Raw genomic sequence first — 57671 nt, 5'->3', positions numbered from 1 at the left:
AGCAGGCGGCGTGTGTTGGGCGAGGTCGCCGAGCGCGTGTGCCAGCCGCGCGGCGGGCTACCGGCAGTACGGGTGATCGCCTCGACGGTGCGCGCGATGGCGAGCCGCTCCTCGTCGACCGTCATGTTGGCGTGACGCTCCCAGCGCCAGCCATGGGCGGCGATCTCATGGCCGTCCGCGACCGCCTGCTGCGCCAGCCAGGGCGAGATCATCAGCGAGCGGCCGATGGCGTTGACGGTGCCGTGCGCGCCATAGGTCTGCAGCAGCTGCCGGATGCGCGGCCAGCCGGCGCGCGTTCCGTATTCGAAATGCGACTCCATGCACAGGTCGCGGATGCCCGGAATCTCCTCGACGACCTCGTAGATCGACTCGTTCTTCTCGTCGCCCTGGCCGATGCTGAGCTCGCCGCCCTCCTCGACATTGATGACGAGATTGACGGCGAGACGCGCATCGTTCGGCCAGCGCACGGCGGGAACGTTTCCGCCATAGCCGCGGAAGTCACGGTCGGTCGTGGTGTCCGGCAGCATGTCAGAGATCCGCCATGCGGCGCAGGCCGACGAGCCGATCGCCGATCGCGAGCACGGCGATGGAGAGCAGGATCAGCAGCGTCGAAATCGCGGCGATGGTGGGGTCGGGGCTTTCCTCGACATATTGCAGCATCTGAATCGGCAAGGTCTTGGTCCAAGCGTCGGTGAAGAAGATCGAGATCGGATAATTGTCCATCGAGGCGAGAAAGGCGAACATTCCCGATGTCAGGAAAGCCGGCGCGAGAGACGGCACGAGCACCTTCAGGATTGCCTTCGGATAGGTCAGGCCGAGCGTACGCGCCGCGTCGATCAGCGTGAAGTCGAAGAGCGAAAGCGAGGCGAAGACGGTTCGGACCACATAGGGCAGGGTGATGACGATATGGGCAAGGATCAGGCTCGCCCAGACGTCCCGCAACCCGGCGGCACGGAAGCTCTCCAGCATGGCGATGCCGATGACCAGCCCGGGCAGCATCAGCGGCGAGACGAGGAAGGTGACAACCGCCTCGCGGCCGCGGAAATTGCCACGCAACAGGCCGATGGCGCACAGCGTGCCGAGCACGAGCGCGATCGCGGTCGATAGCGCGGCGATCTGCAGCGAGGTGAAGACCGCCGGCCAGAGATCGCGCGAACGCGCCAGCGCCTCGTACCAACGCAGCGACCAGGACGGCGCGGGCAGGGTGAAGACCGCGGTGGACCCGAAGGAAACCGCGACGGTCACCAGCAGCGGAGTCATGAGGAAGGCGACCGTGACGGTTGCGAGCAGGGCAGTGACCCAGCCGGCGATCTTCTCGATCGGTGTCATTGAGCGCCTCCCAGTCGGCGCGAAAGCGAGGCGCTCGCGATCACGACGGCGACCGTCAGCGCCAGCAGCACGACCGCGGTGGTGGAGCCGAGCTGCTCGTTGCGCATGAACAGGAAGGAACGGCCGGTCAGCGTCGCCAGCGTCTGGAAGCGGTCGCCGATGACCAGGCTCGGGATGACATACATCGAGGCCGCCATCGAGAAGACGAAGGCGACGCCGGTGACGATCCCGGGCAGCGAGAGCGGCAGCGCCACCTTGAGAAAGCGATAGATTGGCGAGGCGCCCAGCGTCGCGGCCGCTTCGCCGAGGCGCGGGTCGACGAGCTTCAGCACGGCGTAGATTGGCAGGATCATGAACGGCACGAAGATGTTGGCGGCACCGATGACGAGGCCGGCTTCGGTAAACAGCAGGCGCTGGGGCTCGCTCCACAGGCCCAGTCCCGTCATGGCCTGGGAGACGATGCCGTCGCGCCTCAGCACGATCTGCCAGGCGAAGGCCTTCACGACGACGCCGACCGAGAGCGGCAGGATGATCGCGACGAGGATCGCCGCCTGGGCGAAGCCACCCGCGCGAGCCAGCACGAGCGCCGTGGGATAACCGATGACGAGGCAGACGAGCGTGACCAGCGCTGCGCTGCGCAGCGTGTTGGCGAGGACGGTCCAGCTGAACGGATCGGCGAAGAAGCCGACGAAGGAGTCCAGCCCTCCCGTTCCGAACAGGCTGCGGCCCATAAGGAAGAGCAGCGGCAGTCCGTAGACGATGGCGATGTAGAGGGTCGCCGGCAGCGCGAGCAGCAGCACCGGGTCGAGGCGGCGCGTGGTGCTCATGCGGCGTACCCTTCCGGGGTGGCTGGATAGAGGAGCGTGTCCGCCAGCTTCCAGCTCAATGGCAGCGTGACACCGGGCGCGACGCCGGGCGGTACTTCATGGGCCTCGACCAGAAGCCTGCCGCCTTCCGGAGCCACGAAATGGAGTTGCACCCGTGCCCCCTGGAAGACGACGTCCCGGAGCGTCGCGTCGATGCGGTTCTCGCCCTCGGTTCCGACGGCGATGCGTTCGGGACGGACGCCCAGCACGACCGCGCTGCCGGAGATGAAGTTCCCCGGCGCGCGGATGGCACCGGCGCCAGTATCGACATGCACGATCCCGGAGTCTTCGCTCGCGACCTTGCCGGGCAGGCGGCTCGACAGCCCGACGAAGTCGAGGGCGAAAGGCGTCGCGGGCCGATGGTAGATCTCGGCAGGCGTGCCGAGTTGCTCGATGCCGCCGCGATGCATCACCGCGATGCGGTCGGACATGGTCAGCGCCTCGTCCTGGTCGTGGGTGACGAAGATCGCCGTCGTGCCGACCTCGCGCAGGATGCGGCGCAAGTCGATCTGCATCGCCTCGCGCAGCTTGCGGTCGAGAGCCGAGAAGGGTTCGTCGAGCAGGAGGAGCTTCGGACCGACCGCGAGCGCGCGGGCGACGGCCACGCGCTGCTGCTGGCCGCCCGAGAGCGCCCTGACCGAGCGGTCCGCGAAGGCGCCCATCTGCACGAGATCGAGAAAGCGCGCGACGGTGGGCGCGATCGCGGCGGCCGGGGCGCGGCGCGCCTTGAGTCCGAAGGCGACGTTCTCCGCGACGGTCAGATGCGGAAACAGCGCGTAGTTCTGGAAGACGACGCCGACATCGCGCCGATGGGGCGGCTTGCGGGTGATCTCATCTCCGTCGAGCACGACCTTGCCGGTGTCGGGTGGCATCAGGCCGGCAACGATCCGCAGCAATGTGGTCTTGCCGCAGCCCGAGGGGCCGAGCAGCGAGATGAACTCCGCCTTCCCGACCGACAGGTCGACGCCGTCCAGCACTGTCGCGGCGCCGAAGCGCTTGCCCGCGCCGGTGATGTCGAGGAAGGCCGTGGTCATGACAGATCCCGCTCAGGCCGTGAGTGTGTCGGCCATCCTCCGATGCCAGCGGCGCAGGGGATGGCCATCGAAGGCAAGGGATCGATCAGATCGCCATGTCGCGGTCCCAGCGCTTGATCCAGTCGTTGCGTTGCGCGGCAACGTTGGCCCAGTCGATCTGGAAAATCTTGACGTCCGCACCCAGCCCCTCCGGCTTCGGCACCGCCTTGTTGGTGGCGAGCGAGAAGGTCGGTCCGGCGAGCTTCCCCTGCAGCTCCGCGCCAAGGAGCTCGTTGACATAGGCGAAGGCGAGCTCCGGCTGCGGCGCGCCCTTGATGACGGCGATGCCGGAGGGCATGGCGAAGACGCCTTCCTTGGGTGCAGCCAGATCGATCGGCGCGCCGGCGGCCTTGCGCTCCAGACAATAGGACGACATGGCGGGGCCGATCAGATGGGCCTCGCCCTGCTCGAGCAGGTTATAGGCCTGCGGCTGCTGGGTGTAGATCGTGAGCAGGTTGGCCTTGAGGGTCGCGAGCTTCTTGAAGCCGACATCAGTGTCCTTCTGCGCGGCATCGAGCGAGGCGCCCGTCAGCAGGCCGGCGGCGAACAGGATCGGCAGCCCCTCCGTATTCTGCAACGAGGGGATGATCACGCGGCCCTTATACGTCGCATCGAACAGCTCGGCCCAGGAGACGGGCGGCGCCTTCACCGCGGTCTTGTTGTAGGCGATGCCGAGCCAGGGCTGGAGATAGTTCGCCCACATCCCGTCCATATGGGTGGAGCCGGGCAGTAGATCGGCCATGTTCGGCGCCTTCGCCGGCGTCAGCGGGTCGAGCAGCCCTTCCTTCACGGCCAGGATCATGACGGGGTCGTCCATCTGGACGACGGACATGTATTGCCGGTCCTTGTTTTTCTGCATCTTCTCCAGGTTCACGAGCGAACGCGTGCCCTCGAAGATAACCTTGCAATTATACTTCTTCTCGAAGGCTGGGACGACGATCTGCTCGACCCAGGGCTTATGGCCGGCAGCGCCGCCGACGACGAGCTCCCTGGTCTGGGCGCGCAGAACGGACGGCATGGCGATCAGCGCGGCGGTGCCGGCGAGGATGGAACGACGGCTCGGGCGGGCAAGGGCGAAGGCATCCATGATCGGTCCTTTCGGCAAAGAGTGCGCAATCCCTTCAGCAACCGGCATGCCAAGGTGGCCGCCGACGGCGGCGTTTCAATAAACTTGTTTTATAGCAATTGGTTAGATCACTTTCCCGACGCCGTCGATGGATCGGGATATGCGTCCGTGAAAGGTTATTTTGTGCACAATAGCGCTACTATTGTGCTTCATATTCACATGTCCTTGCCGAAAGAACGGGCAGCGTCACGATTGGCGTTTCGGTGTGCGGAGGCGATAATCGCGACATGAACGAAGGCGATATCCACGCGATCCTGACACGGGTGTTGCGCGCCGGCCGGCTGCCCGGAGGCGTCAAGCTGGGCGAGCATCGGCTGGCCGATATCTTCGGCGTCAGCCGCGAGCGGATCCGCAAGGTGCTCCACCGGCTCGGTGCCGAGCGGCTGCTCGACATCATCAAGAATCGCGGTGCCTTCACGATCGAGCCCGATCTGCGCGAGAGCCATATGGTCTACGAAGCCCGGCGCATTCTCGAGAGCGGCATGGCCGCGCATCTGGCCGAAAACCTGAGCGAGGCGCAGATCGCGCGGCTGCGCCGGCATGTCGAAGCCGAGGGGGAGGCGTTGCGCCAGGACGACCAGCCGACATGGCAGCGCCTATCGGCCGAATTCCACTTCCTGCTCGCTGAGATGACGGAGAATCCGCTGGTGCAGCGGCAGGCGCACGAACTGATCAGCCGCACGCTGATGCTGGTGAAGCGTTACGAGACCACCGCCGGATCGGCCTGCGGCTGCGAGGAGCATCGCGCCATTTTCCGGGCTCTGGCGGCGCGCGAGCGCGGAAAGGCCGTCAAGGCGATGACGACGCATCTTTCGCTTGTGGAGACGCGCCTGCGGCCGACGCTCTGCGAAGCGGTGGGGCCGTCGCTCGACGACGTTCTTCGCGAGGAGATCGCCCGGGCGTCGCGCGAAGCGACGATCGCGGCAGAGTGAGGAAGCCGATGTCCTATGATCTGATTATTGCCGGCGGCACGGTTGCGACCGCCTCCGACACCTTCAACTGCGATGTCGGCATTCGCGAGGGACGTATCGCCGCGCTGGGCCACGATCTCGGCGCGGCAGATCGCAGAATCGACGCCTCCGGCAAGCTCGTGCTGCCGGGCGGCATCGACAGCCATGTCCATATCTCGCAGCCGAGCGGCGAGGGCATCGTCATGGCGGATGATTTCGCCAGCGGCACGCTGTCGGCCGCGTTCGGCGGCAATACGACGGTGATGCCCTTCTGCGTGCAGGAGAAGGGCACGCCGCTGCGCCGGACCCTTCGGGATTACCACGCCAAGGCCGAAGGCCGTTGCTATACCGACGTCTCCTTCCATCTCGTCATCTCCGAACCGAGCGAGCAGGTGCTGGGCCAGGATCTGCCGGCGCTGATCGAGGATGGCTACACCTCCTTCAAGGTCTTCATGACCTATGAGGGGCTGGCGCTCGCCGATTACGAAATGTTGCAGGTCATGAGCGTGGCGCGCGAGACCGGCGCGCTCGTCATGGTCCATGCTGAGAACTACGACGCCATCCGCTTCCTGACGCAGCGTCTGGAACAGGGCGGCAAGATCGCGCCGAAGTTCCACGGCACCTCGCGGCCCATCCCGGTCGAGCGCGAGGCGACGCATCGGGCGATCTCGCTCGCCGAGTTGATCGACGTGCCCGTGATGATCGTCCATGTCTCGAACCGCGAGGCGATGGAGGAGATCGCCCGGGCCCGCTCGCGTGGCCTCAAGGTCTATGGCGAGACCTGCCCGCAGTATCTGGTGTTGACCGAGGCGGACATGGACGGGCTCAACATGGAGGGGACGAAATATGTCTGTTCGCCGCCACCGCGTGACCATGCCAGCCAGGCCTCCTGCTGGGAGGGGCTCCAGAACGGTGTCTTCCAGACCTTCTCGTCAGACCATTGCCCGTTCCGCTATGACGATCCCGCCGGCAAGCTCAATCCGAAGGGACGCACCTCCTTCCGCTGGGTGCCCAACGGCATCCCCGGTGTCGAGACGCGCCTGCCGATCCTGTTCTCCGAAGGGGTCGGCAAGGGCCGCATCAGCCTGAACCAGTTCGTCGCGCTGTCGGCGACCAATCACGCGAAGATGTACGGGCTGACGAAGAAGGGCTCGATCGCGGTCGGCATGGACGCCGACATCGCCATCTGGGACCCCGAGCGCGAGGTCACGATCGGCCAATCCCTGCTCCACCATGGCAGCGACTACACGCCCTATGAGGGGATAGCGGTCAGGGGATGGCCCGTGACGACGATCGTTCGAGGGCAGGTCGTGGTCTGCGACGGCGTATTGGAGGCACGACCCGGCGCGGGCAGGCATGTCGCAAGAGACCGTTCCGCTTTCGCTCGCCCCGCCGGCTGAAACGGGCGTGGGCGCCACAAGCGCAATCCTTTGCCGCAGGCCCTTTGTCGATGCGAGGCGGGTTCCAGAGGGCGCGTAATAGTGCCCTGTTTCGGGCGACAGACAGCCTTCGCGGTCGCGCGAGGCGGAAGCCAGCCGCTCATCGCTCCGCGACCGAAACGCGCCTATTCTGACTTCGCTCACGGCGCCGCCGGATCTGGGAGGCCATCTCGCTCGTTATGACGATATGGAGCCTCGCAGCCGGAGTCGGGCCGGCTCTCAGGAGTGAAAGCGATGTCCGGACATGCTCTTCTGAACGCACAGACCGTCGAGGACTGCATCATCGACCAGGGCTGGGAGCACTACACCCCTGAGGACCACGCCATCTGGGGCGTGCTGTTCGAGCGCCAGCAGCGGACCCTGCGAGGCCATGTCTGCCAGGAATATCTCGATGGTCTCGCCGCGCTCGGCATCGGCCCCGAAGGCGTGCCGAATTTCGCGCGCATGAACGAGCGGCTGCGGCGGCTGACCGGCTGGGAAGTCGTGGCGGTGCCGGGGCTCATCCCCTCGCGTCCCTTCTTCCAGATGCTTGCCAACCGCCAGTTTCCGGCCGGCACCTTCATCCGCAGCCGTGAGCAGCTCGACTATCTGGAGGAGCCCGATATCTTCCACGATGTCTTCGGCCACGTGCCGCTGCTGACCAACCCCGCCTATGCCGACTACATGAACGAGTACGGCCGCATCGGGCTTGTCGCGGTCGAGACCAAGGGGGTGAAGTTCCTCGCCCGCCTCAACTGGTACACCATCGAATTCGGGCTGATCCGCAAGCCCGAGGGCATCCGCATCTATGGCGCGGGCATCGTCTCGTCCTTCGGCGAAGCGAAATATGTGGTGGACGACCCTTCCGCCCACCACCTGGCCTTCGATCTCGAGCGCGTGCTGCGCACCGGCTATTACATCGATGATTTCCAGGCGACCTATTTCGTCATCGATCGCTTCGAGGATCTGTTCGACCTGCTCAGGGGCAGCGATTTCACCACCCGTTTCGACGAATTGCGCGCCCTGCCGGCCCACACGCCCTTCGAGATCCTGCCGCAGGACGTGGTCATCCGGGAAGGCAGCGGCCATTTCTGGCGCGATTTCCCGGCCACGAAGACGAAGCTGAAGTGAGGTTCGTCTGCCGCCTGCCGTTCAGGATGCCGGCGAGGACCCCACACGGTTCGTGAACCGCCCAGCCCGGAACTCTTCGATGGATCCCGGGCCAAGCCCGGGATGACGGGGTGGTACCCAGAAGACCGAGCATGCCCTCAGAGGCGCGTTTCTAATCGAGGATCGCGGCACCAAAATTCCGCTGTGGGTCGATGTCGGCGACGAGCCTGCCGGTCGGGGTGGCTGCCGGGCCGCCTTCGCGCGGCAGCCAGCGGCCGGAGCCGGGCCTGGCATGCACCGTACCGTCGGCCACGACCTCCGCGCCCCGCACGAGAACGCGCTCCGGCCAGCCGGTGACGCTGCGGCCGGCGAAGGGCGTGAAGCCGGTCAGGTCATGCATCGCCGCATCGGTGATGGTTACTTGCTTGCCCGGATCCCAGATCGCGATATCGGCGTCGTAGCCGGGCAGGAGTGCGCCCTTGCCCGGCAGGTTGTAGATCGCGGCGGGAGCGGTCGCGGTCAGGTTGACGAAGGCGTCGAGCCCGCGTCCGGCGAATTCGGGCCGGCCCTTCGAGACGAGTGCGTCGAAGAGCAGGGGCAATCGCGTCTCCAGACCGGGAAGGCCGTTGGCGATCTGCTTGAAATTCGGGTTCGGGCCGGCCGAGAGCTTGCCGGTCTCGTCGAAGCGATAGGGCGCATGGTCCGAGGAGACCGTCTGGATGTCGCCGAGCGCCAGGGCCTGCCAGAGCGCCTCCTGATCGGACTCTTCGCGCGGTGGCGGCGAGCACATCCATTTCGCGCCTTCCAGGCCGGGCTTGTCGAGATCGTGGCGGGTCAGGAAGAGATATTGCGGGCAGGTCTCGGCGAAGACCTTGAGGCCGCGACCGCGCGCATCGCGGATCGTTTGCGCGCCTTCGGCGGTCGAGACATGGAAGATCATGATCGGCTGGTCGAGCAGTTCGGCCGCGGTGATCAGGCGGTTGAAGGCCTCGGCCTCGGAGCCGCGCGGATGGCTGATCGCGTGGTATTTCGGTGCGACATAGCCCTTCTCGACGAGCTTCTTGCCCATCCAGGAGATCATGCCGTGGTTCTCGGCATGGACGCAGACCAGGGCCTGGTTCTGCCGGGCGGTCAGCAGCAGGTCGAGCAGCGGCTCGTCGTCGACCTTGATCAGGTCATAGGTCATGAAGACCTTGATCGAGGCATGGCCCTCGCCGATCAGCGCCGGCAGATCCTGCTCGATCGTCTTGCGATCGGGATTGGCGACGATGAGATGGAAGGCGTAGTCGATCAGCGCGCCACGCCGGGCGAGGGCTGCGTAGTCGTCGACAACCTTGCGCAGATCGAGGCCGCGATGCTGGGCGGCAAAAGAGATCAGCGTGGTGTTGCCGCCAAAAGCGGCCGAGGTCGTGGCGCTCTCGAAGGTGTCGGCATTGAGCAAACCGCCGGCCGAGACCTGCTCGACATGGGCATGGGTATCGATGCCGCCGGGCAGGACGAGCTTGCCCGTCGCGTCGATCTCGCGGGCGCCTGCCGCGAGGCCGAGGCCCAGAGCGGCGACCTTGCCGTCCTTGACCGCGACATCGGCCCGGAAGCTGCCGGTCGCGGAGCCGACCGTGCCGCCGCGAATGACCAGATCATAGTTCGCCGTCATCTACCCTCGTCCTCTTCAACGCACCATCAGCGTGCCGATCGCCATCGCGACCGCGGCCTGCGTCGGATCGATCACGGGGATGCCCAGCGCATCCTCCAGCGGCCGGCGATGGCGCGCCATCCCGGCGCAGCCCATCACGATGGCGCCGGCGCCGTCCAGCTCCTTGAGCTCGGTGCCGATCGCGATCATGCGCTGGAGCGTGCCTTCGCCGGACGCGCTCTCGGCCACCGACATCTCCAGCGGGCGCTCGCCGGCGAGCCGGTCCATCAGCCCCATCTGGCGGAGATAGCGAATGTGGCGCGGGATCGAGCGCGACTTGATCGCGATGACGCCGAAACGGTCCGCCCGCGTCAGCGCCGTCAGCACGCCGCATTCGGCGATGCCGAAGACCGGGCTGGCCGTGCCCTCGCGGGCGACGTGCAGGCCGGGATCGGAATAGCAGGCGATGACGAAGGCATCGACGTCGTTGGCGGCCTCGACCCGGCGGCGCAGCGGCAGGGTGACGCTTTCGACATGCTCCTGCGTCTCGATGCCGATCGGCCCTTCGCGCAGGCTCTCGCAGATGATTTCCGGTCCCTCGGCAAAGGCGAGCGGCACCAGCGCCTGCCGCAGGCCCTCGGTGACCATCTCGTTGGAGTTGGGGTTGATGACGAGGATGCGGGGACGGCGGCTCATCGCGAAGGGTCCGATCTGGCAGGTCTATGGTTCAGCATGGCATTGCCGGCGGGCTCAGGCGACCTCTCGCACCACCCAATCCGCCAGGATGGTGCAGGCCGCAAGGAAATCGTCGATCTCCATCGCCTCCAGCGGGTTATGGCTGCCGTGCTCGTTGCGCACGAACAGCATGGCGATGGGCACGCCGGCGGCGGCGAAGGCAGCGGAATCATGGGAAGCGGGGCTGCCCAGCGGCATCGTCGGAATGCCCTGTCGGTCTGCTGCCGCCTCCAGCCCGGCGACGATGCCGGGATCGACCGGGCCGACCGCGGCGCTGGCGCGCGTGCCGAGCTCGAAGCTGACGCGCCGGCGCGCCTCGATCTCGCCGATGCCGGCCAGCATCTTCGCCTCGACCCGCTCCAGCACGGCCGGATCATAGGCACGCACGTCGAGGCTGAAGGCGAAGCTGCCGGGCACGGTGGTCAGGCCATGGACGGCCGGGTCGGTGTGGAAGCGCCCGAGCGTCACCGCCATCGGGAAGCCCGCTTGCTCCTCTTCCTGCCAGAGCCGGTCGAGCATCACCGCGAATTCGGCCCCGGCCATTGCGGCGTCGCGGCGGAAGCGGCGGGGCGTGCCGACATGGTCGTGCCGCCCGACGATGCGCGCATCGGGATAGCGGAAATTGCCGGGCACGCCGGTGCAGATCGCGACCGGCAAACGGGATTCGACGAGGCTCGGCGCCTGCTCGATATGGACTTCGAGGAAGGCCCGGATCGTGGCGGGATCGAGATGGCGCTCGCGCCGGCGGATCGCGGCGGAATCGCCGCCACTGGCATCGATGCTGGCAGCGAGCACGCGGCCATCGTCGATGCGCTTCGCTTCGAGCGCGCCATCCGGCAGCGCGCCGAGCGCCGAGCGGCTGCCGATATAGGAAACCTGGAACCAGACGCTTTCCTCGGCCCTTACGCCCATGGCGGTGACGTCGCAGCGCGGCGCGATGCCGAGTGCGCGCAAGGTCTCGATGACGACGAGCCCGGCGACGACGCCCGCCGCGCCGTCGAAATTGCCGCCATGCGGGACGCTGTCGAGATGCGATCCCATCAGGATGCGCGGGGCGTTCGCCTCGCGGCCTTGCAGGCTGACATAGGTGTTGGCGGCAAAGTCATGCGAGACGGCGAGCCCGCGCGCCTTGCCGTGTTCCGCCAGCAGGCGGTGGCCGAAATCCTCGCCTGCGCCGTAGGTGTCGCGCGTGACGCCGGGTTCGTCGCGGCTGCCGGCAGCCAGCCGATCGAAGAGGGCGGCCACCCATTCGCGTTGGGCGGCGACGGCCTGGGCGATCGCCGTATCAGCGTGGGGCGTCCTGGCTGTTGCAGTCATCTCGATCCGGTGGGCTGTGGTTTGCGGCCCCATCACGCGCCCAGCCGTGAAGCGGCGGTGATCGAGCCTGCGCGGTGTCTCATGATACGTGTCGCCGGCAGCCGGCACCAAACCTTGGGCCAGCGTGCCTGGCCAGACAATGGTGCCATCTATGCGGATTTCCGGGGTGTCATTCGTGCGTTGAATAGCACGCGCGCGCTCAGCCGGATCCGAGCTTGGCTGCGGTTTCCGCAGCCACCAGCCGGACCTCGCGCAGGAAGGCGTCGGCAGCACGCGAGATCGGGCGCTTGCGCGAGCGCACGGCCGAGGCCCTGACCTCCGAAGCCGGCACGAAGGGGCGGATGGCCAGGTCGTAATGGCCACTGAAGACCGGAGACAGCGGATCGACCACCGCGACGCCGACGCCGCTTTCCGCCAGCACGCAGGCCGTGTTGCAATAGCGGACCTCCACGGAGAAGCGATGGGGCACATCGGCCTGGGCGAAGGCGCGCCGGACGATCGTGCCCATGCGCGTGCCCTGTTCGAGGGCGATATAGGGCGCGTCGCGCAGGTCGTCAGGCGTGATCGTCGCCTTGGCCGCGAGAGGATGCTCGGGCCGCATGACGCAAACCATGTCGCCGGCGAAGAACGTCTCGGCATCGAGCCCGCGATCATCGTCCAGCCCCATGACGAAGCCGAGCTCCGCCGTGCCGTTCTCGACGCTTTCCAGCACATGCTCGAAGCGCCGGACGTCGAAGGAGACCCTGACCTTCGGTCGCTTGACCAGGAAATTGCGCAGCGCTGCCGGCAGCACGCCATAGCCCAGAGGCGGCGTCGCGATGATGCGAATATGGCCGGCGCGATTCTCCTTGATATCCTGCACCCTGGCCTCGAGGGCCGCGTGCAGGGTGAAGATCGGCTCGGATTCCTCGTAGAGCGTGCGCGCCTCGGCTGTGGGGAACAGGCGGTTGTTGACGCGCTCGAACAGCGGGAAGCCGACCTGGCTTTCGAGATGCTTGATCGCGTTGCTGACGGCCGGCTGCGACAGCCCCAGTTCCTGCGCGGCGCGAACCGTCGTCTCACAGCGGACGACCGCCCGCAGAAGCTCGATCTGGCGAAGGTTCATATGATCGGTCCAAATAGAGTGTGCCCACACTATTCGGTCAGCAAATCATATGCCAGCTTTCTGACTCGTGAGACGTGCTCAGGCCCAGCGCAGGCTGGGCGGCGAGAGCTCGTCGACCGAGCGCCCGGCCCAGTCGAGCGAGGAGGCCTTGGCGAGCGCGCGCCGCTGCGCCTGTTCCAGCCCATCGGAGGCGGCCTGATAGTCCATGGTCAGGACCTTGCCGTCGGCGACGACCTGCTTGCCCTGCACGAAGACATGGGAGACGGCGCGGTCGGCGGCCGCGTTGATCAGGCTCTTCAGCGGATCACGCGTCGGGCGCATCATCGGATGGGTGAGGTCGACCATGACGAGGTCGGCCTGGGCGCCCTTGGCGAGGCGGCCGATATCGTCGCGGCCGAGCAGCCTGGCGCCGCCCAGCGTCGCGGCGCGGAAGACCTGTCCGGTCGTCACCACCGCATGGCTTTCGCCGGTGATGCGGGCATAGACGCCCGCATGGCGCAGTTCCTCCAGCATGTTATGCGGGAAGGTGTCGGTGCCGATGCCGATGTTGACGCCGGCCTTCAGATAGCGGCCGAGGTCACGCAACGTGAAGCCGCGCCGGCCGAATACGGTCGGGCAATGCGCGACGGAGGTGCCGGTCTCGGCGAGGCGCGCCAGATCCGTGCGCGTCGGCCAGCGCACCCAGGGGTGGTCGTCAAGGAAGATCGCATGGGCAATCGAGGCATTGGGTGCGAGGAAGCCGACGCTGTCGAGCCACTGGATCGGCGAGAGACCGCTGCGGCGGACCATCTCGTGGAACTCGCTGATCGACTGGCCGGCATGGGTCTGGATCGGGATGTTGCGCTCGTTGGCGGCGGCGATCGAGGCGCGGAACAGCTCCTCCGTGCAGGTGTCGATCTGGGCCGGGCAGGCGAGGCCGGAGAGCCGGCCGGATTCATGAGCGAGCGCGGCGTCGATCACCTTGAAGGCGTCTTCCATCGCCTTGCGGCCGGCGGCATCGTCGAGCTCGTATTCGACCTGATAGCCGTTGCGGGTGAACCAGCGACCGTTGCGGTACATCGGCGCCATGACCATGCGCAGGCCGGAGGCCGCTGCGCGGTCGAGCCAACCCTCGCTCGGGAAGGAGAGGTCGACCAGTGTCGTGGTGCCGGACATCAGCAGTTCCGACCAGGCGACATGGTTGAGATGCGGGATGCCCTCGGCATCGGCACGGAAGAGCCAGAGGAACTCGTAGAGCGACGAGTTGTAGAGCTTCGGCGTGCCGACCTCGTCGGTCATGCCCTTGTTGCCGGGCTCGCTCGACGGATGGGAGTGGATGTCGACGAGACCGGGCATGACCATGAAGCCAGCGCCGTCGATCTCGCGCGCGACCTCGCCCGTGAAGCCACCGCCGAGATGCAGGATGCCGCTCTGGTCGAAGACGACATCGAGATTGCGGCGATAGACATGGTCGTCGGCCGCCGCGTCATAGGCGATGACGATGTCGGCATTGCGGATGCGGGTGGTCATGGCTGTCTCGTTTGCGCTTGGCTTCTTCGAAGAGCGCCGTCATCCCGGACAAGCTGCGGAGCAGCGCAGATTCGGGATCCATCGTAAGGCTCCGGAGCTCTACGATGGATCCCGGCGCTCCGCTTCGCTGCGGCCGGGATGACGGCGTTGCGTGTGCTTCAGGCCTTCGCCTTCTTTTCCTGCGCGAGGAAATGCTCGGCGATCTGCTGGCCGGTCGCGATCCAGACGTCTCCGAAGCCGCGCGCGCGGGCCAGGAATTCGCGCATGATGCCGATCCGCATGGGCCTCCCCGAGACCTGAGGGTGCATCACCATCGAGACGAGGCCGCCCCATTCGCGGGTCTGGTCGAGCTCGTCGTTCCAGATCGAGAGCACATGCTCCTTCGGGAACATCGGACGCGGGCTGAAGCGCTGCGACAGGCCGTAGAGCCAGTCATCGAAGGACATGTTGACCGGCAATTCGACCGGGCCCTTCGAGCCGTCGCGCAGCTTGTGGCGATAGGGTCGGATGTCGTCGCGGAAGGAGGAGGAGTAGACGATGCCCTTCTCGCGGAGATAGCCGAGCAATTCGTCATAGTTCTCGCCCGAGGGCGCGCGGTAGCCGACCGGCGTGACGCCGAGGATGCGCTTGAAGATATCGAGCGTCTTGTCGATCTCCTCCTTGTCGACGGCGAAATCGGCGGGGTCGGGCCGCTTATGTGAGTAGCCGTGATGGCCGACCTCGTGCCCGTCCTTGACGATGGCCTCGCACATCCCGGGATGGACCTCGACGACCCAGCCGGGGATGAAGAAGGTCGCCTTGATCTCCATCGCGCGGAGCTGATCGAGGATCTTCGGAACGCCGACCCGCTCCTCGTAACCGCCGAAGGAGAGCGTCACCAGCCGGTCGGTGTTCTTGGCGTCGTATTGCAGCCAGGCCGTCTCGGCGTCGACGTCGAAGGCGGGGAACACCGCGCATCGGTAGCCGGCCGGCCAGGGATAGTCCGGGGCCGGGTCCGAGAGATTGGCGATGCGGTGGGGGAAATCGGTCAGCATGACAGGCGTCTTTCGCGAGAAAGCGCCCCACCTCGGAGCGGGGCGCGATGGGAGCGGTTGGTACTCGGGTTCAGTTCTTGGTTTCGCCGTTGATCATGAGCTTGTCGACCTTGGCGTCGGCCAGCTCCCATTTCTTCAGCACGGCGGCATAGCTGCCATCGGCGAGCATTTCGGCGAAGGCCTTGGCGACGGCGTCACGCAATTCGGTGTCCTTCTTGGCGAAGGCGAGGCCCTGATAGACGGTGGTGAAGGGCGTCCCCAGGATCGCGTAGTTCCCCGGCTCCTGGCCCATCAGATAGGGCAGGGTCTCGCTGCCCTGGACGGCGGCGTCGAGCCGCTTCTGCCGGAGCTGGGTGCGTGCGTCGGCCGAGCCTTCCGTGCCGACGATCTGCAGTGCGGGCTTGCCCTTGGCCTCGCAGTTTTCCTTGCTCCAGCCTTCCATCTCCTTCGGGAAGGAGGTGCGGCGGCTGGCGCCGACCTTCTTGCCGCAGAGGTCCGCGAGGTTCTTGAACTCGTCCTTGCGGTCGGCATTGGTGTAGAACTGGGCGCCGGAGGCGAGATAATCGACGAAGTCGAGCGTTTCGCGACGGCTCGGCAGGTCGCTCATCCCCGACAGGATCATGTCGACGCGGCCGGTGGTCAGCGCCGGGATCATGCCCTCGAAGCTGATTTCCTCCCATTTGATGGTGATGCCGAGCTTTTTGGCCAGCGCGTTACCGAGATCGATGTCGAGGCCGGTCAGCGTGCCGGTCTTGGGGTCCTTGAACTCCAGCGGCGGGTAGTTCGGCACATTGGCGACGGAGAGCGTCTTCTTCTCGAGGATGCGTGCCGGCAGGCTCTGGGCCTGGGCGAGGCCCGTCGCGGCGCAGAGCGCGATGGCCGACAGGCCGAGCAGGATGGATGTCTTCGACATGGCTTTCCCCTTTTTGATCAATGTCTGACGGCGTTGATGAAGGCTTTGGTGCGCGTTTCCTTCGGATCGACCAGGACCGAGCGGGGATCGCCGAGCTCGACGATCTGGCCCTGGTCCATGAACGCGACGCGGTGGCCGACATCCCTGGCGAAGCCGAGTTCATGGGTGACGCAGATCATGGTCATGCCGGTCTCGGCGAGATCGCGCATCACCTTGAGCACCTCCGAGACCAGTTCCGGATCGAGCGCCGAGGTCGGCTCGTCGAAGAGCAGCAGTTCGGGGCGCATCGCGAGCGAACGGGCGATCGCGACGCGCTGCTGTTGGCCGCCGGAAAGCTGCGAGGGATAGGCGTCACGCTTGTCGGCGAGACCGACGCGCTCAAGCAGGGCGAGCGCCCGGGCGGTCGCCTCCCTGGCCGGCTCGCCCAGCACCTGCACCGGTCCCTCAATGATGTTCTGCAGGGCTGTCAGATGCGGGAACAGGTTGAAGCGCTGGAACACCATGCCGATCGAGCGGCGCTGGCGGGCGATCGCCGCGTCGTCGAGCTCATAAAGCTTGTTGCCCTCGCGGTGGTAGCCGACGCGCTCGCCGGAGACCCAGAGCGCGCCGCCATCGATGCGCTCGAGCTGGTTGATACAGCGCAGGAAGGTGCTCTTGCCCGAGCCGGAGGGGCCGATGATGCAGAGCACCTCGCCCTTGGGGATCGCAAGGTCGATGCCCTTCAGCACCTTGAGCGTGCCGAACTGCTTCTCGACCTTCTGGGCGAGGACGAGAGGGGCGCCGGCGAGATGGTCGGGGTCGACCGTCCGGACTTCGGAGAGGGCGGTCTGGGTCAGGATGTCGGTCATCGTGCCAGCCCTCAGCGCTGCGCCGGGGCGGCGACGCCGCGGGCGTAATAGGCCTCGATCCGACCCTGGATCAGGCTGAGGACGGTGACGACGACCAGGTACCAGATCGCGGCGACGATCAGCAGCTCGATGACCCGCGAATTGGCGTAGTAGATGTTCTGCGCGCTGTGCAGGATCTCGGCGAACTGGATGACGCTCGCCAGCGAGGTGAGCTTCACCATGCCGATGAACTCGTTGCCGATCGGCGGCACGATCACGCGCATGGCCTGCGGCATGATGATCCGCCGCAGCAGCTTGAGCCGCGTCATGCCGAGCGTCTGGGCCGCCTCGTACTGGCCGTTGTCGACGGAGAGCAGGCCGGCGCGCACCACCTCCGCGGTGAAGGCGCCCTGCTGGATGCCGAGGCCGAGCAGTGCCGCGACGAAGGGCGTCATCACCTCGACGGTCTTGAACGAGAACAGGCCGGGTATGCCGATGGTCGGGAAGACCAGCGCGAGATTGAACCAGAGCAGCAGCTGCAACAGGGCCGGCACGGCCCGGAAGAACCAGATATAGCCGACCGCCGTCATCGAGAGCACGGGATTGGCTGACAACCGCATCACCGCGAAGACGACGCCGAGCGCGATGCCGAGCAGCATCGCCAGGATCGCCATGACGATGGTGTTGACGAGGCCGGTCATGATGGCCTGGACGGTCAGGAACTCGGCGACATAGTTCCACTCGATCTGCCCGACCGCGAAGGCGCGCACGATCGCGGCCAGCGCGAGGCAAACCACGGCGGCGCCGATGATCCTGCCGAAATGCCGGCGGGGAACGATGATGAGGTTGTCGGATTCAGCGATCATCTTGCCTCGATGGCTTCAGGTCGTCGGAAGGCGATGAGCGGGCGCGGGCGTGCCGGGGCGCTGTCCGATCTTACCGGAGGGGAACCGGCTTGCGAGGCGGCTCCCCATGGCGCGTCTATGATTTATCCCGCTGCTGTATTCGCCTGGCTTATAAGCGGAGCCTGCGACGGCCTTCACGGGCCGTCGCCCAAGAGCCCGCTCACTGTCCGGCGTCGATGGCGGGTTCGGGAAGAGCCTGCCGCTCGAGGCCGAACTTCTTCAAGGCCTGCTGGTAGGCGCCGTTCTTCATGACGGCCGCAGTCGCCTTGGCGACGGCGTCGCGCAATTCGGTGTTCTTCTTCTCAAAGGCGAGGCCGAAGAGCGTCTTGTTCAGCGACTCGCCGACGAAGGCATAGGTGTTCGGCTCATCCGCCATGAGATAGGCGACATATTCGGGTCCGAGCACGGCAGCGTCGAGCCTGCCCTGCTTGAGATCGAGCCTCGTCGCCGTGGCGCCCGCCGTGCCGTTCACGGTGATCGCCGGCTTGCCCGCGGCGGCGCAGTTCTTCTCGCTCCACGCCACCGTGACCGGCATGTAGCTCGTGGTGCGCGGGGCCCCGACGGTTTTGCCGCAGAGATCGACATTGCCCTTCAACTCGCCCGCCTTGGCCGCCAGCGCGAAAGGCTGGGCGCCGGTGGCGAGGTAGTCGACGAAGGTGAGCTTGTCGCGGCGGGAGGGCAGATCGCTGATCGCGGTGCCGATCATGTCGATGCGGCCGGTGGTCAGTGAGGTCATGAGCTGCTCGAAGCTCATCTCCTCCCATTTGACCGGGACGCCGAGCTCCTTGGCGATCGCGTTGACGAGCTCGACATTGAAGCCGATGCGCTCGCTCGTCTTCGGGTCCTTGTAGGCCATGGGCGGATAGGTGCTCTCGATGCCGACCACGATGTGCCCGGCCGATTTGAGCGCGGCGGGCAGCGCGATGCCGGCTTGCTGAGCGGCGGCCGGCACCGCGGCCGCGAGGCTGAGCGCCGCTGCCAGGGCGGTTGCCGGAAGATGTCGGTTCACTGAAATCCAGGCGGTCATCGTCGTTCCCCGTTTTGTCGGCTTGCGAGATCGCCGGCCGCGAAGGCAGAACGATCCGCAGGCGGGCGCCGTTGTGGCGCCGCGGCGATCTTAGCGGGAGCGTTTCGGAACGGGGCGCGAGCCGGTGGCGTCGGGCTATGATTTATGTCCGGCCGCTATTCGGCGCGCTTATATGACGCGGCGGGCCCCTGAGGCGCGCCGGCCCCCAAGGGCCGGATAAATCGAGGAGATCGGAGAGCTGGAGCGGGTACCGGGAATCGAACCCGGGTATTCAGCTTGGAAGGCTGCTGCTCTACCATTGAGCTACACCCGCGACCGGCGCCAAATTCCCCATCATGGCGGTGGAAGTCAAGCGTCCAGCTCGCGCGTTCCGGCTCTCGGACCGGCTTCTGCACCTGTATGGCGTGCCGGGGCCGAAGAACGGCCGCCAGTGGCCGGAACGGATATGCTGCGGGGAAACGCAACCGCGGCTGGGCAGGCAGCGTCAGATGTGCCCGTCGAGCTGGGATCGGTCGCTTTGAAGAGCCGGCGAACCGCCTGATGCAGGCCTCGCCTCAGTGCCGGCCATCGCCTTGTTCACGACGATCAGCCGCAAATAGGGAGCTTTCGGAGGCATCCGATCCCGTGACGTCTCCGTGACGGCGTTCGCACGCCTGATCCTGGCACGCCGAAGTGCTGCAGAAAGCTTGCTTCCGGGTTTCATTCACTTGATTTCCAGCGCCGCGCCTGAAGCGTTTCAGAACGGATGGCGGAAAACATCCCCTATTTGGAGGAGAGGCGCGAAATGATTCGCAGGATCGCCGGGCTGGATCAACCAAACCGGCGCATGTCCAAGGATCGCCTGGATAAGGATCGTCTGGATCGAGCATGAGCCGGCGTTCTGGTCATCCAGGCGGCGCTGCCGGCATGAATGCGCTTGCCGCTGCGGACCCGGCCCGCCCACGACGGAGAGGCAGGGGAGTGCAGCTCGGTTCGCGCTCGCTCAGAAGCCGAAGTTGAAGCCGGCCTTGAGGATATCGCCAGTGGTGCGGCTGCGCATGGATGCATATTGGCCGGGCGCCAGCCCCGTGAAGTCCCGTAGCGGAAGCTTCTGGTTGCCGAGGTCGTAGTGGGTGTAGTCCAGCCGGATCGTCGTGCCGGGCAGGATCGCATATTCGACGCCGCCGCCGAGGGCCCAGCCACTGGCCAGCGGTGAGCGTGAGCCGGCAGCGCCCGAGACCGCAGCCGGATTGTCCGGCGTGATCAAGCCCTTCTGGTCCAGGAGGCCGTAGGCATAGCCGCCGGTGCCGTAGATCAGGAAATCGCCGAGCACGAAGCCGGCGCGGGCCCGGACCGTGCCGAGCATCGAGAGCTCGGTTTCCGCGCGGGTCGTGAAGCGCGTGCCGCTGGGATTGGCGGATGCGTTCTGGCTTCCGCCCAGACGGGTGGCGGAGAGGTCTGTCTCCGCACCGATCACCACGGCGCCGATCTGGTAGTTGAAGCCGAACTGCGCGCCGCCGACCATGCCATTGCCGTCCGGCGACAGCCGGCCGGGCAGCGCCGCCGGATCGATGGCGCTGGGAGCAGGAACCGGGGCGCCAAAGACGGTCGTGTTCGTGATGACGGTCGTATTTGTGACGGTGGTCTGCGTCGTCGGGAAGGAGTTGGTCGGAAGATTGGTGGTCGTTGTTGTTGTCGCTGTCGTTGTCGCAGTTGTCGTCGTGTTCGTGCTCGGTATCACCGTCGGGCTGCCATAGGGGCCGGCGACCGAGGTTCGCCCGTTCTGGCGCCCGGCGCCGAGGGAGCCGCCGACATAGAAACCGGTCCAGCGCGGCCGTTCCGGCAGGAGCATCGGCACGGCCGGCGCCATCGCCTGCTGCTGTGCCGGGGGAAGCGGCGGCGTGTAGGCCGGCGCCCGGCGCGGGAAGCTGTGGGCCGGGGCGACGCCGCGCGGCGTGTAATCGGCGCGGCGCGTGCGGGGCTGCGCGGGCGGGGCAGGGCAGACCGGGCAGGTCTGGGCGACCTGGACGCGGTTGCGGCTCGGGGCCGTTTCAGCGAGCCGGATGGCGGCCTGGACATGCGACGACACCGGATAGAGCCGCGCATAGAGCTTGAAGGATTCGGCGTCGCCGGCCAGCACCGTCTCGGCCCAGGCCCGTTCCTCGGTCCGCTGGGAGAGGATGCGCTGCAGGCGCAGGGCGCTCTGGTCGTCGAGATTGGCGGCGAGCACCGTCCCGTAGATGTCCTGCCGGTCCCAGGCGATGGCGGTCCGCGTGGCGTCGGCCGGCGACATCCCGCGCAGCGAGGCTGGCGTCGGGCGTGCCGCGAGCGGCACGTTGCCGGCCATGGCGATCTGCGCCGGCGCGGCGCCCGCTTGACGCGGAAAAAAGGCGAATTCGGTGATGAGCGAAGAGGTGTCCCAGGGAATCTGGACGCCATTGGTCGTGTCATAGACCGCCAGGCGGATGCGCCGGAAGATCTGCTCGACCGGCAGGCCGGGCTCGCGGGCCTCCTTCAGGAAGGCCGTGGTGAAGGGGCTGTTGGGGCCGCTGCCGTCAGCCGCGGCGGAGCCTGGCGAGGTGGCGAAGGCGACGAAGGTGCCGCTGCCGGAATCGACGCGGGCGAGGCCGGCCTCGCTGCGGACGCCGTCATTGGCACCGTCGACGATCTGGAGGGCGAGGCCGCGGGACAGTTCGCGTCCAGCAAAGGGATTGTCGCGACAGGCGTCGAGAATGGCGATCTTGGACTTGGCGCCGGCGCCATCGAGACGGCGCAGGATCTCGCTCAGCGACAGCGCCTGACTTGGGATATTGGCCGAGGTTTCGGGGCGGATATCCGTGGGTAGGATATAATTGGCGCCGTCGAGCTGGACGGCATGCCCGGCATAATAGACCAGCGCCGTCGTATCGGGACCGCTCTTCCTGACCTTGTCGATGAAGACGTCGAGCGCGCCGCGCAGGCCGGCGAGCGACAGGTCGAGAGCGGGCGTGATGTCGAAACCGGCATCCTGCAGCATGGCGCGGGTGGCGCTGGCGTCGTTGAGGGCGTTGGGGAGCTTGGTGACGTTGGCATAGGCGCCGTTGCCGATAACGAAGGCGTAGCGCTTCTGCTGTGCGAAGGCCGGGGTCGCGCCCAGGCCGAAGGCCGCGAAGGCCATCGCCGCCATAACGCAGAGAAACGCGTGAGCCCAGGCCTGGATCCGCATCCTCGTGTCCCTTGTGGTGTCAACGAAACGACTCGCAAGGACTTGTGTGGCGTCTGCGATTCCCGACGGCATCCGCCATATGATGGAGCTTGCGCTCCACCGCAGGCGAAGCAAGCCGAAACAAGGCCGGGCAGAGGCTCGTTGCTATTCGCGGCCGGCTGGATATTGCCGAGTGTTTCCGGAAGCTTGGTCTTTGACCCTAGGGCATTGTCTCAACCGAAGGCGGCGTATTGTGATGTTTTTGCCATAGGCCTGCGCCTTGCTTGGCCTCGCCTTGGGAGATGGCGCCGGACGCTCCTTCAAATGGATGAAGCGCCGCGCGCGGCCATAGGCTGCAATGCGGGTCGCGATGACGAGCGATCCAGCGATCAACCCTTACGACGCGGTGGCCTATCCGGCGCATTCCTTTGCGCAGACGCACCCGTCGCGCCTGGCGACGATCGCGCATTTCCACGGGATGCAGCCGGCGTCGCCAAAGGCGATGCGGGTGCTGGAATTGGGCTGCGGGCGCGGCGGCAACCTGATCCCGATGGCGGTGCAACATCCCGGAAGCCGCTTCCTCGGCATCGACCTGAGCGGGGATTCGATCCGGCAGGCGAATGCCGGCGCAGCCGAGCTCGCGCTGTCCAACATCGCCTTCGAGCAGCGCGACATCCTCGCTGTCACGGCCGAGATCGGCACCTTCGACTACATCATCGTCCACGGCGTCTATTCCTGGGTGCCGGACCCGGTGCGCGAGCGGATCATGGCCCTGTTCGGCGAGCTGCTGGCGCCGCAGGGCGTCGCCTATGTCAGCTATAACGCGCTGCCGGGCTGTCGCTTCCGCGATATGGCGCGCGACATCATGCTGTTCGAGACGCGCCACATCGCCGATCCGCGCGAGCGGGTGCGGGTCGCGCGGGCGGCGCTCAAGGCCTATGCCGAGGCCAGCGATCCGGAGAACTATCACGGCGCCATTCTGCGCCAGCGACTGCAGCAGATCGAAGAACTCGCCGACAACGTGCTCTACCACGACGATCTCAATCCGATCGCGCGGGCTTTCGCCTTACACGAGGTGCTCGATGCCGGCGTGCGGCACGGCCTGCAATTCCTGGCGGAGGCCTCATTTCCCAACCTGTACGGCGCCTCGAAGGGGCCGGCGCAGCGGATGCTGGCGGAGATTCCCCTCGATCAGCCGCTGCGGCGCGAGCAGACCATCGACCTGCTGATCGGCCGGCCCTTCCGCGAGACGTTGCTGTGCCGGGCGCAGGTGCCGCTGCGCCGGGGCGTCAGCGCGGATTCGTTACGGCCCTATTGCCTTGCCGCGGATGTCCAGCCGGTGCAGGAGGACGCGGAGGAGCAAGGGCCGGGCGTCGAGCGCTTCGCCTTTGCGGAAGGCGTCAAGCTCTCGGTGGATCTGCCGGCCTGCAAGGCGGCCTTGAGAATCCTGGGAGCGGCCTGGCCGGCGAACATGGCCTATGCCGATCTCGTCGCGCAGGCGCTGGACGTTGCCGCCGCCGAGGCGGGAGCGGATTTCGATCGCGACCGCGAGACCGCGCGGCTGGAAGAGGCACTGACCGCGATCTTCAAGGCCGGGCTGCTCGACATCAGGCTCGAACCGCCTCCGCTCACGACCACCATCACCGAAAGGCCGCAGGCGAGCCGGGTCGCGCGCTGGCAGGCCGCGACCGCGGCCGAAGTGACCGATCTGCGCCATCGCACCGTACTGCTCGACAGTGCCGTGGTGCGGAAATTCATCTGCCTGCTCGATGGCTCGCGCGACCAGCGCATGCTGCTCGACGACATGAATGCCTTCTTCGGCGAGGCGCGCGCAGCGAGCATCGTCGAGCCGGGCCTGCCCGAGCGGGCGACGGCGGAAGAGGTTGCGATGCATCTCAAGGACGTGGCGCGGCTCGGGCTGCTCCATGGCTGACGATTGTCGCACGCAGCGGTGCGGCGTAACCTTGCGTCAGTGTGAGGTGGAGCGCGGATCGTCGGGATGAGCGAGCGCTTCCGGCAATTCCAAGTCGCGTTTCCGGAGGAAGCCTGCCTCGCAGCGCTGATGCGCCTGAGCCATGGCGGCACGACCATGGCCTGCCCGGCCTGCGGCCGGCCGGCGACCTTCGAGCCGCGCCCGAAGCTGCGCGGCTTTTCCTGCAACCATTGCAACTACATGATCCATCCGGCGGCCGGCACGCCGCTGGAGAGCCGGCGCATCTCCCTGCAGCGCTGGTTCTTCGCCGTGAAGCTAATGGCCGAGCCATCGGCGAAGGCGGCTGTCACGGCCTTGACCCGCGAGGCGGGCCTGCCCCAGCTCGCAGCCAAGCGCCTCGTCGATGAATTGACCGCACTCGGCGAAAAGGGCGGTCCCTCCTGGATCCCCGCCTTGCGCGGGCTTGTGACCGGCAAGGGCGAGCCGCAAGCCGCTTCTGCCGCCGCCCGGCCGATGCCGCCGCAGGCGCCGGAACGGCCTGTCCCTCGGCCGGCCGCCCCGCCGCCGCCGCGTCCGGCCGCCGAGGCCAATGTTCCGCGTGCGCCACCGCTGCCGCGCGAACCGGCGATGCCGAAGGCGCCGCAGTCGTCATCACCATCGCCTGCGCCACGGATAGTGCGACCGGAGCCCGACGCCCTCGCCGCCGCTCCGAAGAAGGCGTTCTCGGGCCGCATGGCGATGGCGGGCATTGCGGCGGGCGTCGTCTGCGTCGTCGCGGCGATCGTGGGGCTGGCCTATGCAAGGCTGCAGCAGGACAGGCCGCCGGACAATACCGAATTCGCTTCGGAGCAGGTGGTCCCGGCGCTGAAGGATGCTCCGGCGCGGCCGTCCTTGATCCTCTCCTCCGTCGAGCAGGATCTGGAGGGCGCGCGGCAGGCGGCCCAGTTCGCGCTCGACAACGATCCTTCGCTCGCCAACATCAAGGCGCAGGACGACGCGCCGACGCAGCAGATCCCGGTCAACCAGTTGCAGTTGCCGTCCAACATCCTCCTGGTGCCGCCCAAGGCGCAGGGCAGTGTGCCGGCGCCGGCGGGGCCGGCCTCGCCAAGCGGAGCGCCGCAGCCGCCGCCGATGATATCCAGCGGCGACCCGGATCAGGTCCTGACCTTCGGGCCGATCAAGATCCGCCGTCATCTCGTCGACACCATCGTACGCGCGAGCAAGGTCGTCGGTGCCGATCCGACGCTCTTGATGGCTGTCGCGGACAAGGAATCTTCGTTCTCGACGGCGGTGAAGGCGCAGACCTCCTCGGCGACCGGGCTCTACCAGTTCATCGAGCAGACCTGGCTCGGCGTGATCTACGAATTCGGCGCGAAGCACGGGCTCGCGGCGGAAACCAAGCTGATCGGCAAGTCCGGCCGGCAGTTCGTCGTCACAGATTCCTCGCAGCGCCAGCGCATCCTCGACATGCGGCGCGAACCCTATATCTCGGCGCTGCTGGCGGCGGAGATGCTCAAGCGCGACACGTTGCGGCTCGAGCGGGCGCTCGGCCGCCATCTCACCGGCGGCGAGATCTACCTGATCCATTTCCTTGGGCCCGATGCTGCGCAGACCTTCATCGAGACGATGGAGGAGACGCCGGGCGTCAAGGCCGCGGAGCTCCTGCCGAAGCCGGCGCAGGCCAACCGGCCGATCTTCTATGCCGATGCCGGCGGCGAGACCAAGACGCTCTCGGTCTCCGAGGTCCACAAGAAGTTCAACGATATGATCAAGATCAGGCTCGACCGCTACAGCGCGGTCAGGCCGACGATGGGGGCGGGCGTCGCCCGGCCGCAGCCGAAGAAGTGATGGCCTTGATCGCGTGCCTCTCGCCGCGGGCAATCCCGCGCGCGGCGTTTCATTCCCCGCGGGGCCGGGGCTCGGGAAGGAGTGATGACCATGGCCGGCAATCGTTTCGAACAGGTCGACGGGCCGCAGGCCGATGCGATCACGCTCAGCCTGTCGGAGCGCGGCGGCGAGGCTTTCGGCCGGGTCCATTGCCCGGCGGAGCTGGCGGCGGGCCATCTCGTCAACGATTTCGTCAGCGACGAGATGGCTGCCAAGGACGCCTATCGCACCGCGATCCGCCTGGCCAACGAGATCAGGGCTCCGATCGTGGTCGAGGACGTGGCGGGCGTCTGGCAGGACGAGTGGGGCGTGCTCTACCGGGAGATGTGAGGGCGCCGGTCGCGCACCCCGGTCATTGCTCCGCTTGGCTCGCAATGATGGGGTCGCGCTTCCTCACTCGATGCGGAAATACTTGACCCCGAGGCCGAGCTTGCCGGTCTGGCGGGCGAGGTCGAGCTTGAGATTCCCGAAGAAGTCACCGGCAGGCGAGGGGTTGGGGCCGGAGAGCGCCGGCAACGGCTCCTGGCTGACGAGGGCGAGCACCGTCTGCGGGCGGGCCGCGCCGCCGGTCGATTCGAGCTTCAGGTTGAAGCTCACCTTGTCGCCCTCGCGCTTCATGAAGCTCGCGAGATTGTAGACGAGGCCGTCATCGCCGATCAGCACGACATCGAGATTGAGGCCGCCGCCGGCCTCGACCGAGCCGTTGAGTACCTCGCCGCTCTTCATGTTGAACGAGCCGATCTGCAGCTTCACGTTGCGATCGATCGCGAGGCCGGGCTGGCGCAGGAAATCGGCCATGGGGCACTGCGCCTTGGTCAGCGGGCGCAGGTTGATCTGCGCCTCGAAGCCCTGCGCCGCCTTGAAGGCGCTGTCGAAGGCGACGAAAGGCTCGGTGCCGCTGCCGAAGCCTTCGAGCACGGCCTTGCGATCGCCGATATCGATCGGCCAGAGGAAGAAACAGGAGCCGCCGTCATAGTCGCGGACGAAGCGTTCGATTCGCTCGGCCGGCGTGCGCGCATCGGGTTCCTTCACGATCGGCGGAGACTGCTGGGGATTCGTATTTTCGCCGGGAGGCTTCTGCGTGTTGATGGCGACCGGCGATTTCACCGGGGGCTTGGTGTCGACACCGGGCGGCGTGAGAGGCGGGGGCGTGATCGCGGGCGGCCTTACGGGAGGCGCTACCGGCGGCGTGGGCGGAAGCTGCGTGCCGTTTTCGGCATCGACAGCAAGCTGGCCATCGGCCGGCTTCTGCTGCGTCGTCTGCGGGGGCGAGGAGAGTGGCGGGCTCGCATTGTCCGGCGTGGCCTTGGGGCCACCGGAATCGCTCCGTCCCGAAGCCGCGGTTTCGGGCTTGGTCTCGGTCAGAGCCGGCGGGTTGCCCCCGAGGGACTCGGTTCGGCCGGAAGGTGGCGGTTCGGAGAGCGGGGGCGGGGAATTGGCCGGAAGGCGTGCGGTCTGGCTGGTTTCGGCCGGCTTCAGTGCCGTCCAGGCGTAGAAGCCGCCGCCGGTCAGCAGGGCGAGCGCGGCGATGCCGGCGACCAGCGGCAGCGGTGAACGCGCCTGCTTGCCGGCTGATCGGCTGGCGGCCGCTGCGGCCTTCTTGCCGACCGGCTGCGGCTGCCAGGCGGCGATTTCGGCCATGTCGGCCGGGCGATTTTGCGGGTCGGGTGCCAGCATCCGCGCCAGCAGAGGGCGCAAGCTGGCGTCGACCTGCGAGAGATCGGGCAGGCGGCGGCGCTTGTCGAGGATGTCGGCCTGGCTGCCGCCCATGTCGATGGCACGCCCGGTCAGGGCCTGCGCCAGCACCAGCGCGAAGGAATACATGTCCGAGCGGCCGGAGACCTCGCCGCCATAGAGGCCGAGCTGCTCGGGCGAGACATAGTTGTATTTGCCGGCGAAGCCGGAGCCGATCACCGTGCCCTCGCCGAGGATGCTGGAGCGGGCGATGCCGAAATCGATGATCTTGGCGCGCGAGGGATCGCCGCCCGGCAGGATGATGTTGTCCGGCGAGATGTCGCGGTGGATGATGCCGAGCCGGTGGGCGGCATGCAGCCCCGGCGCGACGCGCTGGCGCAGGATGTCGGCTTCCTCGATCGTCAGCGGCCGCTCCTTGATGCGCTCGGAAAGTGGCTGGCCATCGACGAACTCCATCGCGAGATAGGGCGATTCCGTCACCGGATCGATGGTGAAGACGTAATAGCGGACGATGGCCTCGTTATAGAGGTTGTGCAGGGCCGCCGCCTCGCGCCGGAACAGGGCGAGGGCCGCCTCGTCGCGGGCCATCTCGGGCCGGATCATCTTGATCGCGACCGCATCGCCGGTCTGGATCGCGCGGCCGCGATAGACCTCACCCATGCCGCCGACCGCGATCAGGCTCTCGATCTCGTAGATGCCGTTGAGCTTCGTGCCGATGCGGGCATTGGCACGGGGCGCGATGACGGTGCGCTCGGAGTCGTCGCTCATGGCGTGTTGCTCCCTGGCGTGCTGCTCCCTGCCATGCGCCGGTTCGGCATCCAGCGTGTCCTTTCGGCCTGGCCTTGTCGATAGCGGACGATGATGATCGTGACGTTGTCGCGCGCGCCGCGTTCGAGCGTCAGGGCGAGCAGGGCGTCGCAGGCGGCCTGGGCGCTCTCGGCCTCGACGGCGCGCAAGATCTCGGTATCCGCGACATGTTCGGTCAGCCCGTCCGAGCAGAGGAGGAAGGTGTCGCCATCGGCGATTTCGCCGCTCTCGATATCGAGCTCGGGCGTCTCGTGCACGCCGATGGCATGGGTGATGACGTGCCGGCGCGGCGAGCGCTTCGCCTCCTCGGCGGTGAGCAGCCCGCGGTCGACCATGTCCTGGACCTCGGTGTGGTCGCGTGAAATCTGGGTGATTTGCCCGGAGCGGACGAGATAGATGCGGCTGTCGCCCGACCAGACGCAGGCGAAATGGCGCCGGTGGACGAGCAGCACCACCAGCGTCGCGCCCATGGTAGCGCCGCGCTTGCGGATCTCCTCGCGCAGCGTCTCGTTGGCGCCGAGCACGCTGTCTTCCAGCATCGCCAGCAGATCGGGCGCCGAGCCCGCCGCGCCCACCGCTTCGAGCGCGGCGACCACGGTCGCGCTGGCAAGCGCGCCGTTCTCGTGCCCGCCCATGCCGTCGGCGACCGCCCAGAGGCCGATTTCCGGACGCAGGATGAAGTTGTCCTCGTTCGCCTTGCGCACCTTGCCGGTATGACTGATGCAGCCGGTCTCGAAGTCTGAGGCCTCGCGTGGGGCTTCGTTCATGGCGCAACCCTCATGAGCTGACGCGCTTGGGTTCGAGATGGGCATCGAAACGACCCGTCAACAGGCCGGAGAAGAGGTAAGGGTCCGGCAATGCCTGACCGGTCAGCGCCAGCGGCTCGAAATTCGGCCCGCCGATTGTCCAGAGATAGGAGGCATGAGCATAGGCACGGGCATGATCCTCGATGCGCAGGGCCGCCAGCCGCTCGGGAAAGCCGGCAGCGGTCGCGGCGCTGACGATGGTGCCATCCGAAAGGCGCACCATGTCCTGCGGCGGGGCGGCGAGGAGGTGGTCATTGGGGACGGGCAGGGCGGTCAGCCTTTGCGCCACGGCTTCGTAGCTCGCTTCCGGATCGAGCGCCTGCAGCAGAAAATCCTCGACCGCCTCGAACCATTGCTCCTGCGGGTCGAGCTCCGGCGGCGGGATCGCGGCGCCCGGGCTGGCGGCGGCGAAGACGGTCAGCGGGAAATAGCGGCCGACGCCGTCGACCGAGGGCATGAAGGCGCCCGTGACCGTCTGCCCGCCGGCCTGCGCGCCGCCCAGCCAGAAGCGCCAGATCGGGGCGTTGAGATAGGCGTCCTGCCAACGATTGCCGAGTTCGAGCCGGCTCGCGGTCAGCCCGCCCTGCAGCCATTTCTCGTAAGGCCCGAGGAAGCTGGAGGGGGCGTTCAGCGCGATGAAGTCACGCTTGGCCGGAAGCTTGCCGAAAAGGCCGCAGCTCAAGGCTCAAATCCCGGATGGGCAGCGGATTTCCCGCAGCGCCGGCAGGATCAGGGGGTTCTTGAGCGAGCCGACGCCGAAGGAATAGCCGACCTGCCGGCCGCCGGCACTCAGGTTGAAGCCGACATTGTCGCCCTGCTTCAGCACCGAGCCGGCATCGAGCAGACGGAAGAAGGACCAGGTGCCGTCCTTCTCGAAGAGCTTGGCCTCGCCCTGGGCAGCGTTGCCGCTTTGTGAGCCCGAAGAGAAGAAGCCGCCGCCGAACATGCCGCCCGAGGCGTTGCCACTTGCCCCGCCGAGCGTCAGCGTCACCGCCGTCTTGCCGACGCCGCCGCCCGGCCACATTACCGGGGCCGGCGTGTTGACGCCCTGCTGGCTCGTCACGGTGAAGCCGTTGATCTCCAGCTTGGCGTTGGACGCATCGGCCGAGAGCGCGGTCGGCGTCACCACCATCTGGAAGGAGGGCAGGTTGCCGCCGGTCGGGAAGAAGGCCTCCTTGATCTCGCTGGCGCGCTGGAATTCACGCAGCGTCGTGGGTGAGAGAGCACGCGCGACGCGGCTGTCGACGCGCCAGCTCCATTGCGGCTTAGAGGTGTCGACGAAGGGCTCCAGCCGCTCCTTGTAGAACTTGTCCATGATCTGGCCGGGGGCGAAGAGCCGGGCGAAATCGGCGAGCGGCACGTCGCGGGCGCTGGCCTTGGTGAACGGGTAGCGGTTGGTGACGATCTCGTTGCAAACACCGGTGACCTGTTCCGCCAGGGCCTGTCGCAGCAGGGCGACGGTGGCGCCGGTGGCATCGCCCTCGAAATCGTTGACCGCCTGCACGATCATGCCGTCGAACGGGGCGGGGTAGCGCGAGGAATTGGCGCGCAAGGTTGCGATCAGCGGCACGAGCGCCGCATTCGCCGCCGCCGACTGGGCCGGATTGGTCGCGGCGATGGCGAGGTTCTGGCTGATCTCCGAGAAGGTCTGGAGGAGCTGGTCGACCGGCCGGCGGCCGAGATCGCCGTCGACGAGGACGTGGTAGGGCTTGAACTGGGCCTCGATATCGGCGCCGAGCGAGACGTCGTTGCTGCCGGCGAGCACGCGGTCGACGCCGGCCGAGGCCATCGGCAGGTTGGCGCCGAGACGGCCGAGCGCCTGGCTGGCGCGCTCGTCCAGCGTCTGCGCCGCGTTCTTCGCGGCGGTCTGCGCCACGGCCTTCTTCGCGTTGGGGCGCTCCTTGGTGAGCTGCGTCTCGTCGCGCAGGGATTCCAGCACTTGCTTGAAGGGCGATGTCGCCGCCGAGATAGCACTGAGTGCGACATAGCGCGGCTTGTCGGCATTGAGCGGCCGGAGCTTCAACCGCCGCAGCGTCTTCTGCCAGGTCGCGACATAGTCGCGGCTGTAGAGTTTCATGAGGTCCTGAAAGAGCGTCGCGTATTGCGCGGTGATCGCCTGCTGGTCGACGTTTTCACCCAGCACCCAGCGCTCCTTCTCGATGCGGTCGCCGATATCGCCGAGCCGGCCGATGAAGGCGCTCTGGAAGCCGTCATAGGTGTAGAAATACGGCACGCGGACCTGATCGAGATCCTCGCCGCCGACGCCTTCGAAGACCAGCCGGACATCGGAACCGCCGCGCTGCGAGACGACCCAATCCTTGGCGCTGTCGCTGCGGGATTGCGTGCGCAGGAGCTCATAGGCGCGCTCGGCGATGCTGAGGCGGCGCAGCGTCCGCTGGCTCTGCTCGATCAGCGACTGGTTGAGCTTCACCATCGGCTCGCCCGTGCCCTCGTCGAGGTCGAGCATGGCGGTCAGGTGCTCCTCCAGCGCCTCGCGGCCCTTGGCGTTGGCCGGGCCTGGGAAGAGGTTCTCGGCCCAGTCCAGCCGCATCCAGGAGGTGACGAGGTCGCGGTCCAGCTTCGCCTGGCCGCCGATCATCATGTAGACCTTGAGCGCCTCGTAGACGAAGCCGGGATTGTTGGCCTGCTGCTCGAGCTGCTCCTCCAGGCGGAAGATGATGCGGGGCCGCAGCATCCGCTCCAGACCCTGCTGGTAAGTGATCTCGCTCGCGTTCTGGAGGCGCTCGCGCTGGCTGAGCCCGAAGGTGGCCAGCGTCGGCGTTGGCTCGGCTTGCGTGGCATAGCCGGCCGGCATGTTGCGGAGCTTGTGCAGCAGGGGCAGCACGCGGCTGAAATTGCGATCGGAGATCGTGGTCTCCTGCAGCACGGGCGCGGCGGCGCTGCGATAGTCGGAAAGGCCGTAATTGGTGGCGGTGATCAGGTCGCTGTTGCGCGAAAAACTCGTCCACCACAGGCCGAGCGCGGCGAGCGACAGCAGCGCGACCGTCGCGAAACCGGCGATGCGCAGCGCGGTGGTGCGGCGGGCGGCGCCGAGATCGGTCGAGACCCAGCCGGATTCGCCGATCACCACCTTCTGGATCAATTCGGTGAGGAAATAGCTCTTGCCTTTACCAGAGAAGGAAGCCGCGCCGGCATGGTCCGAGCCGAAATTGCGCGAGAGCGCGCCGATCAACTGATCGATCGGAGTGCCTTCTTGCGTACCCGAAGTGAAGTAGAAGCCGCGCAAGGTCGCATTGGCGTGGTAGCGCGTCGGCTCGAAGACGCGGGTCAGGAAATCGACGATGGAGCGCTTCAGCGTCGCCATCTGGCTGGGGAAGCCGAAGATCTGGGCGCGCGCGGTCGGGTTGTGCTCGTCCTGCAAACGATCGGGCAGGCGCTCGTTCAGCCGCTCGATCAGCGCGTCATATTCCGGCGGCACGTCGCCGATCATGTTGCGGGTCTTGTCGGCGGTCTGGAAGGTGTGGCCCCAGACCATGCGCCGCTGCGGCTCGGTCAACTGGCCGAAGAACTCGTTGAAGCCGGCGATCAGGTCGGCCTTGGTGAAGATCGCATAGACCGGGAAATCGACCTTCAGCCGCTCGTGCAGTTCGAGCAGGCGGGCGCGGATCGCGTCGGCATGGGCGGCGATCTCCTCCGGCGAGGAGGTCAGCAGGTCCTCGACGCTGATCGCGACCAGCACGCCGTTGATCGGCTGGCGCGGGCGGTTGGTCTTGAGCAGGTCGAGGAAGGCAAACCAGCTCGATTTCTCGGCCTTGGTGTCGGTGTCCTGCGTGGTGTAGCGGCCGGCGGTGTCGATCAGCACCGCATCCTCGGCGAACCACCAGTCGCAATAGCGCGTGCCGCCGGAGCCGGCGACGGCGGCGGGTGTCGCGCCGCGCGCCAGCGGGAATTTCAGGCCGGAATTGACCAAAGCGGTGGTCTTACCGGCGCCGGGCGGGCCGATGATGACGTACCAGGGCAGGTCGTAGAGATAGTCGCCGCCCTTGCCGCGGGCGCTTTTCAGCGTCGCCAGCGCATCCTTCATCGCGCTGGAGAGGGCGGCGCCGTCGCCGGTCGTTTCTTCCTTTTCCAGCGCCTCGGTCAGCGCGGCCGTCGCCTTGCGGCGGCGGATGATGATGACGGCGATCCAGGCGAGCGCGCCGACGAGGAGAAGCACGGCGACGGGCATGCGGACCCAGAAGGATTCGAAGGGACGCACCTCCCCGAAAGCGACGAAGGGGCCGCCGAACCAGATCAGCGCGGCCAATGCGAGCGCGCCGATCAGGATCGCGATGATGCGCAGCCAGGTGGCGAGATTCATAGCTTCGCCCTCCTAGTTCTGACGCTGGATCAGGATTTCGACGCGCCGGTTCTGGGCGCGGCCGGCGGGGGTGGCATTCGGCGCGATCGGCGTGTCCGCGCCCTTACCCTCGAAGCTGATGCGATCGGGCTTGGTCAGCTTGGTCTTCAGCATGTCGCCGACCGCCTTGGCACGGGCCTGCGAGAGCTCGACATTGGAGGGGAAACGGGCGGTGCGGATCGGTACATTGTCGGTATGGCCGACGACCTTGATCGCGCCTCCCTCCTGCTCCAGCACAGCGGCGATGCGCTCGATCAGCGGCTGGAACTCGGCGCGCACGGCAGCCTGTCCCGGCTCGAACAGGGTGATACCGGCGAGGCGCACGATGACGACGTTCGGCGTCACCAGGCAGACGATCGGCGGCTGCACCGCGGCGCAGACCTTGGGGGGCTGTGCCGGTGGAGGCGGTGGAGGCGGCGGGGCCGAGAAGACCTTGCGCATGATCCCGACCTCGCCCTTGGGATGGACCGAGAGCAGGGCGGTTGAGGCCGCCTCGGCATTGCCGGCAAGCAGGGCGCGGAAGACGAAATAGACGCCGAGCAGGGCGACGGCCGCGATCGCCGCCACCGACCAGACGGGCACCTTGAAGCCGGTCACGGCCTGCGCGATGGCCTGCCCGCGCCAGCGAGGCGAGAGCTCCGGGTCGGGCTGCTTCACCCGGCGCAGCGTCTCGAACAGGTTGCGCTGGATCATCTGGAGATTGTTGGCGCCGCCCGCCGACGTCCGGTGGATGCCCTGGAAGCCGAGCGCGAGGCAGGCATGCATCAGTTCGAGCAGGTCATAATTGACCGACGGATCGGCCTTGGCCTTGTCGAGCATCTCGAAGAAGCGCACGCCGCCGATGCGCTCGCCGAAGAAGCGCGAGAGCATGCTGTACTGGGTCCAGACATGACGGTCGTCGCCGGGAATATTCTGGACGATGTCGTCGGCGCTGGCAGCGATGACGTATTTCGCCGTCTGCGCGGTTTCGTGCGAGACGCCGGCGGCGCGGACCTCATGCTCGAAGGCCTCGATGGATTCGCCGACCTGGCCGAGAAGCTGCGCGAAGGGCGCGTTGGAGAGGTTGGCGCGCATCCGCCCGAGCAGGAGCAGGAGCGGACCCGCGGCACGCAGAAGCGGGTTGGCGTTCGGCGTCAGGAGCTGGTCGCGGCGCGGCAGGGCTTGGCCGCCGCCAGAGGGCGGCGGGGCCTGCTGCTGGCGCGGCGGGATCGGCGCCGGGTTCGACATCCATTCGTCGCCGGTGCCGGGCACGCCGGGCGAAGGCACTTGCGGTGGCTGATAGGGCTGGGGCGCCTGCGGGGCAGCCGGGGTTGGTGCGGCAGGAGCGGGCGGCAGGGGCGCGCGGCGCCCGCCGGGGTTCGGCCTGATGATCGTTCGCTCGGAGCGGCCGAACGGATCTGAGGGCGAACCCGGATCGCTCATCGTCTGCCCTCCAGAACGGCCCAGAGCTCGAGTTCGAGATCGGGCCAGTCACCGGAAAAATGCATGCCGATCGAACTCGCCGTACTGAACTCGGGCCAGAGCGGCGAGGTGCGGTCGAGATAGAAGTATACATGATCCGTCAGCGCGCGGATCTGCGGTGGCGGCGTCGGCAGATGGACGAGATTGATGCCCGGCAGATGGGCATGGACGATCTCGTTCATCTTGGTGTTGGGGCCGATCTTGAAGAGCTGCGGGAACTGCGCCTGGATCTCGGTGAGCGGCCGGCGGGCTGCCACTTCCAGCACGAGCGTCGCATTGCGGATGAGGCTGCGGTCGCGGATCGTCGACATGAAGGCGTTCTGCGCGCGCTCGACGATCTCCAGCCGGATGGCGCGGCGGCCGAGGTTGGCCGAGAGGAAGTCCTGGATGTCGCGCACCACCGGAGCGAAGCAATTCTCCAGGTCGTCGTGGTCATAGGCCGGGTAGTCGCGGGCGCGGCGTTCGGCCGTGGTGAAGGTCGCAAGCTCGCCGGCGAGCGCCAGGAATGTCGAGAACAGCCGCTCGGGATGGACGAAGCGCGAGCGGCGCATATGCTTGAGCACGGGAATGTTGCGGTTGAGGAGCTGGAGCACGAAATAGTCGGCGCTCTGCAGGCCGCCGCCGGCCGTGGGATCGGCAGCGTAGCGGGCGAGCTCCTCCAGCTTGTTGTCGATCCAGCCGATAACGCGGTCGAGCCAGCCCTCGATGACCGGATAGGCCGAGCAGACCAGCACGGGCGGGGCGAATTTCTCGTCGAAGAGCACGGCACGGTCGCGCACTTCGAGGATGCGGCCGAGCGCCAGGCCGACATAGCCGGCCTTGGCGGTCTTGCGCAGCTCCAGGGTCAGGCGCGGATGGGCGACGTCGATTTCCTCCTCGGTGCGCAGCGAGGCTGTCGAGTCGATCAGCATCTCGGTCGCGGGGAGATAGCGGCTCGCGGAGCCGGTCTGTGCGTCCTCGACCTCGCGGGTGTTGGCGGCCGAGAGCGGCAGGGAGAGCCAGACGATTTGGCCCGCCGCATTCTCCGGGACCTCGATCGCGGCCGGGAGCGGGCTGTTGTCAGGCAGCGCGAAGGGCGTGCCGTCCGGCATCACGCCGACGGCGCGGCGCAGACCGATGCGGCTCTGCTGGGCGAGGTCGCGGTCAATCTCCAGCACCGAGAAGCCCCACGGATAGGGCGTGATGGCCCTGACCCGGCTTTCCAGCAGGTTCTCAAGATAGCGGTCGCTCTGCTGGAAATGATGCGGCCTGAGGAACAGCCCTTCCGACCAGACGACCTTGCTGTACCACGACATTCCGGTCTCGCTCACTCGAAGGCAGGCATGGCGAGCTTATCCGGGGCTTGCCCCAGCGTCACCTAACGAAATGCTAGCGCTTCGCGCGCGAGGCGCCGTCATTGACTTGAAGGATGCGGTGGACAGAGTTTGAGGGCAGTCCTGAAAGGAACGAATCCGTTCGAGAACGGGAGGCGACGATGCCGAAAGGCCCTGCCGCACGCATCACCGACCCGGTGATCCACCCGTTGCCGGGCATTCTGCAGCCGGGGCCGGGCAGTCCGAACGTGCTGATCGGCAGCCTGCCGGCCTGGCGAGGGGTTCCAGCCGCGGCCGCCGCGGCGATCCAGGGCGCCAAAGCCGCAGCCGATGCGACGGTGCAGGCGGCGGAGGCCGCGACGCTGGCTGCTGCCGGTACGCCCGGCGCGCCGGCAGCGCTCGCGGCCGAAATCGCGACGAAGAACGCCGTCTCCGCCAGCATGGGCTCGATGATCACCGGTGCTTCCGGCGGGGCCGATATCCATAACTGCCTGACGCCCGTGCCGCCGCCCGTGCCGCATGGACTCGGCGTCGTCATCGACGGTTCGCAGACCGTGCTGATCAACAATCTGCCGGCCTGCCGGATGGGCGATACTGTCCTCGAAGCGCTGGGCCCGCCCAACAAAATCATCATGGGCCTGCCGACAGTCATCATCGGCGGATGATTCCGGATTGATTCAAGAATTCCACGCAAGTCACTGATGTTGGATCGTTTTCCGTCCCGTGGGTCGCCGGGGTGCCGATCCTCCGGCTTGACCGGAGGTCTCGGGCTCGCCAAGCGGGTTCTCCCAATCCCACTTCGGAGGACCTGCCATGACCATCGAACGCATCGGGCTGACCGCCCGCTGGTGCGACGCCGCCATCTTCAACGGCATCGTCTTCCTCGCCGGCCATGTGCCGGAGAAGACGGAAGGGCGCTCGCTGACCGAGCAGACGCAAGAGGTGCTGGCGCTGCTGGAGGAAACGCTCGCGGATGCCGGCAGCGGCAAGGAGCGCATCCTCAGCGTGCAGATCTTCCTGACCGATATCGGCAAGATCGGCGAGATGAATGCGGTCTGGGACAAATGGGTGGCGCCGGGCCATGCGCCGGCGCGCGCGACCGTCGAGGCGAAGCTGGCATCACCCGGCTACGGCATCGAGATCACGGCGGTGGCTGCGAAGCGGTAGGATTGAAGGGTGGCGTCATTCTCGGGCGCAGCGCAGCGGATACCCGAGAATCTCCGGACAGAAGGGCACTGGAGCTTCATTCTGCATGAGATGCTCCGGGCGAGCCCGAGCATGACGGCCGCAGGGAACGGCCGTCACTTCCCGCCGCGGTCGTAGCACTCGGCGAAATAGATCATGAAGGCGTCGACGAGACCGTCCTCATAAGGGGCGGTCTTGGCCTCCCAGCGTGCGACATAGGTCTCCCACATCTTCGCCTTGCGCGAGCCGATCAGCCCGCCGATCCCGCCTTCCGGCGTGGTCGCTTCGGCGATCGCTTGCGGATCGAGATCCTCGACCAGCATCCGCAGCGCGTGCTGCATGGCGGAGTAAGTCTTGATCTGATGGGCCTTGAGGTCGCGGAAGCTCTCGTCGAAGGCGCGCTTCGCGTCGAGATAGCCGCTGCGCGGCTGGCCGAAGATCAGCTGCAGCGCGTCGTCCACCGTCGGCGAGAATTTCAGCGGGTTGTTGTCCTGCGCCTGGATCATCGTCTGGTTGGTGCTGCGGGCGATGCGCTTGCTCTCGGCGCGGGCGGCGAGCAGGCCCTTCAGCTCCTCCGCGATCAAGCGCATCAGCCCGCCGAGCTGCTCGGCGAAGGCGCCCGGGTCCTGCGTGGACAGGGCTTGCGGCGAGACGCCGGCGCCCTTGGCGAAGCGCTGCATGAACTCGCCCATCGAGATCGCGGCAGGGCCACTCATGGGGGCGGGTTCTCGCGCGAGGGCAGGCGCGGACACCGGCGTGGTCGCGGGCGCTGGCATCTGCTCGGCATCGGGCTCCGGTTCGGTCGCAGCTGGCTCATCCCAGGGGTTCGCGGAGGCCGGGCCGCTTGCCGTCGGACGGCGCGGCGTGGGGATCGGCGCCAGCGGCTCCGCCTGGGGGACGGGGGCGGCCTGCAAGGGCGCCCAGGCGAAATCGTCGCCTTGCGGTGGCTGGGCAGACCGGCCCGGTGGAGGGGCTGGCGGCGCCGGCCCGGCGGCCGGTGCGGGAATGTCGGTGGCCCAGTCGATGAAGCTTGCATGCACCGGCTTGGCGTGGCCGGGCGGCATCAGATCGCGACGCGAGATCGGCGGCGCAGCATCCGTGCTGGGCGCCCAGAGCGCTTCCGGGTCGGCGGCATAGGATGGGGGAGGAGAGGCCGCCTGCGCCGCTGCCTGCCCGGCCTCCTCGTCGATGGCGACCGCGATGATGTAGTGGCCGATCTCGAGCCGATCGCCGTGCTGGAGGCGGTAGGGCGATTGCACGCGATGCTCGCCGCCATTGACGAAGGTTCCGTTGGTCGAGATGTCGCGCAGCCACCAGCCGCCGTCGCGGAAGCGGATCTCGCAATGGCGGCCGGAGACGGCGCGCGAGGGATCGGGCAGCGCCCAGTCGAGATGCTGGTCACGGCCGATATCGAGGCCGCGCCCGCCACTGGCGGTCACGCTGAGCGGGCCGCCATCGGGCAGCGAGGCCTGGTTCTCGATCGTCAGTGTCAGCGCCATCGCGGACATCCCGTTCCGAGCTGCGCGAGAAGATCAGCGCTTGCCGGCATCGTCTTCGGCCAAACGAATGCATGCTTCGACACAGGCGCGCAATGCGGCTTCGCGCTCGCGGGCCGGCAGACGGTTGATCGCATTGAGCACGGCGATGCGGGCCATCTTGGCGGTCAGGTCCGGCGGGGTGGGGATGGCGTGGCTTTCCGACATGCTGCCGCCGGAATAGCCGGCCGCCCAGGCCACGAAGGTGCCGGGCCGCGCGCGATCTCCGGCCTGGGCATGGCGCAGCGCTTCGAAGCGGGTCTTGTCGCCGGGCTCCCGGACCCAGGCCTCGGCGGCGGCAAGGCCGGGGTCCTGCGTGCCGGGCGGCTGCAACGCGCGCACCGCCTGCAGGGCCCACCATACCGTTTCGCGCCTCGGCAGGAGGAAGGCGCAGAAGCCGGCGGCTTCCATTGGCGCCGGCCCCTTGACCAGGCGCGCGAGGAAAGCCAGCGGAGGCTCCGCCGTCGGCGGCATGGTGACGGCCTGGGAGGCCGAGGGATAGGTCTCGAACACTTCGCGGGCTGTGCTGAAGCGCAGGCGTGACATGGAGGCTCCAGCCGTTAGTTGATCGTCACCATCGGGGCCTTGACGACGAGGGCGCCGTCGCTCTTGACCTCCGTCAGGGCCTGGCTGTGGATCGTGATGGTCGGCGATTTGATCTCGATGCTGCCGGGCGTCATCTTGATCGTGCTCTCGCCGACCTTGAGATTGATCTCGGTCAGCGCCTCGACGTCGAGCTTGCCGTTTTGGATGTCGAGCTTGTCGTTGCCGAGCTTCAGAGTGGTCTCGCGCGAATAGTTGCTGCCCTGGAAGCGCTCGCCGATCTCGCGGGTCTCGATATTGTTGACCGTGACCTTGTGGTCCTTTTCGGCCCGCATCTCGAGAACCTCGCTGTCCTTGAGGTCCTCGAACTTGATCTCGTTATAGGTGCCGGGGAAGCCTGCATGGTCGGTCGATTCCGATTTGAGGCCGGATTGCGTCTTGTTCGCCGGCAATTCGTAGGGCGGCTTGTGCTGATCGTTGACGACGGCGCCAACGACGAGCGGCAGGTCCGGGTTGCCCTCGATATACTCGACGATCACCTCCTGGCCGATGCGCGGAATGATCTGGCCGCCCCAGTTTTTGCCGGCCCACATCTGCGCGACGCGGGTGCGGCAGGAGGTGGAGCCGTCCTCGCGGTCCCAATGGAAGCGCAGCCAGATGCGGCCGTACTCGTCGACGTCGATATCGCCTTCCTCGCCCTGGTTCTTCTCGCCGACGACCTTGGCGGTGTGCGGCCCGTAGACCTTCGGGCGCGGCGTGACGAGGGGCGCTCGGAAGCGCCGGTCGCTCTTCTGCAATTCGAAGGAGCCGCTGTAGACCGCCTCATCCTGCTGGCCGGAGCGGTAGCCCTGAGCTCCGAGCATATGCGTGGCGCGCACCACGAGATATTCGGTGTTCTCGGCGCCTGAAGGGTGCTCGCCGAGCTTCATCAGCGCGCCCGGATAGAGGCTCGGCGCCTCGCCGGCCGTGTAGCGCCGGTCGTCCTTGGCTTGTTGCGCCTGCGCCCGGACGCGGGCGAAATGCTCGCCCTGGTCGCGCTGGGTGTAGCTCGCCGGATAGTCGTAGGCCTCATAGGACTTGGCCTTGGGGAAGCCTTCCTCGGCGCGCGCCGTGAGGTCGGAGCCCGATTTCTCGAAATCATAGTCCTTCAGCTCGACCTTGCCGGTGCGCAGGCGCCGCACCGTCGACCATTGGGTGAGATGCTCGACATCCGCGCGCGGGAAGCGGCTGCCCGGCGCGACGAAGGCGAAGATCGAGCTGTCGCCCGTGAAGTTCGCCTCGGCGCTCGGCATCACCTGGTCATGGCCCGAGCGGGAGTCGCAGAGCACCAGCTTGTGGTCCCCGTCGCTGTGCTTGAAGTAGTAATAGATGCCGTACTGCTCCATCAGACGCAGCACGAAGTCGAGATCGGTCTCGCGATATTGCACGCAGTAGTCGATCGGCTGCAGCGTCTCGCTGGTGCGGTCATCGAAGCTCGCCGCGTTCTCCTTCTTGAAGATCTCCTTGATGATGTCGAGCGCGGTTTTGTTCTTGAAGATCCGGCAGTCTGCGCGCTGCGAGAGCAGCCAGAGCCAGGGCCTCAGCGTGAATCGGTAGACATAGAGGTCGTCCTGCTTGCCGAGCCATTGAGCATCGACGAGCGTGCCGTTGAGAACCCGCTCGCTCTTGTTCTTCAACGTGAACTTGATCGAGCACTTCTCGCTCATGATGCTTTGCAGGTCGGCATTCTCAGTTTTGCTGATTGCCTCAACGTTATAAGTAAACAATTCGCTTAAAGATTCATCGGCTTCGAAACGGATAAGTGAAAACTCGTCCTTTCCGGCTGGAGTCGTAAAGGACGCAATCCTTTGTTCTTGTCCAGGATTCGATGGCATCAACGAAACCTTTCGACGATTGAACCTAAATTCGACTTGACGTAACTAACTCTCAGAGTCATCGTCGGATCCGTAAGTTTTCATCCGCCGATTGGCGTGACACATTGGGAGGTTCCCATGCGCAAGCAATCCGCATTCAAGGTATTCGTCGCTCTGGCGGGCTCGATGGTTCTCACCACGGCGACAGGCGCCATGGCGCAGACCTACAAGGCGGACGACATCGTCAAGCATTTCCAGCCCGGCGTCGTCGCGCCGAAGCCGGCGGGCGTCACGCGCGGGCTGTGCATCGGCACCGAGGCCGAATGCGCGAAGGCTGGCCATGCGGTCGAGATCGCCAAGCCGCCGAGCGCCTTCGATCTCGTGGTGAAGTTCAAGTACAATTCCGACGTGCTGGAGCCCGAGGCCAAGGGCAATCTCGACGAATTCGCCAAGGCCCTGAAGACGCCCCAGCTTTCCAGTCAGACCTTCATGGTCGAGGGGCACACGGATGCCGCCGGCAATCCGACCTACAACATGAGCCTGTCCGAGCGCCGCGCGGAGGCGGTGGTCCGCTATCTCGGCGAGAAGGGCGTCAACACCGGCAAGCTCGTCGCCAAGGGCTATGGCCAGAGCCAGCCGGTGGTCGCCGACCCCTTCTCCGGCGACAACCGCCGCGTCGAGACGCGCTTGCGCGCCGCGAATTGAGCGCACGGTCGATCTGTTCACGGCGGTTCGTGGGGCTTCCGGGCCGCCGCGTTGCCGGGCGGGAAGAGGCATTCTGGGGAGAGGCATGGCCGCGCTGAATTTCGCCGAACTGTCGAAGCCGATGTCCGATGACGGCCCCTGCGGGCCGGACCTCGAGGACGACCCCGACTTCATGAATGTCACGGCGCGCCTCGAGGTCGTGCTTCCGGTGGCGTATTTCCGCCGCGACGACGACGGCAGGCAGGTCGCCTTCGACCGCTCGAGCATCGAGTTCCCCGCCGCCTTCGCCGATCTCGGCAAGCTGATGGCCCGCTCGCAGGACCTCCGGCTCTTCGTGCTCGCGGCGAAGCTCTCGATCCTCAATCGCGACATTGCCGGCTTTGCCGCCTGTCTCTCAGCCATGGCGGAGATCCTCGGCGAGCATTGGGAGGAGGTGCATCCGCGCGCGTTGGATGGCGACTTCATCATGCGCGAGGTCACGCTGCAGGGGCTGGACGATTTGCCGACCGTGGTTCTGCCGTTGCAGCACGCGCCGCTGTTCGTGAGCCGCCGCATCGGCGCCTTCGCCTTCCGCAGCCAGCTTGTCGCCAGCGGCGAGACAAAGCTGGTCGAGGGCGAGCAGCATCCCGATGCGGGCGCGATCCAGGCAGCGCTGGGGGAGGTCGAGGTCGATGCCCTGACGGCGACCCTCGGCCATATCAACGCCGCGCGCGAAGGGCTCGCGCGCCTGCGTGCGATCTGGATCGAGAGAGTAGGCGTCGATCATCCGCTCGGCTTCCCGCGCCTCGTGGCACTTCTGGACCAGATCGCCGGCTTTCTGGACATGGCGGTCGCGCGGCGCGTTCCGGGGCATCAGCCCTCGGCGGCGGCTGCGGCGACCGACGCGCAGATGCCGGCAACTAGCGCTGCAACCTTCAATCCGGGCGGCCTTTCGAGCATCCTCCAAGTGAAGGATACGCTGGCGGCCTGCCTCGGCTACTTTCGCAAAACGGAGCCGTCGAGCCCGGCTGTCCTGCTGATCGGGCAGGCGCAGCAGCTCATCGGCAAGTCGCTGATCGAGGTCATCCAGATCATGTTTCCGGAGCACGTCGACAAGGCGGTTCTCGAGATCGGCGAAGTGCGCCGGTTCAGGCTGCCGCTCGAGCGTCTTCCGGTGCCGGACGGCCATGATTCCGAGGCGGGGGAGGACAGTTACGACAGCGCCTCCGTCGAAAGCGATGACGGCGACGGCCATGACAACGGCGTGGCGGAAGAGTCCGAGGCCTTGGCCGAGGACGGAGAGGCCGATTCCGGTGCGGCGGAGGCTCCGTCCCACGTGCCGCCGCCGGCTGCCGCCATGGCGGTGATCGCCATCGGCAACCGCGCCGATGCGGTCAACGCGATGAGGGCGGTCGCATCCTTCTACCGGCAGGTGGAGCCTTCGCATCCGACGCCGCTCCTGATGGACAAGGCCTGCGCTCTGGCGCAGCATGATTTCATGTCGCTGCTCGGCAATATCCTGCCCGAGGTTGCGCAGATGCCGGATGCCGACAGCTAGGGAAGTTTTTCGGTTTTGATTTGAACCTCTCGTCGCGATGATGAGACTATATCGATGAATTCCGAAGTTCTATACAGTATCACGCTACGTCAGCGTGGTCCGGTTAGCAAAAGGGGCATGCGTCATGGCCGGAGATTCAGGGCAGAAGTTCATTCGCCGCAACAGGCCGCCTCGGGTGCACATCACCTATGAGGACCCCTACAACGCCGAGCAAAAGATCGAGCTGCCCTTCGTGATGGGCGTGCTGGCCGATCTCTCGGGCAACGCCTCGGCGGTCGAAAAGCCGGAGATCTCGCAGCGCAAGTTCCTTGACGTCGACATGGACAATTTCGACCAGCGCATGGCCGCGATCGAGCCGGGCCTTGCCTTCAACGTGTCCAACAAGCTCGGCGAGGACGAAAGCGAGAAGCTCTCTGTCGCGCTGAAGTTCACCAAGTTCGAGGATTTCAACCCCGCGGCCGTCGCCCGCCAGATCCCGGCGACCGCCAAGCTGCTGGAGGCGCGCGAGCAGCTCGCCAACCTGCTGCGCTACATGGACGGCAAGATGGCGGCGAGCGACCAGATCAAGGCGCTGCTGGCCGATCCGCAGCTGATGACAGCCCTCAAGGACAGGCTCGGCAAGAACGGGAAGCCCGAGGGCGAAGCGCAGAACTGAGGCAGGGCGCGGGCCCTCTTTCCGGGTCGGCAGGCGGTTAAGCGAGCGAGGCGGCAATGGCAGCGGAAGCACAAACCCAACAGCCCGGCGGGGCGGCAGTCGAGACGCGCGAGATCGACGATTTCTCGGCGATCCTGAAGCAGAGTTTCAAACCCAGAACGGAACGCGCGGCGACGGAAGTTGAGAACGCGGTCGCGACCCTCGTCAATCAGGCGCTGGCGGATTCGACCGTGATCAAGGGCGACGTCATCGACACGATCGAGGAGATGATCGCGCGGCTCGACGCCAAGTTGACCGAGCAGATCAACGAGGTGCTGCACGCTCCCGAATACCAGAAGCTGGAAAGCGCCTGGCGTGGCCTCAACTACCTCGTCTTCAACTCCGAGACCGATGCTCAGTTGAAGATCAAGGTGATGAACGTCTCGAAGAACGAGCTCTACCGCAACCTGAAGACCTATCCCGGCGCGCGCTGGGACCAGAGCCCGCTCTTCAAGCAGGTCTATGAGCAGGAGTTCGGCCAGCTCGGCGGCCAGCCCTTCGGTTGCCTCGTCGGCGATTATCACTTCAGCCACACGGCGACGGACGTCCAGCTTCTGCGCGACCTCTCGAAGATCGCCGCGGCGGCGCATGCTCCCTTCTTCGCCGGCGCCGATCCGATGCTGATGCGCATGGATGCCTGGACGGAGCTCTCCGATCCGCGCGATCTCAGCAAGGTCTTCGACACGCCTGACTATGCGGCCTGGAAGGGCCTGCGCGACGCCGCCGACTCCCGCTATGTCGGCCTGTGCCTGCCGCGCGTGCTCGCCCGGGTGCCCTATGGCGCCAAATCCGAGCCCGTCGAGGAATTCGCCTTCGAGGAGGATACCGACGGCCACAAGGGCGAGAAATACGCCTGGATGAACGCCGCCTATGCCATGGCGGTGAACATCAACCGCGCCTTCAAGGAATATGGCTGGTGCACCCGCATCCGCGGCGTCCAGTCCGGCGGCGAGGTTCTCAACCTGCCGACCCACACCTTCCCGACCGACGATGGCGGCGTGGATCTGAAATGCCCGACCGAGATCGCGATCAGCGACCGGCGCGAGGCAGAGCTGGCGAAATCCGGCCTGATCCCGCTGATCCATCGCAAGAACACCGACAAGGCGGCCTTCATCGGCGCCCAGTCGCTCTACAAGCCCAAGGCCTTCTCCGGGCCCGACGGCGTGGCGGCGACGGCGTCCGACAACCTGTCCTCGCGGCTGCCCTACATGTTCGCGGTCTCGCGCTTCGCGCACTACCTGAAGTGCATGGTTCGCGACAAGATCGGCTCCTACAAGGAAAAGGAGCCGCTGCGACGCTGGCTGCAGGAGTGGATCACCGAATATGTCGACGGCGATCCGGTCAATTCCAGCGAAGAGACGAAGGCGCGGCGCCCCCTCTCGGATGCACGCATCGACGTCTTCGAGGACGAGGAGAACCCTGGCTATTACTCGGCCAAGTTCTATCTGCGGCCGCACTTCCAGCTCGAAGGCATGGATATCGGCCTGAGCCTGGTCTCGCGACTGCCAGCTCCCAAGCAGTGACCGCCACCTGATCGGCAGGTGACGGAAGCACGAAGACCCTTCGACGCGCTGACCCGATGCGGGTGCGCGATCGGAGAGATGCGTCCATCAGCGCGCTCGCGCATCCGAGCAATCCGACGACCCTACTTTGGAGGTAAACATGGCTGCCGACTTTCTGCTCAAGATCGACGAGATCAAGGGCGAGGCCCAGGACAAGACCCACAAGGATACGATCGCGGTCGATTCCTTTTCCTGGGGCATCAGCAACCCCGGCTCCTACGCCCATGGCGGCGGCGGCGGCGCGGGCAAGGCGAACTTCCAGGACATGCATTTCACCGCGCAGGTCAGCAAGGCTTCGGCGAACCTCGCCCTGTATTGCGCTAGCGGCAAATACATCAAGAAGGCGGTGCTCTACGTCCGAAAGCAGGGCGAGAAGCCGCAGGAATACTACACGGTGACGCTCGAGGACCTGATCGTGTCGAGCTACCAGTCCGGCGATGCCGCCGGCGGTTCGAGCGTCCCGACCGACCAGTTCGCGTTGAACTATGCCAAGGTCGAGTTCCAATATCGGCCGCAGAAGTCGGACCAGACGCTCGACTCGGCGATCGAGATGAAGTGGGATCTCAAGGGTAACGCCAAGAGCTGAGCCGCGCGCACCGGCTCCGGCTGAGCCGGAGCCGGTTCGTCGCCCGCCCCGGACGCGATGTGATGGCCGACCCCCTTTCGAAGAAGCGGCTTCGGCCGCCTTTGATGTTCGCATTCCGCGAAGCGCATCTGGAGAAGGATGCGCGGACCGCGCTCGACCTGCGGGACGAGGGCGGCGAACGTGTGATCGCGCAACGTCGCGCCGCGCCGCGGGCCGCGATCACCGAGCCGAAGCTGCGGCGCGAGATCGCCATCGACCTCGACGCGCTGGTCAACACGGTCAATCTTGGCTCGGCCGTGGACCTTTCCGAGCTGGAGCATGTGCGCCGCTCGATCCTGAATCACGGCTTCCCGGACATGACGCGGCTTTCGATCGACGAGCATCGCGTCGATACGATCCGTGAGGATCTCGCCGCCGCCCTGATGGGCTACGAGCCGCGATTGGTCCGCAATTCCATCGCCGTCGAGCGTGACAGGACGCTCGATTCCGCCGAGCTGAAGGTACGCTTCCTCGTCCGCGCCGATCTGAACTGCGAACCTTTGAACGTGCCCGTGCAATTCGTGGCCGATCTCGAACTCGATACCGGCAAGATCGCGATCAAGGGACGCTGATGCGATGAACCAGGAGTTTCTCGATCTCTACAATCAGGAACTCCGGCTGTTCATGGAGCACAGCAAGGAGTTCGCGGAGGAGTATCCCGGCATCGCCGAGCGGCTGGGCGGGCTCGTCGGCGAGCGCATGGACCCGATGGTCGGTGGCCTTCTCGAAGGCGCGGCCTTCCTCGCCGCCCGCGTGCAATTGAAGCTGAAGCACGAGTTCCCCGAATTCACCAACAATCTGCTCGAACAGCTCCTGCCGAACTATCTGGCGCCGACGCCTTCGGCGCTGTTGGCGGGCGTCGTGCCGCCTTACTCCGATCCGGGCCTGCGCGAGGGGATGCGCATCCCGCGCGGCGCCTATCTCGACGCGACCTATCTGGAACGCGAGCGGCGTGTCGCCTGCCGCTACCGGCTGGGCAGCGACATCACGCTCTGGCCGTTCGAGATCGTGGCCGCCGACTATATTCCGGCGCCGGCGCCATTGCAGGCGCTCGGCCTGCGTACCGATCAGCGCGCGCTTGCGGGGCTGCGCCTGACCCTGACGCACCGGGTGATGGCGGACCCCGAGCAGGAGCCGACTCCGGCCCAGGCCTTGAAGAATCCGGCGAGCTGGTTCGCCGGCTGCCGGACGAAGGAGCTCGCCTTCCATCTGCTCGGCGGGGAGGGCGATGCGGTCGCTCTCTACGAGCAGCTCTTTGCGAACTGCGTCGGCATCCATTTCCGTCATCTCGACGCGTTCGGCGACCCGGTGGTGACGCCGGGCGAGGGCTGCCGGCTGGAGCAGATCGGCTTCGACGAGAACGAGGCGCTGCTGCCGGCCGATACCCGCGTCTTCCGCGGCTTCGAATTGCTGCACGAGCTGTTCTGGTTCCCGCGCAAGTTCCTCGGCTTCCGGCTGGAAGGGCTGGGCCGGATCATGCCCAAGCTCACGGCCAAGACGGTCGAGCTGATCTTCGTCTTCGACGAGGTCAATACGCGGCTGCCCGGCGCGGTGCGCAAGGAGATGTTCGCGCTCTACGCGGCGCCTGCGGTCAACCTCTTCGAGAAGACGGCCGACCGCATCCCGGTGAAGAGCAACCAGCACGAATTCCATGTCGTACCGGACCGCAGTCGCGCGCTCGACTACGAGCCGCACAGCGTTCTCTCGGTGCATGCGCACTATACCGGCGGTCGCGAGAAGCAGCCGGTGCATCCGCTCTATTCCTCGCCTGAGGGAGCCTCGCCGGTTCACGGCCTGCACTATACGCAGCGGCGCCTGCCACGGCGGCGCTCCTCGGCCGAGCGGCGCCAGGGGCGGGCCTCCGACTATACCGGCACGGACATGTTCATCTCGCTGGTCGAGCCGGCGAAGATGGGCGACAGCGCCTCGGTGGCGGAGCTGAGCGTGCGCGCGCTATGTTCCAACCGGCATCTGACCGAGCATCTGCCGACCGGCGTCGGCGGCGCCGATTTCCGGCTGATCGACAATGTCTCGCTCGACCTTGCCTGCCTTGCCGGGCCGACACCGCCGCGCGAGCCGATCGTCTCGCAGCTTCGCTTGCGTGCGGAGACGGCGAGTACGGGTGTCGTGACCTGGCGGCTGATCAACCTGCTCAGCCTCAACCATCTCGGCCTCGTCCAGCGCGGCGCCGGGCAGAATGGCGAGGCGCTGCGCGAATTGCTCTCGCTCTTCGCCGATCTTGCCGACAGCGCGACGGAGCGGCGCATCCGCGGCATCAAGAATGTCGACAGCCGGCCCGTCGTGCGCCGTTTTCCCCAGCGGGCCGGAACGGGGGCTGGGCGGGGTCTCGAAATCACCGTGCTGCTCGACGAAAAGGCCTTCGAGGGCTCCGGCGTCTTCCTGCTGGGCGCGGTGCTCGACCGCTTCTTCGCCGAATATGCGGCGATGAACCATTTTACCCAGACGGTGATCCGCACGGTGGAGCGCGGCGAGGTGATGCGCTTTCCACCGCGTGCCGGTTCGAGGCGCGTCCTGTGAGCGAGGACGCCGCCACGCCGCTGGAGAAGGCGCCGGGCTACCAGGCGAGGCTGGAGGCGGAGCCCTGGCGCTTCGACTTCTATGCCGTGATGCGGCGGCTGGAACGCAGCTTTCCGGAGCGCAGCCGCATCGGCGACGTCGCCTCGCGGCGCGACGAATATGTCGCGCTGGGCGAGCAGGCCTTCCTCGACTTTCCCGCCTCGACCATCGCGGAGGCGGGCCGGGACGCGCAGGGCAGGCTTCGGCTCTTCGTGAAGTTCCTCGGCCTGCTCGGCCCGCAGGGCGCGCTGCCGCTGGCGACAACCGAGGAGAGTTATCACTGGCAACTCGCGCGCGACGATGCGTTTCCGCGCTTCCTCGATATCTTCAACCACCGCTTCCTGCAGCTCTTTTACCGCGCCTGGGCGGATTCGCGGCCGATCGCGCAGCATGACCGGCCCGATCTCGACCGCTTCGCCGCCTATATCGGCAGCATGATCGGGGTGGGCTCGAAGCCCTATCTCGACCGCGACAGCGTGCCCGATCCCGAGAAGCTCGCCCATGCCGGGCTGATCGGCGCGCAGGCAAAATCCGCCTCGCGGCTTCAGCGCCTTCTCGCCGGGCTGTTCAGGACGCAAGTCGAGATCGAGCAGTTCGTCGGCATGCGTCTCGTCTTCGATCCGGCGGACCGGACGCGGCTGGGAGGCGCGCATTGCACGCTCGGCGGCGACGCGCTGCTCGGCGCCAGCGTCTACAGCGTCGAGGACAAGTTCCGCGTGAAGATCGTGGCTGCTGACCTCGAACAGTTCGAGCGCTTCCTGCCGAATGGCGATCGCTGCGAGCCGCTGGCGGATGCCGTCTTCCTGCATCTCGGCGAGCAGTTTGAATGGGATGTCGAGCTCGCGCTGCCGGTGGGCGAAGTGAAGCCCGTCAGGCTCGGCCAGTCCGGCCATCTCGGCTGGACGAGCTGGATGGCGCCGAACTGGACCACCGAGGAAGGCGCGCTGCGCCGCGACGCCCGTTTCCATCCGGCCGAGCGCATGCGCCTGAAACGTAGCCGCGCTGCTGCCTAAGACCAGAGATCAAGGGGACGACCATGGCCGATATCAGCCTCGAAGCCGTCACAGGCAAGCTCAACCGGATCGGCTACGACACCTTCCTGCAGGCGCTGAGGCAGGCCAAGGGTGCCGGGAACCGCAATGTCGAATTGGCGCATTGGCTGCTGCAGATCCTGCAGGGCAGCGCCAACGACCTGACCCTGACCGCGGACCATTACAAGCTCGATCGCGCCAGGCTGCTGATGGACCTTGGCGGTGTCGTCGAGGGGTTCCGCAAGAACGAGACGGAGATGCCGGGCATCGCCAACCACATCGTCGATATCCTCGACCGTGGCTGGCACTACGCGACGCTGTTCTTCGGCGAGACGCAGATCAGGACCGGGCACCTGCTGGTGGCGGCGCTGAAGTCGACCGAATTGCGCCGGGCTTTCACCGGGCTTTCCAAGGAATTCGCCAAGATCCCGGTCGAAGAGCTGGCGGCAGGCTACGGCAAGATCTGGGAAAGCTCGGAAGAGGAGAACCTGCGGCCGATGGACGGCTCGGGCCTGCGCGCCGCCGGCACGCCCGGCGCCGAGGCCGCTGAGGGGCCGAAGGGCACGACCGCGCTCGACCGCTTCTCGCAGGACCTGACCGCCAAGGCGCGCCAGGGCGGCATGGACCCGATCCTCGGCCGCGACGACGAGATCCGGCAGGTCATCGACGTGCTGATGCGCCGGCGCCAGAACAATCCGATCCTCACCGGCGAGGCCGGCGTCGGCAAGACCGCGATCGCGGAGGGCTTCGCCCAGCGCGTCGCTTCCGGCGACGTGCCGCCGCCGCTCAAGGGGGTGAAGGTCTGCGCGCTCGATATCGGCCTGATGCAGGCCGGCGCCTCGATGAAGGGCGAGTTCGAGCAGCGCCTGCGCTCGGTGATCGACGAGGTGCAGTCCTCGCCGACGCCGGTGATCCTGTTCATCGACGAGGCGCATACGCTGATCGGCGCCGGCGGGCAGGCGGGCACGGGCGATGCCGCCAACCTGCTCAAGCCGGCGCTGGCGCGTGGCACGCTGCGCACCATCGCGGCGACGACCTGGTCGGAGTATCGGCAGTATTTCGAGAAGGATCCGGCGCTGACCCGCCGCTTCCAGCCGGTACAGGTCGACGAGCCCGACGTGCTGCGTTGCTGCACCATGCTGCGCGGGCTGATAGGCCCGATGGAGAAGCATCACAAGGTTCGCATCTCGGATGCCGCCATCGTCGCGGCGGTGACGCTCTCCTTGCGCTATATCCCGGCCCGCCAGCTTCCCGACAAGGCGGTGAGCCTGCTCGACACGGCTTGCGCCCGCGTCGCCATCAGCCAGAGCGCGACGCCGGCCGCGATCGAGGATGCGCGCGTCGCGATCAATGCGTTGGAGCAGGAGAAGGCGGCGCTGACCGCCGATGCCGATCTCGGCACCGACAGCGCCAAGCGGCTCGATGAGATCGAGGTGGAGGTCGCGGAGAAGCAGGAGAAGCTCGCCGCCCTCGAAGCTGCCTGGGCGAGCGAGCTTGCCATCGTCGAGGAGATCAAGGCGCTGCGGACCAAGCTCGGCGAGAAGGCGCCGGGCGCCGATCCCAAGGCCGAGGCCGTGCCGCAGGAGGCGAGCGTCGATGCCGGCGCCGCAGCGCCGGAGGTATCGGCTCCGACCGGGGAACCTGCAGCCGACCCCGAGGATGCCCGCGCTGCGCTCAACGCCAAATTCGCGTCGCTTGGCGAGATCGATCCGGCCAATCGGATGATCTACGCCCATGTCGACGAGCAATCGGTCGCCTCGGTCGTCTCGGACTGGACCGGCATCCCGGTCGGACGGATGGTCAAGGACGAGATCGAGACCGTGCTCAACCTTGCCGAGACGCTGAACAGGCGCGTGGTCGGGCAGGGGCATGGCATCGGCATGATCGCCAAGCGCATCGAGACCAACCGCGCCAGGCTCGACAACCCGAACAAGCCGATCGGCGTGTTCATGCTCTGCGGCCCCTCCGGCGTCGGCAAGACCGAGACGGCTCTGGCGCTGGCGGAGGCGCTCTATGGCGGTGAGCAGAACGTCATCACCATCAATATGAGCGAGTTCCAGGAGGCGCACACCGTCTCGACACTGAAGGGCGCGCCTCCCGGCTATGTCGGCTATGGCGAGGGAGGGCGGCTGACGGAAGCCGTGCGGCGCAAGCCTTACTCGGTGGTGCTGCTGGACGAGGTCGAGAAGGCGCATCCCGACGTGCACGAGCTGTTCTTCCAGGTCTTCGACAAGGGCCAGATGGAGGACGGCACCGGCCGGCGCATCGATTTCAAGAACACGCTGATCATCCTGACCTCGAATGTCGGCACGGACGAGATCATGAGCATGGCGGCGAACGGTGCGGCCAAGCCCGATCCCGAGGCTATGGCGGTGAGCCTGCGTCCGGCGCTGCTCAAGGTCTTCCCGCCGGCGCTGATCGGGCGGCTCGTGACCATCCCCTATTATCCGCTGTCGTCGGACATGCTGGCCGGGATCGTCAGGCTCCAGCTCGGGCGGATCGGCAAGCGGCTCAGCGAGAACCACAAGGCGGCCTTCGTCTATGACGACGCGGTGGTCGAGCACATCGTCGGCCAGTGCAACGACCCGGATTCGGGCGGGCGCATGATCGACAACATCATCACCAACTCGATGCTGCCGGCGCTGTCGCGCGCGATCCTCAACCTGCAACTGGAGAAGAAGCCGCTGACCGAGGCGAAGGTCTCGGTCGAGGACGGCAGCTTCGCCTATCAGGTGGCGTGAGCCGCCGCCTTCCGCTCCGCGATTGATGGCGGCTGGAGGACCATGCGTTCGTTCGCATGCGGCTTGGCGCTCCAGCTTGTCGATGCAGTGCTGGACGTCTCCGGTACGCGGCTCGTGTTTTTCACGGAAGCGGTTCCGTCATTCCGGACAAGCCGCGACAGCGGCGCCGATCCGGAAACCATCATAGGGTTCGGAGCTCTACGATGGATCCCGGGTCAAGCCCGGGATGATTGTGTGGCTCGGATGAAACCAAAACACGTTTCGCAGCATGGGCGAGCCGAGTTTGAACTTGCCGAGAAGATTCCACGTCGGCGGGCAGGTAACTGTATTGTCGAAGGAAAACCGATCAGGCGGCTGCCGCGATTTCCTGGTGCATGAAGCCGTCCAGCGCCGCGCGCTCCTGAGGCGAGAGCCGCAGGCCGAGCTTGCTGCGCCGCCAGAGCACGTCGTCGGCGCGGCGTGCCCATTCCGAGCGCATGAGATAGCGGACCTCGCGCTCATAGAGATCGGCGCCGAAAAGACGGCCGAGATCGGCGAGGCCCTGCGCATCTGCGAGAATCTCGCGGGCGCGGGTGCCGTAGCTGCGGGCGAGCCGCGTCGCTGTGCGGCGTTGGAGCCAGGGGTAAGCGCTCACAATCTCGTTCACGAGGGCGTCGAAGCCGCTGACCGGAAAATCGCCGCCGGGCAGGGCGCCCGTCATCGTCCAGGTCGCGCGGGCGGCCCAGGGCGCGTGGGGAGCGAGCTTGGCGAGGGCGGATTCGGCGAGGCGGCGATAGGTCGTGATCTTGCCGCCGAAGACCGAGAGGAGCGGCGCCGAACCTTCGGGGGCGTCCAGCGTCAGCACGTAGTCGCGTGTCGCTTCCTGCGCCTTCGAGGCGCCGTCGTCATAAAGCGGGCGCACGCCGGAATAGGTCCAGACCACGGATTCAGGCGTCACGGGCCGGCTGAAATACTCGCTCGCCGCTGCACAGAGATAGGCGATCTCCTCGGGCGTGGCGGCAACATCGACCGGATCGCCATGGTAGTCGCGGTCGGTCGTGCCGATCAGGGTGAAGTCCTGCTCATAGGGAATCGCGAAGACGATGCGGCCGTCGGCATTCTGGAAGATGTAGCTGCGGTCGTGCTCGTAGAGCTTCGGCACGACGATGTGGCTGCCCTGCACCATGCGAACGCCGGCCTTGGCATTGGTGTGGATGACGCCGTTCAGCACCTCGCCGACCCAGGGGCCGGCTGCGTTGACGAGCGCCTTCGCCCAGATGTCGAAACGGCCTTGCGGCCCTTCCGCCGTCAGGCGCCACAGCCCGTCCTCGCGGATCGCGGCGGCGACGCGCGTGCGGGTGTGGATCGCGGCGCCGCGGACGGCTGCGTCCATCGCGTTCAGCACGACGAGGCGGGCATCCTCGACCCAGCAATCGGAGTATTCGAAAGCCTTCGCCTTGTCGTCCTTGAGCGGCCTGCCGGCAGGATCATGGGCGAGGTCGAGCGTGCGCGTCGCGGGAAGGAGCTTGCGGCCGCCGATATGGTCGTAGAGGAAAAGGCCGAGCCGCAGCAGCCAGGCGGGACGCAGGCCCTTGTGATGCGGCAGCACGAAGCGCAGTGGCCGGATGATGTGCGGCGCGATGGCCCAGAGCCGCTCGCGCTCCATCAGCGCTTCGCGCACCAGCCGGAACTTGTAGTGTTCGAGATAGCGCAACCCGCCATGGATCAGCTTGGTCGAGCGCGAGGAGGTGGCGCTGGCGAGGTCGTCCTTCTCGAACAGCACGACGGAGGCGCCACGTCCGGCCGCATCCCGCGCAATGCCGCAGCCATTGATGCCGCCGCCGATGACCGCGAGATCATAGGGCGCAGAAGGAGTGGTGCCGAAGCCGGCCGTAGGCAATGTGGTTTCGGACGCCATGTGCTTTTGAACCCCGATCGAACAGGCGAGATAGCTTGAGAGAGGGGGCACGGCAATGGCCGAGCGCCGCTTGCGTGCTGTCCTGCGCGCGACACGCTTGCGCCGGCGGCCAAGGCATTGTTCTGATGGCATCGGCGCCCATGCGCCGTTCTTCGCCGTTCCGTCGCCGAGCTTTCCCGGACCTGCTGCCGATATGATCTACACCGACATCGCGACGCGGACCTATAATCACGGCTGGCGGCTCGACCCGATCATCCGCAGCCTGCTCGATACCGATTTCTACAAGCTCCTGATGCTGCAGATGATCCGGGCCTTCCATCCGGAAGTCCGCGTCACCTTCTCGCTGATCAACCGTTCCAGGCATATCCGCCTCGCCGACATCGTCGACGAGGGCGAGTTGCGCGCGCAGCTCGACCATGCCCGCTCATTGCGGTTCACCAAGAAGGAACTGATCTGGCTCGCCGGTAACAGCTTCTACGGCAAGACCCAGATGTTCTCGCCGGACTTCATGGCCTGGCTCGCCGAGTTCCAGCTTCCCGAATACGATCTGCGCAAGGTCGACGGCCAGTACGAGCTGCATTTCGACGGCCCCTGGACCCACACGACCATGTGGGAGGTGCCGGCGCTCGCGATCATCAACGAGCTCAGGGCGCGCCGGGTCATGCTGGGCCAGAAGCGCTTCTCGCTCGACGTGCTCTATGCCCGCGCCAAGGCGAAGATGTGGGACAAGGTCGAGCGGCTGCAGAAGCTGCCCAATCTCAGGCTCTCCGATTTCGGCACGCGCCGCCGCCATGGCCATCTCTGGCAGCGCTGGTGCGTCCTGGCGCTGAAGGAGGGGCTGGGCAAGGCTTTCAGCGGCACCTCGAACGTGCTGCTCGCGATGGACACCGATCTCGAGGCGATCGGCACCAACGCCCATGAATTGCCGATGGTGCTGGCGGCGCTGGCCGATTCCGACGAGGAGCTCCTGCGTGCGCCTTACCGGGTGCTCGACGAATGGCGGCAGGTCTATGGCGGCAACCTGCTGATCGCGCTGCCGGACGCCTTCGGGACGCAGAGCTTCCTGCGCCATGCGCCGGATTGGGTGGCGGACTGGACCGGCTTCCGGCCGGACAGCGCACCTCCCATCCCGGCCGGCGAGACGATCATGGAATGGTGGCGCGCACACGGGCGCGATCCGCGCGAGAAGCTGCTGGTCTTCTCCGACGGGCTCGACGTCGATGCGATCGAGCGCGTCTACCATCATTTCGACGGGAAGGTCCGCATGGCCTTTGGCTGGGGCACCGACCTGACCAACGATCTCGTCGGCTGCTCGCCGGACGGTTCGCGCGCGCTCGATCCGATGTCGCTGGTCTGCAAGGTCACCAAGGCGAACGGGCGCCCGGCGGTGAAGCTCTCCGACAATCCCGAGAAGGTCTCGGGCGACCCGGAGGCTGTGGCGCGCTATCGGCGGGTGTTCGGGGTTGCATGACCGCGGGCAAGTAAAGATGTTGCCATTATGTTCTCGATGCGCAATTGTGGTTGCGGGTTGGGGGACTCGGCATGCTGCACTTACTGGTTGTGTTGTTCGCCATGCTCACAGCGTGGCCGGATCGATCCTGGGCTGAAGAACCGGTTTGCCCGGAATGCGGTGCGCCTCAACGCGATGCGGCTTCTTTCAAGAGTTCGCTGCTGGTCACCGTCAAGAACCGAGCCTTCGTCGCGGCGGTTGAAGAAAAGGCGCGCGCCCAACCGAAACCTGCACCGGGCATCGTCCACGCCGAGCTCGTGGGCGATATCGTGGTCGTCGTCGTAGAAGATCGCAAAGACATATCTCGCTTCGTCATGAGCGGCGAAGGAAAGCGGTTTGGGCTTAGCAACCAGGATATGATGAATGCTGGCCGGGAGAACCTGAAGCGCAGGGTCTCGCGCCTGCAGATCGAGGAACATGGTCCCGTTCGGTCCCTGTCCTTCGAGGCTGACTACAATGCGGCGCTGATTCTGCTGCCAGAGGTCTGGTCCGCGATCCCGAATCTCCCTGCCGAGCTGGTCGTCGCGGTGCCGGCGCGCGACATCGTGGCCTTCGGCGACGGAGCCGATCCGGAGGCGGTCGCGAGCCTGCGCCGTATCGCCCGAATGCCGAGCGAGGGCTATTCGGTGACGAACCTTCTTCTGCAGCGGGTCCGGGGGCGCTGGATGGTGAAGAATTAGCGCTGACCTCCTCACTCTGGCGTCACAGGAGGTCGATGGGGCCGGCCGGCTTGCATCGCCGCGCAAAAACCCCTAATGCGACCGCGTTTCTAGGCCCCGGAGGGCCGCCTTCGAGGACAAGGGTGTCATGGCCAAAGAGAAGTTTTCGCGGACGAAGCCGCACTGCAACATTGGAACGATTGGTCACGTTGACCATGGCAAGACGTCGCTGACGGCTGCGATCACGAAGGTTCTGGCTGAGTCCGGCGGTGCGTCGTTCACGGCGTATGACCAGATCGACAAGGCGCCGGAAGAGAAGGCTCGCGGCATCACGATCTCGACGGCTCACGTCGAGTACGAGACCCCGGCTCGCCACTACGCTCATGTCGACTGCCCCGGCCACGCCGACTATGTGAAGAACATGATCACGGGTGCGGCGCAGATGGACGGCGCGATCCTGGTGGTGTCGGCGGCCGACGGCCCGATGCCGCAGACCCGCGAGCACATCCTGCTGGCGCGCCAGGTCGGCGTTCCCGCGCTGGTGGTGTTCATGAACAAGGTCGACCTGGTCGACGACGCCGAGCTGCTGGAGCTCGTCGAGATGGAGATCCGCGAGCTCCTCTCGAAGTACGACTTCCCCGGCGACGACATTCCGATCACCAAGGGCTCGGCCAAGGCCGCTCTCGACAACGTCACGCCGGAAATCGGCCATGAC

The 57671-nt window shown here is 66.6% G+C and carries 46 protein-coding genes and 1 tRNA gene (1 of these 47 running past the window's edge); 20 read left to right on the top strand and 27 right to left on the bottom strand.

Annotation, left to right across the window (positions count from 1 at the left end; translation table 11 throughout):
* The 5 genes from GY40_RS02225 to GY40_RS02205 all read right to left on the bottom strand — a co-directional run.
* Positions 1-527 carry the 5' portion of an allantoinase PuuE gene (locus GY40_RS02225; protein ID WP_038358356.1) on the bottom strand. It extends 400 nt beyond the left edge of the window, so the window shows 527 of its 927 coding nt (coding positions 1-527); its start codon is at positions 525-527; its stop codon lies beyond the left edge, outside the window.
* Position 528: 1 nt separating this feature from the next.
* Entirely contained in the window at positions 529-1329 is an 801-nt protein-coding gene (locus GY40_RS02220) for an ABC transporter permease (RefSeq protein WP_038358355.1), read from the bottom strand.
* Entirely contained in the window at positions 1326-2156 is an 831-nt protein-coding gene (locus GY40_RS02215; RefSeq protein WP_038358353.1) for an ABC transporter permease, read from the bottom strand. The genes GY40_RS02220 and GY40_RS02215 overlap by 4 nt, the downstream gene beginning before the upstream one ends.
* The gene (locus tag GY40_RS02210; RefSeq protein WP_038358352.1) at positions 2153-3229 is read right to left on the bottom strand and encodes an ABC transporter ATP-binding protein; all 1077 of its coding nucleotides are present in this window, start codon (positions 3227-3229) and stop codon (positions 2153-2155) included. The genes GY40_RS02215 and GY40_RS02210 overlap by 4 nt, the downstream gene beginning before the upstream one ends.
* An 85-nt stretch (positions 3230-3314) precedes the next feature.
* Entirely contained in the window at positions 3315-4355 is a 1041-nt protein-coding gene (locus tag GY40_RS02205; RefSeq protein ID WP_038358350.1) for an ABC transporter substrate-binding protein, read from the bottom strand.
* A gap of 266 nt (positions 4356-4621) precedes the next feature.
* Here GY40_RS02205 and GY40_RS02200 point away from each other — a divergent pair, with 266 nt between their 5' ends.
* The 3 genes from GY40_RS02200 to phhA all read left to right on the top strand — a co-directional run bounded on the left by GY40_RS02200 (position 4622) and on the right by phhA (position 7893).
* Positions 4622-5326, top strand: coding sequence for a GntR family transcriptional regulator (locus GY40_RS02200; protein ID WP_051987435.1), 705 nt, complete (start codon positions 4622-4624; stop codon positions 5324-5326).
* A gap of 8 nt (positions 5327-5334) precedes the next feature.
* Positions 5335-6744, top strand: coding sequence for a dihydropyrimidinase (hydA, locus tag GY40_RS02195; protein ID WP_038358348.1), 1410 nt, complete (start codon positions 5335-5337; stop codon positions 6742-6744).
* Between the two features lie 273 nt (positions 6745-7017).
* Positions 7018-7893 (top strand): phenylalanine 4-monooxygenase, encoded by an 876-nt coding sequence (gene phhA, locus GY40_RS02190; protein WP_051987434.1) that lies wholly within the window; start codon positions 7018-7020, stop codon positions 7891-7893.
* 151 nt (positions 7894-8044) lie between these two features.
* Here phhA and hydA (GY40_RS02185) read toward each other — a convergent pair whose 3' ends face one another.
* The 12 genes from hydA (GY40_RS02185) to GY40_RS26370 all read right to left on the bottom strand — a co-directional run bounded on the left by hydA (GY40_RS02185) (position 8045) and on the right by GY40_RS26370 (position 22061).
* Positions 8045-9526: a dihydropyrimidinase gene (gene hydA, locus GY40_RS02185; RefSeq protein WP_038358346.1), complete on the bottom strand. Its 1482-nt coding sequence runs from the start codon at positions 9524-9526 to the stop codon at positions 8045-8047.
* 15 nt (positions 9527-9541) lie between these two features.
* On the bottom strand, positions 9542-10201 hold the full coding sequence (locus GY40_RS02180) for an aspartate/glutamate racemase family protein (RefSeq protein WP_038358345.1): 660 nt from the start codon (positions 10199-10201) through the stop codon (positions 9542-9544).
* A gap of 54 nt (positions 10202-10255) precedes the next feature.
* Positions 10256-11557 (bottom strand): Zn-dependent hydrolase, encoded by a 1302-nt coding sequence (locus tag GY40_RS02175; RefSeq protein WP_038358343.1) that lies wholly within the window; start codon positions 11555-11557, stop codon positions 10256-10258.
* 199 nt (positions 11558-11756) lie between these two features.
* Positions 11757-12662 carry a LysR family transcriptional regulator gene (locus GY40_RS02170; RefSeq protein ID WP_038358341.1) on the bottom strand — a complete coding sequence of 302 codons (906 nt, stop codon included), beginning with the start codon at positions 12660-12662 and terminating at the stop codon, positions 11757-11759.
* Positions 12663-12740: 78 nt separating this feature from the next.
* The gene (locus GY40_RS02165) at positions 12741-14171 is read right to left on the bottom strand and encodes an amidohydrolase family protein (protein ID WP_038358339.1); all 1431 of its coding nucleotides are present in this window, start codon (positions 14169-14171) and stop codon (positions 12741-12743) included.
* Between the two features lie 158 nt (positions 14172-14329).
* Positions 14330-15205, bottom strand: coding sequence for a polysaccharide deacetylase family protein (locus GY40_RS02160; RefSeq protein WP_038358337.1), 876 nt, complete (start codon positions 15203-15205; stop codon positions 14330-14332).
* Between the two features lie 70 nt (positions 15206-15275).
* The gene (locus tag GY40_RS02155; protein ID WP_038358336.1) at positions 15276-16118 is read right to left on the bottom strand and encodes an ABC transporter substrate-binding protein; all 843 of its coding nucleotides are present in this window, start codon (positions 16116-16118) and stop codon (positions 15276-15278) included.
* 17 nt (positions 16119-16135) lie between these two features.
* A complete protein-coding gene (locus tag GY40_RS02150) occupies positions 16136-16966 on the bottom strand; it encodes an amino acid ABC transporter ATP-binding protein (protein ID WP_038358334.1) in 831 nt (276 codons plus the stop codon).
* An 11-nt stretch (positions 16967-16977) separates the two neighbouring features.
* Positions 16978-17811: an amino acid ABC transporter permease gene (locus GY40_RS02145; protein ID WP_038358332.1), complete on the bottom strand. Its 834-nt coding sequence runs from the start codon at positions 17809-17811 to the stop codon at positions 16978-16980.
* A 199-nt stretch (positions 17812-18010) separates the two neighbouring features.
* Positions 18011-18877, bottom strand: a complete 867-nt coding sequence (locus GY40_RS02140) for an ABC transporter substrate-binding protein (protein ID WP_051987433.1) — start codon at positions 18875-18877, stop codon at positions 18011-18013.
* A 239-nt stretch (positions 18878-19116) separates the two neighbouring features.
* Positions 19117-19190, bottom strand: a tRNA-Gly gene (locus tag GY40_RS02135).
* 669 nt (positions 19191-19859) lie between these two features.
* On the bottom strand, positions 19860-22061 hold the full coding sequence (locus GY40_RS26370; RefSeq protein WP_197062689.1) for a caspase family protein: 2202 nt from the start codon (positions 22059-22061) through the stop codon (positions 19860-19862).
* Between the two features lie 349 nt (positions 22062-22410).
* Between GY40_RS26370 and GY40_RS02125 the strand changes: the two genes are divergently transcribed.
* The 3 genes from GY40_RS02125 to GY40_RS02115 all read left to right on the top strand — a co-directional run bounded on the left by GY40_RS02125 (position 22411) and on the right by GY40_RS02115 (position 26190).
* Positions 22411-23973, top strand: coding sequence for a methyltransferase domain-containing protein (locus tag GY40_RS02125; RefSeq protein ID WP_197062688.1), 1563 nt, complete (start codon positions 22411-22413; stop codon positions 23971-23973).
* A gap of 66 nt (positions 23974-24039) precedes the next feature.
* A complete protein-coding gene (locus GY40_RS26365) occupies positions 24040-25821 on the top strand; it encodes a transglycosylase SLT domain-containing protein (protein ID WP_051987430.1) in 1782 nt (593 codons plus the stop codon).
* Between the two features lie 90 nt (positions 25822-25911).
* Complete coding sequence (locus GY40_RS02115; RefSeq protein ID WP_038359850.1) at positions 25912-26190, top strand: hypothetical protein; 279 nt, start codon at positions 25912-25914, stop codon at positions 26188-26190.
* Between the two features lie 63 nt (positions 26191-26253).
* Here the strand turns inward: GY40_RS02115 and GY40_RS02110 are convergent, their stop codons facing one another.
* From GY40_RS02110 to tssK, 6 genes are read right to left on the bottom strand one after another with little or no spacing between them, the layout of a single operon-like run.
* Entirely contained in the window at positions 26254-28323 is a 2070-nt protein-coding gene (locus tag GY40_RS02110) for a protein kinase domain-containing protein (RefSeq protein ID WP_051987429.1), read from the bottom strand.
* Positions 28320-29129 carry a PP2C family protein-serine/threonine phosphatase gene (locus GY40_RS02105; RefSeq protein ID WP_038358330.1) on the bottom strand — a complete coding sequence of 270 codons (810 nt, stop codon included), beginning with the start codon at positions 29127-29129 and terminating at the stop codon, positions 28320-28322. The genes GY40_RS02110 and GY40_RS02105 overlap by 4 nt, the downstream gene beginning before the upstream one ends.
* Before the next feature lie 10 nt (positions 29130-29139).
* Complete coding sequence (gene tagF / locus GY40_RS02100) at positions 29140-29850, bottom strand: type VI secretion system-associated protein TagF (RefSeq protein WP_038358328.1); 711 nt, start codon at positions 29848-29850, stop codon at positions 29140-29142.
* Positions 29851-29853: 3 nt separating this feature from the next.
* Positions 29854-33489, bottom strand: coding sequence for a type VI secretion system membrane subunit TssM (tssM, locus tag GY40_RS02095; protein ID WP_038358326.1), 3636 nt, complete (start codon positions 33487-33489; stop codon positions 29854-29856).
* A gap of 12 nt (positions 33490-33501) precedes the next feature.
* Complete coding sequence (gene tssL, locus GY40_RS02090; protein ID WP_038358324.1) at positions 33502-34950, bottom strand: type VI secretion system protein TssL, long form; 1449 nt, start codon at positions 34948-34950, stop codon at positions 33502-33504.
* Positions 34947-36284: a type VI secretion system baseplate subunit TssK gene (gene tssK, locus GY40_RS02085; protein WP_038358322.1), complete on the bottom strand. Its 1338-nt coding sequence runs from the start codon at positions 36282-36284 to the stop codon at positions 34947-34949. Before tssK ends, tssL begins: the two co-directional genes overlap by 4 nt.
* Positions 36285-36463: 179 nt before the next feature.
* On the opposite strand from tssK, the gene GY40_RS02080 reads away from it, so the two are divergent.
* Together GY40_RS02080 and GY40_RS02075 are read left to right on the top strand one after the other, a co-directional pair.
* Positions 36464-36967 (top strand): PAAR domain-containing protein, encoded by a 504-nt coding sequence (locus GY40_RS02080; protein WP_038358320.1) that lies wholly within the window; start codon positions 36464-36466, stop codon positions 36965-36967.
* Positions 36968-37115: 148 nt separating this feature from the next.
* The gene (locus GY40_RS02075; protein ID WP_038358318.1) at positions 37116-37469 is read left to right on the top strand and encodes a RidA family protein; all 354 of its coding nucleotides are present in this window, start codon (positions 37116-37118) and stop codon (positions 37467-37469) included.
* Positions 37470-37603: 134 nt separating this feature from the next.
* Here GY40_RS02075 and tagH read toward each other — a convergent pair whose 3' ends face one another.
* The 3 genes from tagH to tssI are packed head-to-tail and all read right to left on the bottom strand — an operon-like array spanning position 37604 to position 41439.
* The gene (tagH, locus tag GY40_RS26920) at positions 37604-38986 is read right to left on the bottom strand and encodes a type VI secretion system-associated FHA domain protein TagH (protein WP_038359846.1); all 1383 of its coding nucleotides are present in this window, start codon (positions 38984-38986) and stop codon (positions 37604-37606) included.
* A 33-nt stretch (positions 38987-39019) separates the two neighbouring features.
* On the bottom strand, positions 39020-39568 hold the full coding sequence (locus GY40_RS02065; RefSeq protein WP_038358316.1) for a DUF6931 family protein: 549 nt from the start codon (positions 39566-39568) through the stop codon (positions 39020-39022).
* 14 nt (positions 39569-39582) lie between these two features.
* On the bottom strand, positions 39583-41439 hold the full coding sequence (gene tssI / locus GY40_RS02060; protein WP_038358314.1) for a type VI secretion system Vgr family protein: 1857 nt from the start codon (positions 41437-41439) through the stop codon (positions 39583-39585).
* Positions 41440-41556: 117 nt separating this feature from the next.
* On the opposite strand from tssI, the gene GY40_RS02055 reads away from it, so the two are divergent.
* From GY40_RS02055 to tssH, 9 genes are all read left to right on the top strand, one after another.
* Positions 41557-42123, top strand: a complete 567-nt coding sequence (locus GY40_RS02055) for an OmpA family protein (RefSeq protein WP_051987427.1) — start codon at positions 41557-41559, stop codon at positions 42121-42123.
* An 85-nt stretch (positions 42124-42208) separates the two neighbouring features.
* Positions 42209-43660, top strand: coding sequence for a type VI secretion system protein TssA (locus tag GY40_RS02050; protein ID WP_038358312.1), 1452 nt, complete (start codon positions 42209-42211; stop codon positions 43658-43660).
* A gap of 124 nt (positions 43661-43784) precedes the next feature.
* Complete coding sequence (gene tssB, locus GY40_RS02045) at positions 43785-44315, top strand: type VI secretion system contractile sheath small subunit (RefSeq protein WP_081925067.1); 531 nt, start codon at positions 43785-43787, stop codon at positions 44313-44315.
* A gap of 56 nt (positions 44316-44371) precedes the next feature.
* Positions 44372-45877 carry a type VI secretion system contractile sheath large subunit gene (tssC, locus tag GY40_RS02040; RefSeq protein ID WP_038358310.1) on the top strand — a complete coding sequence of 502 codons (1506 nt, stop codon included), beginning with the start codon at positions 44372-44374 and terminating at the stop codon, positions 45875-45877.
* A gap of 139 nt (positions 45878-46016) precedes the next feature.
* Complete coding sequence (locus GY40_RS02035; RefSeq protein ID WP_038358308.1) at positions 46017-46502, top strand: Hcp family type VI secretion system effector; 486 nt, start codon at positions 46017-46019, stop codon at positions 46500-46502.
* A 104-nt stretch (positions 46503-46606) separates the two neighbouring features.
* Positions 46607-47113, top strand: coding sequence for a GPW/gp25 family protein (locus tag GY40_RS02030; RefSeq protein ID WP_038359840.1), 507 nt, complete (start codon positions 46607-46609; stop codon positions 47111-47113).
* 4 nt (positions 47114-47117) lie between these two features.
* On the top strand, positions 47118-49079 hold the full coding sequence (gene tssF, locus GY40_RS02025) for a type VI secretion system baseplate subunit TssF (protein WP_038358306.1): 1962 nt from the start codon (positions 47118-47120) through the stop codon (positions 49077-49079).
* Positions 49076-50131, top strand: coding sequence for a type VI secretion system baseplate subunit TssG (gene tssG, locus GY40_RS02020; protein WP_282568275.1), 1056 nt, complete (start codon positions 49076-49078; stop codon positions 50129-50131). Before tssF ends, tssG begins: the two co-directional genes overlap by 4 nt.
* A gap of 23 nt (positions 50132-50154) precedes the next feature.
* Entirely contained in the window at positions 50155-52890 is a 2736-nt protein-coding gene (tssH, locus tag GY40_RS02015) for a type VI secretion system ATPase TssH (RefSeq protein ID WP_038358304.1), read from the top strand.
* 346 nt (positions 52891-53236) lie between these two features.
* Here the strand turns inward: tssH and glpD are convergent, their stop codons facing one another.
* On the bottom strand, positions 53237-54787 hold the full coding sequence (gene glpD, locus GY40_RS02010) for a glycerol-3-phosphate dehydrogenase (protein ID WP_051987426.1): 1551 nt from the start codon (positions 54785-54787) through the stop codon (positions 53237-53239).
* 193 nt (positions 54788-54980) lie between these two features.
* Between glpD and pncB the strand changes: the two genes are divergently transcribed.
* The 3 genes from pncB to GY40_RS01995 form a co-directional block, all read left to right on the top strand.
* The gene (pncB, locus tag GY40_RS02005) at positions 54981-56258 is read left to right on the top strand and encodes a nicotinate phosphoribosyltransferase (protein ID WP_038359834.1); all 1278 of its coding nucleotides are present in this window, start codon (positions 54981-54983) and stop codon (positions 56256-56258) included.
* Positions 56259-56329: 71 nt separating this feature from the next.
* Complete coding sequence (locus GY40_RS27425) at positions 56330-56977, top strand: DUF1444 domain-containing protein (RefSeq protein WP_133563493.1); 648 nt, start codon at positions 56330-56332, stop codon at positions 56975-56977.
* A gap of 127 nt (positions 56978-57104) precedes the next feature.
* A partial coding sequence (locus tag GY40_RS01995) for a GTP-binding protein (RefSeq protein ID WP_038358300.1) occupies positions 57105-57671 on the top strand: 567 nt, incomplete at its 3' end.

Origin of the sequence: Allobosea sp. UNC402CLCol (assembly GCF_000745475.1) — a bacterium.
Taxonomy (GTDB): Bacteria; Pseudomonadota; Alphaproteobacteria; order Rhizobiales; family Beijerinckiaceae; genus Allobosea; species Allobosea spartocytisi.
This window is presented reverse-complemented; position numbering and strand designations above follow the sequence as displayed.

What these genes read in the sequence shown, in the direction of transcription:
- GY40_RS02220 (WP_038358355.1), bottom strand. Translation starts at nt 1,329, where the DNA reads ATGACACCGATCGAGAAGATCGCCGGCTGGGTCACTGCCCTGCTCGCA.
- GY40_RS02215 (WP_038358353.1), bottom strand. Translation starts at nt 2,156, where the DNA reads ATGAGCACCACGCGCCGCCTCGACCCGGTGCTGCTGCTCGCGCTGCCG.
- GY40_RS02210 (WP_038358352.1), bottom strand. Translation starts at nt 3,229, where the DNA reads ATGACCACGGCCTTCCTCGACATCACCGGCGCGGGCAAGCGCTTCGGC.
- GY40_RS02205 (WP_038358350.1), bottom strand. Translation starts at nt 4,355, where the DNA reads ATGGATGCCTTCGCCCTTGCCCGCCCGAGCCGTCGTTCCATCCTCGCC.
- GY40_RS02200 (WP_051987435.1), top strand. Translation starts at nt 4,622, where the DNA reads ATGAACGAAGGCGATATCCACGCGATCCTGACACGGGTGTTGCGCGCC.
- hydA (WP_038358348.1), top strand. Translation starts at nt 5,335, where the DNA reads ATGTCCTATGATCTGATTATTGCCGGCGGCACGGTTGCGACCGCCTCC.
- phhA (WP_051987434.1), top strand. Translation starts at nt 7,018, where the DNA reads ATGTCCGGACATGCTCTTCTGAACGCACAGACCGTCGAGGACTGCATC.
- hydA (WP_038358346.1), bottom strand. Translation starts at nt 9,526, where the DNA reads ATGACGGCGAACTATGATCTGGTCATTCGCGGCGGCACGGTCGGCTCC.
- GY40_RS02180 (WP_038358345.1), bottom strand. Translation starts at nt 10,201, where the DNA reads ATGAGCCGCCGTCCCCGCATCCTCGTCATCAACCCCAACTCCAACGAG.
- GY40_RS02175 (WP_038358343.1), bottom strand. Translation starts at nt 11,557, where the DNA reads ATGACTGCAACAGCCAGGACGCCCCACGCTGATACGGCGATCGCCCAG.
- GY40_RS02170 (WP_038358341.1), bottom strand. Translation starts at nt 12,662, where the DNA reads ATGAACCTTCGCCAGATCGAGCTTCTGCGGGCGGTCGTCCGCTGTGAG.
- GY40_RS02165 (WP_038358339.1), bottom strand. Translation starts at nt 14,171, where the DNA reads ATGACCACCCGCATCCGCAATGCCGACATCGTCATCGCCTATGACGCG.
- GY40_RS02160 (WP_038358337.1), bottom strand. Translation starts at nt 15,205, where the DNA reads ATGCTGACCGATTTCCCCCACCGCATCGCCAATCTCTCGGACCCGGCC.
- GY40_RS02155 (WP_038358336.1), bottom strand. Translation starts at nt 16,118, where the DNA reads ATGTCGAAGACATCCATCCTGCTCGGCCTGTCGGCCATCGCGCTCTGC.
- GY40_RS02150 (WP_038358334.1), bottom strand. Translation starts at nt 16,966, where the DNA reads ATGACCGACATCCTGACCCAGACCGCCCTCTCCGAAGTCCGGACGGTC.
- GY40_RS02145 (WP_038358332.1), bottom strand. Translation starts at nt 17,811, where the DNA reads ATGATCGCTGAATCCGACAACCTCATCATCGTTCCCCGCCGGCATTTC.
- GY40_RS02140 (WP_051987433.1), bottom strand. Translation starts at nt 18,877, where the DNA reads ATGACCGCCTGGATTTCAGTGAACCGACATCTTCCGGCAACCGCCCTG.
- GY40_RS26370 (WP_197062689.1), bottom strand. Translation starts at nt 22,061, where the DNA reads ATGCGGATCCAGGCCTGGGCTCACGCGTTTCTCTGCGTTATGGCGGCG.
- GY40_RS02125 (WP_197062688.1), top strand. Translation starts at nt 22,411, where the DNA reads ATGACGAGCGATCCAGCGATCAACCCTTACGACGCGGTGGCCTATCCG.
- GY40_RS26365 (WP_051987430.1), top strand. Translation starts at nt 24,040, where the DNA reads ATGAGCGAGCGCTTCCGGCAATTCCAAGTCGCGTTTCCGGAGGAAGCC.
- GY40_RS02115 (WP_038359850.1), top strand. Translation starts at nt 25,912, where the DNA reads ATGGCCGGCAATCGTTTCGAACAGGTCGACGGGCCGCAGGCCGATGCG.
- GY40_RS02110 (WP_051987429.1), bottom strand. Translation starts at nt 28,323, where the DNA reads ATGAGCGACGACTCCGAGCGCACCGTCATCGCGCCCCGTGCCAATGCC.
- GY40_RS02105 (WP_038358330.1), bottom strand. Translation starts at nt 29,129, where the DNA reads ATGAACGAAGCCCCACGCGAGGCCTCAGACTTCGAGACCGGCTGCATC.
- tssM (WP_038358326.1), bottom strand. Translation starts at nt 33,489, where the DNA reads ATGAATCTCGCCACCTGGCTGCGCATCATCGCGATCCTGATCGGCGCG.
- tssL (WP_038358324.1), bottom strand. Translation starts at nt 34,950, where the DNA reads ATGAGCGATCCGGGTTCGCCCTCAGATCCGTTCGGCCGCTCCGAGCGA.
- tssK (WP_038358322.1), bottom strand. Translation starts at nt 36,284, where the DNA reads ATGTCGTGGTACAGCAAGGTCGTCTGGTCGGAAGGGCTGTTCCTCAGG.
- GY40_RS02080 (WP_038358320.1), top strand. Translation starts at nt 36,464, where the DNA reads ATGCCGAAAGGCCCTGCCGCACGCATCACCGACCCGGTGATCCACCCG.
- GY40_RS02075 (WP_038358318.1), top strand. Translation starts at nt 37,116, where the DNA reads ATGACCATCGAACGCATCGGGCTGACCGCCCGCTGGTGCGACGCCGCC.
- tagH (WP_038359846.1), bottom strand. Translation starts at nt 38,986, where the DNA reads ATGGCGCTGACACTGACGATCGAGAACCAGGCCTCGCTGCCCGATGGC.
- GY40_RS02065 (WP_038358316.1), bottom strand. Translation starts at nt 39,568, where the DNA reads ATGTCACGCCTGCGCTTCAGCACAGCCCGCGAAGTGTTCGAGACCTAT.
- tssI (WP_038358314.1), bottom strand. Translation starts at nt 41,439, where the DNA reads ATGCCATCGAATCCTGGACAAGAACAAAGGATTGCGTCCTTTACGACT.
- GY40_RS02055 (WP_051987427.1), top strand. Translation starts at nt 41,557, where the DNA reads ATGCGCAAGCAATCCGCATTCAAGGTATTCGTCGCTCTGGCGGGCTCG.
- GY40_RS02050 (WP_038358312.1), top strand. Translation starts at nt 42,209, where the DNA reads ATGGCCGCGCTGAATTTCGCCGAACTGTCGAAGCCGATGTCCGATGAC.
- tssB (WP_081925067.1), top strand. Translation starts at nt 43,785, where the DNA reads ATGGCCGGAGATTCAGGGCAGAAGTTCATTCGCCGCAACAGGCCGCCT.
- tssC (WP_038358310.1), top strand. Translation starts at nt 44,372, where the DNA reads ATGGCAGCGGAAGCACAAACCCAACAGCCCGGCGGGGCGGCAGTCGAG.
- GY40_RS02035 (WP_038358308.1), top strand. Translation starts at nt 46,017, where the DNA reads ATGGCTGCCGACTTTCTGCTCAAGATCGACGAGATCAAGGGCGAGGCC.
- GY40_RS02030 (WP_038359840.1), top strand. Translation starts at nt 46,607, where the DNA reads ATGTTCGCATTCCGCGAAGCGCATCTGGAGAAGGATGCGCGGACCGCG.
- tssF (WP_038358306.1), top strand. Translation starts at nt 47,118, where the DNA reads ATGAACCAGGAGTTTCTCGATCTCTACAATCAGGAACTCCGGCTGTTC.
- tssH (WP_038358304.1), top strand. Translation starts at nt 50,155, where the DNA reads ATGGCCGATATCAGCCTCGAAGCCGTCACAGGCAAGCTCAACCGGATC.
- glpD (WP_051987426.1), bottom strand. Translation starts at nt 54,787, where the DNA reads ATGGCGTCCGAAACCACATTGCCTACGGCCGGCTTCGGCACCACTCCT.
- pncB (WP_038359834.1), top strand. Translation starts at nt 54,981, where the DNA reads ATGATCTACACCGACATCGCGACGCGGACCTATAATCACGGCTGGCGG.
- GY40_RS27425 (WP_133563493.1), top strand. Translation starts at nt 56,330, where the DNA reads ATGCTGCACTTACTGGTTGTGTTGTTCGCCATGCTCACAGCGTGGCCG.